Below are 44,707 nucleotides of genomic sequence, written 5' to 3'. Positions count from 1 at the left end.
GGTAAATCCGTTCGTTCTCTTTTGGCGTGAGATTAAAGGGTCTACAGCCTGGGCCTGGTAGAACGGTTTGATAAACGTATTTGAGGTCCTGCTTGATCTGATGAAAGCCGGGATTCAGCACCACCGGCTTGGCTTTGAAATAGCCCAGCAGTACCACCAGCATGTAACGCTGGCCCCGATGACGGAGGCTTTTAGCGATCGCCAGTTCCTTATCGTTCAGCGAGAAAAAGAAGCGTTGGTCGGCGGAGGTGAAAGCGGGGGGTCCATATAACTCATCTTGTTCTGCCTCGGACAAGATTTGGACACGTTCTTCGAATGCCATGGATTTAGCCCAAAAAGACTAAATCTTACTCAAACAGAGCCCAAATAGGGATCTCGAAAAAAGTAATACCCCTCTGGAGGCCACAGACGGCGGGGCCTCCAGAGCACTTTGTCGTTTTTGGACGGAAAATCCCTAGAACCCCTCGAGGATCTGGCGTTCAGCTTCAAGCTGCTGTACCTCAACGACCTGCTGCCCGGTGCGCACAGCCGCCTGCGCAGCACCAGCGTGGTCGCTCAGTACCACGCGGCCCTGGAGGGCCGCGCGCTGGCGATACTGCCGTGTTTTCTCGCCGGCCCCGATCCGCGCCTGCAGGCGGTACTGCCGGACGAAGTCGAGGTGATGCGGCAGTTCTGGATGTACTACAGCGAGGATCTGCGCAAGCTCAAGCGAGTCACCCTGGTGGCCGAGTACCTGCGTGCCTGCGCCGAACTCAATCGCGACCTGCTGCTGGGCGAGTCGACGCAGATGGTCTACCTGCCGAGTCTCTAGGCCGACGGGCGCCAGCGCGAATCGGCAGGCGCGCCGGTGGCCAGGCAGAAGCAGCCGGCGGCGGGCGAGCCCAGCGCCAGCAGGGCCCGATCCAGGGCCTCCGAATCGAGCGCGGCCACCGCCTCGCGCAGCCGCTGCAGTTGTCCAGCGTCGTCCCCAAGTTGCCAGAGCAGGGTCGCGGCCTCGCCCGGGGCTAGTTTTGCGGGGGCGAGACGGGCCAGCAGCAGTTCGCGCTGGCGCGCCAGGTCGAGACCTGCCAGTGGTACGCGCTGGGCGTCGATAAAGGCCTGCACATGACCGAGCAGCGTGTGGGCGTCGGCGTATGGCGATTGCACGGCGAACAACAGGCCATCCAGCCCGGCCAGGCGCCGATGACCGGCGAACACGCCGTAGCCCAGCCCCAGTCGCTGACGCCAGTGGTGATGGAAGGGCGCCTGCAGCCACTGGCCGAGCAGGCGCGCGGCCGCCTGTTCGGCGGCACTACCCTGGCCGCTCGGAACGAACAGCAGCAGCGCCTGTTCGCCGGCCATCGGCTCGACCTCCAGCCACAGCCGCTGCTCCAGTCGCGGGCGCTGCGACGGCCAGCGCCCGGCTTGCCCCGGCGCCGCGTTCCACAGCGCACAGACCGCGTGCCACTGCGCGTCGTCCAGGCCCAGGGCCAGGCCGTCGCGGCGGCAATCGCTCAACCTCACCGGGTCGCCAGGCGGATGCAGCTGGCGCGTCAGCTCGCTTTCCAGGCGTTGCCACAGGCGGCGCAGGAACATCGCCGCGGATGGCGAGGGCGTCGGCGCCGGCTGGGGAAGCGGGGCATTGTCCAGGGCGTCCAGGCTGGCGCGCAGCAGGTCCGGCAGCAGCGGCGCGGGTCCGCTCAGGCGCAACTCACACAGCTCGCCGCCGGAACTCAGACCCAGCTCCAAGCCGGCGCGCCGGGTCGTCGTGGCGAGCGCTTGCACGGCGCCCTGCAGCAGGCCGCCGGGCGGCGAGCAGCCCGGCGCTGCCTGCCAGCGGAGCAACAGCGCGCCATGGCCATGGCCGCCGGGCAGGTGCTCGCGGCGCAGGCCGGCGGCCTCGGGCGAGGCCGTCGCGCGGTTCGGGCCGCGCTGCTGCAGCCAGGGATTGGCCGGCGGCAGCTGCCAGTGCGGCGGGGCGGACGCGGACGGCGCCAGCGCACCGCACCGGCCAACCAGACGCAGCAGGTTGCCGGGATGCAGCTGGGGCAGGATCTCGCGCAGCACGGCCTCATCCAGTGATGGCGTCTCGCCGGCCTGCAGCCAGTGGCGCAGCAGGCCCAGCGGTTCCACCGCACAGGCCTGGCGCGCCAGCCAGCGCCGATGTTCGGTACTCAGCGCGCCCCAGTCCTGGCGGGCGAAGAACGCCAGCCAGTCGAACAGCAGCTCGAGCACCGCGGTTTCGCCGTCCGCGGCGATGCTGCCCAGGTCGAGTTGCAGCAGTGCCTGATCCTGGTGGTGGTAGGCCAGGCTCGCCTGTACCGGACCGCCCAGGCCGCGTTCGGCCAGGCTGGCGGCCCAGCCGCCGGGGGCGTCGTGCTGCAGTTGCTGGCAGAGCCACTGCAGCGCCGGCGCGGCGCCGTCCGGCAGTTGCTGCAGGGTAAACAGCAGGCACAGACCGGGGCGCGCCATCGCCACGCGGCTGTGGCGCGGCGGCAGCAGGGCCGGCGGCGGCGGGCGCGGCGTGGGCGTAGCGGCACGCAGGCGATTGCCCTCGCGTTCGGCGAGCTCGCGCAATTGCTCCGGCGGCTGCGGGCCGAGCAGCACCAGGCGGGCCTGGCCGGCGTGGTAGAAATCCCGGTGGAAGCGGCGCAGGGCCTGCTGAAACCCCTCTTGCTGCAGCGCCAGGCTGGCGCGCTCGCCGGCGTGGCAGCGTGCCAGCGGGTGCTGCGCCGGCACGGCCTCGGCCAGGGCCCTGCTGGCGGCGCTCAGGTCGTCGCGCGACCAGGCCAAGTATTCGGCGTGCAGCACCTCGCGCTCGGCGTGCTGCTGGCGCAGGTCCAGGGCCGGCGCGGCGAGCATGTCGCACAACCGCTCCAGGCCGGCATCGACAGCGGTCGTCGGTAGCTCGAAGAAGTAGTCGGTGTGGCGTTCGCGGGTGCTGGCGTTGGCTTGGCCGCCGTGCTCCATCGTCAGGGGCAGCAGGCTGTCCTGCGCAGTGAAGTGGCGGCTGCCAAGAAACACCAGGTGTTCGAGGAAATGCGCCAGTCCCGGGTACTCCGGAGGCTCGTCGTGGCTGCCGGCGTCGATGCGCAGGGCGGCGCCGCAGCGGTTCAGCCAAGGCGCGTGCAGCAGGGTCACGTGCAGGCCATTGCTCAGGCGCAGGTGCTGCACGTTTGGGCTGGGCATTCAGCGAACCCGGGCGATCAATCGTGAGGTGGCGGCGTTGCGAAAGGTCAGCTCGGCGATGGCTTGCTCGGCCTGCTCGGCCTCATCGCGGGCGGTGAGGATCACGCCGTGATGGGCCGACTTGCTGCACACCGGGTCGGCGTTGCTGGCGTCGCCGGTGAGCAGGAAGGCCTGGCAGCGACAGCCGCCGAAGTCCTTGTGCTTCTCGTCGCAGCTGCGGCAGGGCTCGGGCATCCAGGCGTCGCCGCGGAAATGGTTGAAGCCCGGCGAGTCGTGCCAGATCTGTCGCAGCGGCATCTGCCGCACGTTGGGGAACTCGATCGGTAGCTGCCGCGCGCTGTGGCACGGCAGCGCGGTGCCGTCCGGGGTGATGTCGAGGAACAGGCTGCCCCAGCCGTTCATGCAGGCCTTGGGGCGCTCCTCGTAATAATCCGGGGTGACGAAGATCAGCTTGCACGGGTGGTTCTCGACCGCGAGCCTGTCACGCCATTGATTGGTAATGCGTTCGGCGCGTTCCAGCTGCGCACGGGTCGGCAGCAGCCCAGCGCGGTTGAGCTCCGCCCAGCCATAGAACTGACAGGTGGCGAGCTCGACGAAGTCTGCCTCCAGCTCAAGGCACAGCCTGATGATGCGCTCGATATTGTCGATATTGTGCCGGTGGGTGACGAAGTTGAGCACCATCGGATAGCCGTGGGCCTTGACCGCACGGGCCATCGCCAGCTTCTGGGCGAAGGCCTTCTGCGAGCCGGCCAAGAGGTTGTTCACCTCCTCGTCGGCGGCCTGGAAACTGATCTGGATATGATCCAAGCCCGCCGCGGCGAACTCGGCGATGCGAGCCTCGGTCAGGCCGATGCCGGAGGTTATCAGGTTGGTGTAGTAGCCCAGGCCACGTGCCGCCGCGATCAGCTCGGCCAGATCCTGACGCACTAGCGGCTCACCGCCGGAAAAACCCAGTTGCACCGCGCCCAGCTCACGGGCCTGGCGAAACACCTCGATCCACTCGGTGGTCGACAGCTCGGTGCCCTGCTGGGCGAAATCCAGCGGGTTGGAGCAGTACGGGCACTGCAGCGGGCAGCGATAGGTCAGTTCGGCCAGCAGCCAGAGCGGCGGGCCGAGCGGGGTGTCAGGCGAGTTGCAGCCAGAACTTGTCACGGGCCACCTCCATAAACTGTTCAACGTCGTCGCCCAACTCCGCGACCTCGGGATAGCGCGCCTTCAGTTCGGCGACGATGGCGGCAACGCTGCGTCGACCGTCGATCAGGCTGGCGATGGCGCCGGCGCTGTCGTTGAGCTTGACCATGCCCTCCGGGTAGAGCAGTACATGGGCCTGCTGCGCCGGTTCCCATTGCAGGCGGTAGCCGGGGCGCAGGCGCGGGACCAGGCGACGGTCGAAGCCGCTCACAGGGCGATCCCCCGATGCCAGACGCGTTCGGCGGTCACCGTGTGGTATGGCGGGCGCTGCAGTTCGTAGGCCATGCTCAGGGCGTCGAGCATGCTCCACAGTACGTCCAACTTGAACTGCAGGATCTGCAGCATGCGCTGCTGGGCATCAAAGGTGCGGTAGTGTTCGAGGGTGATGCGCAGACCGTGCTCGACATCGCGGCGCGCCTCCTTCAGGCGCTTGCGGAAATAATCGTAGCCGCTGGCGTCGATCCACGGGTAGTGCTGCGGCCAGGCATCCAGGCGCGACTGATGGATCTGCGGGGCGAATAGCTCGGTCAGCGAACTGCTGGCTGCCTCCTGCCAGCTAGCTCTGCGGGCGAAGTTGACGTAGGCATCGACGGCGAAGCGCACTCCGGGCAGCACCAGCTCCTGCGACAGCATCTGCTGGCGGTCGAGGCCGACGGACTCGGCCAGGCGCAGCCAGGCCTCGATACCGCCGTCCTCGCCGGGCGCACCATCGTGATCGAGGATGCGCTGAATCCACTCGCGACGGGTCTCGCGATCTGGGCAGTTGGCGAGAATCGCTGCATCCTTCAGCGGGATATTGACCTGATAGTAGAAACGATTGGCCACCCAGCCCTGGATCTGCTCGCGGTTGGCGCGGCCTTCATACATGGCGCGATGGAACGGGTGATGAATGTGGTACAGCGCGCCCTTGGCGCGCAGCGCCTGCTCAAATTCGGCAGGTGTCATGGCAGGTTGGCTCATCGACGCTCCGGATTTTTGTTGTTGGCCCGTTACAGGTGGATGCTCATGCCATCGAACGCGACCTCAATGCCGCGGGCGTCCAGTTCGGCGCGCTCGGGTGAGTCCAGGTCGAGAATCGGGTTGGTGTTGTTGATATGGATCAGGATCTTGCGCGCCGCCGGCAGGCCATCGAGCACCTCGAGCATGCCGCCTGGGCCGCTCTGCGGCAGATGGCCCATCTCGCTGCCGAGCTTGTCGCCCACCTCGCACCGGCGCATCTCGTCGTCGCGCCACAGCGTGCCGTCCACCAGCAGGCAATCGGCGCGGCGCATCCAGCCCAGCAGCGGCTCGTCCACCTGACCCAGGCCGGGGGCGTAGAACAAGGTTCCCCCCGTGCGCAGGTCCTCGATAAACAGGCCGATGTTGTCGCCCGGATGCGGATTGCCGCGGTGCGGCGAATACGGCGGCGCGCTGCTGCGCAGGGCGATGGCGGTGAGGCGCAGCCCAGGACAGGCGGGGATGGTGAACGGCTTGGCATCCAGCTCGATCAGCTGGTGCTGCAGGCCGCCGTTCCAGTGGCTGAGCATGTTGAACAGCGGAAAGCCGGTGGTCAGGTCCTGATGGACCATCTCGGTACACCAGACTTGGTGCGGGCAGCCTTCGCGCAGGGTCAGCAGGCCGGTGCAGTGGTCGATCTGGCTGTCGAGCAGGACGATGCCGGCAATCGCCGTGTCGCGCAGTTTGCGCGCCGGCTGCAGCGCCGGGAAGGCTTCGAGCTGGGCGCGAATGTCCGGCGAGGCGTTGCACAGGATCCACTCGCCGCCGTCATCGGAGATGGCGATGGACGACTGCGTACGCGGCTGCGCCCGCAAGGTGCCGGCGCGCACGCCGCGGCAGTTGCGGCAGTTGCAGTTCCACTGGGGAAAACCGCCACCGGCGGCGGAACCGAGAATCTGGATATGCATCTGGGCCTCGCGCGGCAAAAATCAGGCCCCGGCAGGCCGGGGCGGGAAACGCGGCGCGCCAGGCACGCCGCGGCAGGCTCAACGGTTGGCGAAGTACAGGGTCACTTCGAAGCCGATGCGCAGGTCGGTGTAGCTAGGTTTGGTCCACATGCTGCTGTTCCTCCGGTGCTTGGGGTGGTGTCCACGGGCGGGCCGAGCCCGCTCATGGGGGTCAGGGTTTGGCGGCTTGCTGCGCCTTGAGGTAGTCGTCATATTCTCGGCGCATCACATAGGCTTTGATCTGTTCCACCTCGGCCGCGCTCAGCGAGTTCTTGAATGACGGCATGCCCAGCGGGCGGAGGATGCCGTCCCGGACGATCTGCTGGAAGTTGTCGCGGCGCCATTGATCCGTATGGCGCAGGTCGGGGATCAGGCCGCCGCTGACGGCGCCGACGCCGTGACACATCGAGCAGTAGCTGCCGTACAACAGCTTACCGGCGTCCACATCCGCGGCGCTCGCCTCGACCGGTTGCGGCGTGCGCTGCACGGCGACCGTTGTCGCCTGTGGCAGGGGCGGCAGGCCGGCCTGGCCGCCGAGCTTAAACACCAGCAGGCGGCTGAGGTTGCGCACTCCAGGCGCCAGCGCCGCGTCGCCGCCGATCAGCGGCGCCGCGCCGCCCCAGCCGGCCATGACCGCCACGTACTGCTCGCCGTCCAGGCTGAAGCTGATGGGGGCGGCGACTATGCCGGTCTGCGCGGCGAAGCTCCACAGGCGCTGTCCCTTGTCCGCCGAGTAGGCGTGCAACTGGCCGTCGGCGGTGCCCTGGAACACCAGGTTGCCGGCGGTGCTCAGGGTGCCGCCGTTCCAGTAGAAGCTATGCGGCACGCGCCAGGCCTCGCGCTGGCGTACCGGGTCCCAGGCCAGCAGGGCGCCGCTCACCGCCTCGCGGGGAATCTCGTGGGTGTCGCTGAAGCCGGTGCCGGTGTTTAAACCGTCGATTTTCTTGAACGCGGCGCCCTCGTTGCGATAAACCCCAGGGACCTCCTGATAGGGGATGTACATCAGCCCGGTCTGCGGATTGAACGACATGGAGTGCCAGTTGTGCGCGCCGAACGAACTTGGCCACATCACCACCTGTTCCTTCTCATAGCGCACACCAGGCGCTTCTACTGGGCGGCCGGTGGTCAGGTCGATCTTCTCGGCCCAGGTCACCTTGCCGAACTTTTCGGCCGAGAGCAGTTCGCCGGTGGCTCGATCGAGCACATAGAAGAAGCCGTTCTTCGGTGCCTGCATCAACACTTTGCGCGGCTTGCCGTCCAGCTCCAGGGTGGCCAGAGTGATCTGCTGGGTGGCGGTGAAGTCCCAAGTCTCGCCCGGCGTGGTCTGGTAATGCCAGAGCAGTTTGCCATTGTCCGGACGCAGGGCCAGGATCGACGACAGGTACAGGTTGTCGCCGCCGCCCGGGCTGCGGATCTCGCGGTTCCACGGCGAGCCGTTACCGGTGCCGATGTACAGCAGGTCCAGCTCCGGGTCGTAGGCCATGCTGTCCCATACGGTACCGCCGCCGCCGAGTTTCCAGTACTGGTCGCCCTTCCAGGTCTTGGCCGCTGCGGCCAGTTCGGGGTGCTCGTAGGGCTGGGCCGGGTCGCCCGGCACGGTGTAGAAGCGCCAGGCCATCTTGCCGGTCTCGGCATCGTAGGCGGAGAAGAAGCCGCGCACGCCGTACTCGGCGCCGCCGTTGCCGATGATCACCTTGCCCTTCACCACACGCGGCGCGCCGGTGATGCTGTAGGGCTTGGCCGGGTCGGTGGTCTGCTCGCTCCAGACCTCGCGGCCGGTCTTGGCGTCCAGGGCGATCAGGCGACCGTCCAGTGCGCCGACGTAGACCTTGCCGTTCCACAGGGCGACGCCGCGGTTGACCGCGTCGCAGCAGGTGTAGCGGGAGTGGCCGCGATCCACCTGGGGATCGAACTGCCACAGGCGCTTGCCGCTGCGCAGGTCCACGGCCATCACCCGGCTCCAGGACAGCGAGGCGTAGAGCACGCCGTCGGACACCAGCGGGGTGGCCTCCAGGCCACGGTTGTTTTCCAGATCCAAGTACCAGGCCAGGCCCAGCTTGCCGACGTTGCCGGCGTCGATCTGCTTGAGCGGGCTGAAGCGCTGCTCGGCGTAGGTGCGGCCATGGCTGAGCCATTCGCTGCCGTCTTGCTCGCTGGCACGGATGGCGGCCTCGTCGACCTTGGCGGCCTGGGCGCCGGCGGCGACCAGCAGCGCGGTCAGTAGGCAGACGAAACGGCGTGATTGGGTGAGGTTAGGCATCACGCGAAACTCCTGTTGTTGTTGGAATGGGAAGGCAGGCGGCGGTGCTTAGAAGATGTGCAGCAGGCGCAGGTTGACCCGTCCCTGCTCCTTGAAGCCGTTGTCCACCGAGATGTCGCGGCCGAAGTTGACCATCAGCTGGTCGCTCGGGGTGACGAACCAGCTGGCCCCGACGCTGAACTTGCTGGTGTTCGGTTTGTCGTCCATGTCCAGGCCGTCCACCTCGGTCTCGCCGCCCCACAGGCGCGAGACGCCGGCACGCAGGTCGAAGCGCTCGTTGACGTGGTAGCGCAGGAACGCCTGGGCCTGGAACAGCGGCTTCTGCTTGAGAGTCTGGCTGGCGGGGCCGAAGTCGTCGTTCTTGCCGAAGAAGGTCACGTCGCCCACCAGGTCGAGGCTGAACTTGTCGCCCAGGCCCTCGATGTAGCCGGCCTGCAGCGCACCCTTCCAGCGGTTCTCGCCGAGGTTGATGGCGCGGTCGTTGTCGTAGCTGCCGGTGGGCAGCCAGAGGTGGGGGCTGATGCCGAAGTAGCGGCGTTGCTCCGGCTGGTTCACCAGCCATACGGTGGCGGCCAGCATCAGGTCGCCGGTGCCACTGTCGCTGCCCAGGGCCGACAGGTCGTCCTTGGCGCGCATGTTGCCGAAGGGCAGGAGGAACTGCGGGTCGACGATGTAGCCGCCCAGCTCCATGAAGTGCACGCCGCGCAGGATGCCGATATCCGAATCCAGGCCGGCGTCCAGCGGCAGCTTGTCGCCGTTGGCGTAGAGGCGGTTGCGTTCGGCGTGCTGGTAGTAGAGCAAGCCCACGTTGGTGCCGGCAGGCATTGCGGTGTAATCGCCGGCGTCTACGTCGAGCGCCGAGGCACCGGCGCAAAAGCTGCTCAGCAGGCCGAACAGCGAAGCATGCAGCCACTGCCGGGCCGGTTTGGGCCGAGCCGCATCTATGCTCATTTTCATGACATCACCTTTATTGTTTTGGTTTAAGATCTTGGCGCTGCCGGTTTTTTCTCCGGAGGCTGTGAAGTCATTGAGCAGATTCTGTGCCAGCTTTTTTGGCTGGAAGAAAATCAAGCTGAATCAATGATTTGTATAACAACAAGAGTCCTCGAACAGGGCGCGGGCGCCGTCTCGCCGTGAGGCTGTCTCGAACTGAGACAGTGGCCCTGGGGCGGGCTGGCCCAGTTCGAGACACCTGGCGTGAGACATATGACATGCACAGATCCAGCGACCCTTCCGCAACGCCCACCTCGGGCAAGCATCTGGTCGATTCCCAGGTAGTCGCCCGCTCCTGGCAGCGCTCGCAGCACTACGGCCTGTGCCAGCGCGACAAGCTGCTGTTCGAGGCGCCATTGGTGGCCAGTGGCAAGCAGATCGCCGAGCGCTACCGTCTGCTGCTGGACTGCGCGATGCCCGAGATGCAGCAGTTGCACGCGGCGCTGGCGCCGCAGGATTGGGTATTGGCCTGCATCGATCTGGAAGGCGTGGTGCTCAGCAGTCTGAGCGGGCGCGGCGCCGGCACCCGTGAGCTGAGCCAGGTGTGTCGCATCGGCGCGCAGCTTTCCGAGCAGAACGTCGGCACCACGGCACCGGGCTGCGCCCTGGCCGAGCGCGAGTCGGTGTTCTTCGTCGGCGAGGAGCACTATCTGGAGGAGGCCCGCCAGTTCTCCTGCCTGGCCACGCCGATCTTCGGCCTCGACGGCGGCATAGTCGGGGTGCTGGACGCCAGCAGCCGGCAGGGCGCGCCCTCGGTCTATACCCTGGAGTCGCTGGTGTTCGCTGCCCGCGCCATCGAGAACCGCCTGTTCGCCCAGCTTGGCGAGGTGCTGCTGGTACATTTGCACCATCGCCTGGACATTCTCGGCACGCCGCTGGAGGGTCTGTTGGCCTTCGACCCGGCGGGCAAGCTGCGTTGCGCCAACCGCATCGCCGGCCAGTTGCTGCATCTGGGCGAGGTGCGCGCCGGCCTGGACTTCGCCGAGCTGTTCGACATGCCCTTCGCCCACGCCGCCTGTTTTCGCCGTCACGACCTCAGTGCGCCGCTGCGCCTGCGCAGCCACCACGGCGGCGAACTGCACGCCTGCATCACTCAGGGCCCGCCGCAGCGAACGGCGCCGATGCTGGCCGAGGCGCCGCGCCCGCGGCGCAGCGCCGAGCCGCTGCCGACGCCGCACAGCGGCCCCTGCCTGCAGGACCCGGCGCTGCAGGATGCCCTGGCACGGGCGCGCAAGGCCTTCGCCCGCGACATCCCGGTGTTGATCAACGGCGAGACGGGCACCGGCAAGGAGGTCTTCGCCCGCTTGCTGCACGAGAGCAGTGCGCGGGCCGGCGAAACCTTCGTGGCGATCAACTGCTCGTCGATTCCGGCCAGCCTGATCGAGTCGGAGCTGTTCGGCCATGTCGAAGGCGCCTTCACCGGCAGCCGCAAGGGCGGCGCCATCGGCAAGATCGAGCAGGCGCACAAGGGCACGCTGTTTCTCGACGAGATCGGCGACATGCCGCTGGAGCTGCAGGGCCGCCTCTTGCGCGTGCTGCAGGAGCGCAACCTGAGCCGCCTGGGCAGCAACCAGGTTATCAAGGTGGACTGCGCGCTGATCTGCGCCACCCACCGTGACCTGCAGCAGCTCAGCGCCGAGCAGGGCTTTCGCGAGGACCTCTACTACCGCATCAACGGCCTGCGCGTGAGCCTGCCGGCACTGCGCGAGCGGCGCGACCTGGCGGCGCTGATCCAGCACCTGCTGCGCGCCGAGACCGACGCACAGCAGCCTCTCCAGCTGAGCCCAGCGGCGCTGCAGGCGCTGCTGGACTATCACTGGCCGGGCAATATCCGCCAGCTCTACCAGTGCCTGCGCCTGGCTGCGGCGCTGGCCGAGGACGACGGCGAGATCGGCGTGCAGCACCTGCCGGACGAGGTGCGCGCCGGCCGCGGCGAACAGGCCGCGGCGGTGGCGAACGAAGGGCTGACGGCGGAGGCGGGGAGTACGCTGCAGCGTGCCGAGGCGCGGGCCATTCGCGCCGCGGTGGAGGCCGCCGGCGGCAACCTCTCGGCCGCCGCGCGCAGCCTGGGCATCGCCCGCGCGACGCTGTATCGCAAGCTCAAGGGTATGGAACAGGGGTAGCAGGCCGCTCGCCTGCGTGGTGTCTGGCACGCCACCGGCGCGCCCGGAATAAAAAAGGGCAGAGGGCCGCTCGGGACAGCCCCCACCCGTAAAACTCACAGCTTGATCATCACCGTCTTCAGTTCGGTGTAGTGCTCGATGGCGGCGGCGCCCATCTCGCGGCCGATGCCGGAGAGCTTGTGGCCGCCGAACGGCAGGGCCGGGTCGAGGGCGCTGTGGCAGTTGACCCACACCGAGCCGGAGCGGATGCGTGGAATCATCCGGTGCACCGCGCCGAGGTCATTGGACCAGATGCTGGCGCCCAGGCCGTAGGGGTTGTCGTTGGCCAGGCGCACCACCTCGTCGATATCGTCGAAGGGCATGGCCACCAGCACCGGGCCGAAAATCTCCTCCTGCACCAGGCGGTGGCGCTGGTCGACGTCCACCAACACCGTCGGCTGGACGAAGTAGCCGGGGCCGAAGCCCTCGCCGCCGCAGGCGACGGTGGCGCCCAGCTCGCGGCCCAGGTTGATGTAGCCGGTGACCCGATCCTGCTGCTTGGCGGAGATCAGCGGGCCCATCTGCACGCTGGGGTCGAGGCCGTTGCCCAGCTTCATGCCGTTGGCGATGCCGGCGATGTCGGCCACCACGTTGTCGAAGTGCTTGCGCTGCACGTACAGGCGCGAGCCGGCGCAGCACACCTGGCCCTGGTTGAAGAAGATGGCGTTGGCGGCGCCGGCGGCAGCCTGCTGCAGGTCGGCATCAGCCAGCACGATGGTCGGCGATTTGCCACCCAGCTCCAGGGTCACGCGGGTCATGTTGTCCATGGCCGCCTTGCCGATCTGCTTGCCCACCTCGGTGGAGCCGGTGAAGGTCAGTTTGTCCACGCCCGGGTGGCTGGACAGCGCGGCGCCGGCGTTCAGGCCGGTGCCGGTGACCACGTTGAACACCCCGGCCGGGTACCCAGCCTCCAGAACAAGCTCGGCCAGTTTCAGCGCGCTCAGCGGGGTTTCGTCGGCCGGTTTGAGCACCAGGGTGCAGCCGCTGGCCAGCGCCGGACCGAGCTTCCAGCAGGCCAGCAGCAGCGGAAAGTTCCAGGCCACGATGGCGCCTACCACCCCCACCGCCTCGCGGCGGATATAGGCGTGGAAATCCTCGTTCGGCATCAGGGGCAGGGACGGCTCCACCGTGCTGCCCTCGATCTTGGTGGCCCAGCCGGCCATGTAGCGCAGAGAGTCGATGCACAGCTGTACGTCCATGGCGCGGGCCACCTGGGCGCTCTTGCCGTTGTTCAGGCATTCCAGCTCGGCCAGCACGTCGGCGTCCCGCTCGATCAGCTCGGCCAGGCGCCACAGCAGGTTCTGCCGTTCGCGCGGGCGGATGCGGTTCCAGGCGGAGTCGTAGAAGGCGCTGCGGGCGGCCTGAACGGCGCGGTCGACGTCTTCGGCGCTGGCCGAGGGGACGCTGGCCAGCGGCTCGCCGGTGGCCGGGTTGCGCACCTGCATGCGGCTGCCGCTGGAGGCGTCCAGCCATTGGTCGCCGATCAGCATGCGTTGCGGTCGGGCAAGGAAATCGAGGGTTTTGCGGTGTAGCGGTAGGGTTTCCATGGACGAAGCCTCTTGTTGTGGTTTTGTGTCGGGGCTTAAGCAACGCCTGTGCCAGTGCCGGCAAGGCCGTGCCAGATTGCGTCTGCGGGCTTCCGCTGGCGGTCGCGGGGCTGGCCAGGCTGTATCGAAGACATACAGCTGTCGCAAAACGAGACAGCTGCACCGCTCCGATTGAAACCGCGCAGCGGTAGCAGGCGCTGGGAACAGACGGCTTGCGTCTCCTTGGCATGCTTCCTGTTGGGAGTGCCGGCGATCTCCGCGCTCGCGGATTCCCCATAACAAGCACAACAAATGGGTACCGACATGACTCAGCTCAGCTACACCCGCGGCCCGCAGGACAACCCCCTGCTGGCCATGACCATCGGCGAAGCCTTCGATACCACGGTGCGTCTGCACGCTCGCCGCGAGGCGCTGGTGGTGCGCCATCAGAACCTGCGTTACAGCTGGGGCGAACTGGCCGAGGTGGTCGAGGACTGCGCCCGCGGCCTGCTCGCCCTCGGCCTGCTGCCGGGCGACCGGGTCGGCATCTGGGCACCGAACTGCGCCGAGTGGTGCATCGCCCAGTTCGCCACGGCGAAGGTCGGCGCGATCCTGGTCAACATCAATCCGGCCTATCGGCTGAACGAGCTGGAGTACGCGCTGAAACAGTCCGGCTGCCGCTGGCTGATCTGCGCCGAGCAGTTCAAGAGCTCCGACTACCATGCCATGCTCGCCGAGCTGATCCCGCAGCTGGCCGATAGCCCGCCCGGCGGGCTGCATGCCCCGCAGCTTGCCGAGCTGCGCGGGGTGATCAGCCTGGCGCGCACGCCGCCCGCCGGCATGCTCGGCTGGGCCAAGCTGCTCGGCCTGGCCGGGCAGATCTCCCACGACGTGCTGCGTCGCCGCCAGGCCCAGTTGCAGTTCGACGACCCGATCAACATCCAGTACACCTCGGGTACCACCGGCTTTCCCAAGGGCGCGACGCTGAGCCACTACAACATCCTCAACAACGGCTACATGGTCGGCGAGAGTCTGGGGCTGAGCGAACAGGACCGCATGGTGATCCCGGTGCCGCTGTACCACTGTTTCGGCATGGTGATGGGCAATCTCGGTTGCATGACCCACGGCAGCACCATGATCTATCCCGGCCCGGCCTTCGAGCCGCTGAGCACCCTGCAGGCGGTGGCCGAGGAGCGCGCCACGGTGCTGTATGGCGTGCCCACCATGTTCATCGCCGAGCTGGATCACCCGCGCCGCGCCGAATTCGATCTGTCCAGCCTGCGCACAGGAATCATGGCCGGTGCCACCTGCCCGATCGAGGTGATGAAGCGGGTGATCGAGCAGATGCATATGGCCGAGGTGCAGATCGCCTATGGCATGACCGAGACCAGCCCGGTGTCGACCCAGAGCGCCGCCGACGATCCGCTGGAGCTGCGCGTGGCCAGTGTCGGTCGCACCCAACCGCACCTGGAGACCAAGCTGGTCGACGAACAGGGCAACGTGGTGCCGCGCGGGCAGATCGGTGAACTCTGCACCCGCGGCTACAGCGTGATGCTGGGCTACTGGAACAACCAGGAGGCGACCCAGGAGAGCATCGACGAGGCCAAGTGGATGCACAGCGGCGATCTGGCGGTGATGGACGAGGCGGGCTACCTGAAGATTGTCGGGCGCAGCAAGGACATGATCATCCGCGGCGGCGAGAACATCTATCCGCGCGAGATCGAGGAGTTCCTCTTCACCCACCCGGCGGTGGCCGACGTGCAGGTGATCGGCATTCCCGACAGCAAGTACGGCGAGGAAGTGGCCGCCTGGGTCAAGCTGCACCCGGATCAGGCACTCACCGCCGAGGCGCTCGCCGAGTACTGCAAGGGGCGCATCGCGCACTTCAAGGTGCCGCGCCACTTCCGCTTCGTCGAGGAGTTCCCCATGACAGTAACCGGCAAGGTGCAGAAGTTTCGCATGCGCGAACTGATGCAGGCTGAGCTGGCACCGCCGCTGCGCCTGGTCGGCCGCTGAGCGGCTGGCCTCGCGTCGGCGGCGCAGGCAAACTGGGCCGCGTTGCAGGACGGGGCTGACGCGGGGCGGCATGGCAGTGGAGAAGGGCACCATCTCGGTACAACTGGTCGGCGAGGCGTTGCTCGAGGCGCGCCGCCGCGGGCTCGACGTGGCGGCGCTGCTGGAGCGCGTCGGCCTGCCTGCACAGGCGCTGGAGCGCCCCTACGGGCGTGTGCCTTCGGCGCTCTACGGCCAGCTCTGGCGCGCTCTGGCGGCGAGCATGGACGACGAGTTCTTCGGCATGAACGCCCGGCGCATGAAGGCCGGCAGCTTCTCCTTCATGGCTGCCATCGCCCTGCGCGAGCCCACCCTGGGCGCGGCGCTGGAACGGGTGCTGGCCTTCTGCGGCCTGGTCTTCGACGGCCTCAGCCCGCGCCTGGTGCAGCAGGGCAGCCTGGCCGAAATCGCCCTGGACGAGCCGGACGGTCAGCACAGTCGGGCCTTCGCCTACTTCACCCTGTGGCTGATGGTGCATGGCCTGCTGTGCTGGCTGGCCGGCCGGCGCCTGCCGATCCTCGGCATCGACCTGCGCTGTCCCGCGCCGGGCTATCTCGAAGACTACCGGGTGATGTTCTGCGACAACCTGCGCTTCGAGCGCCCCTCCAGCCGCCTGCTGTTCAACGCCGACTGCTTGGCGCAGCCGGTGCGCCGCAGCGAGCGCGAACTGAAGCGCTTTCTGGCCGGCGCACCAGCCAATATCCTGGTGCGCTACCGCGACCCGCAAAGCCTGGGGGCGCGTATTCGTGCCTATCTGCGCTCGCTGAGCGCCGCACGCTGGCCCGACTTCGAGGCGCTCAGCAGCCACTTCTACATGGCGCCCTCGACCCTGCGCCGCAAGTTGGCCCAGGAGGGCCAGTCGTACCAGGGGCTCAAGGATCAGGTGCGGCGCGAACTGGCTATCACCCGCTTGGATGCCGGCGAGGGCGATTTCGTCGAGCTGGCCGGCGTGCTCGGTTTCGCCGACATCAGCGCCTTCTACAAGGCGTTCAAGAAGTGGACCGGCTCTACGCCGGGGCAGTACCGCGCGCTGATGCACCCGACGCCCGATTGTCCAAAGCGCTCAGAGCGATAGACGACTTTCGCCATTGTCGACGGCGGCGCTCGGCGCGAGCATGGTTCTGACTCGTTGCTGGAGCGTGCTATGCGTATCGAAGATTCCGTATTTCTGATCACCGGTGGCGGCTCCGGCCTGGGCCTGGCCGCTGCCCGTCAGCTGCTGGGCCAGGGCGGCAAGGTGCTGCTGCTGGATATCAATGCCGAAGCGGGGCAGCGCGCTGCCGCAGAGCTGGGCGAGGGCGCCCGCTTCGTGCAGGCCGACATCACCCGCGAGGAGGATGGCCGTGTGGCCGTGGCGCAGGCACTGGAGGCCTTTGGCGCCGTGCACGGGCTGGTCAACTGCGCCGGTATCGCACCGGCCGAGAAGATACTGGGGCGCAGTGGCGTGCATGGCCTGGACAGCTTCCGCCGCACCGTCGAGGTCAACCTGATCGGCAGTTTCAACCTGCTACGCCTGGCCGCCGAGGCCATGGCGCAGAACCCGCCGAATGCCGAGGGCGAGCGCGGGGTGATCGTCAATACCGCTTCGGTGGCGGCCTTCGACGGGCAGATCGGTCAGGCCGCCTATGCCGCCTCCAAGGGCGGGGTGGCCGCCATGACCCTGCCGGCGGCGCGCGAGCTGGCGCGCTCGGGCATCCGCGTGATGTGCATCGCCCCGGGCATCTTCGAGACGCCGATGATGGCCGGCATGCCGCAGGAGGTGCGCGACTCGCTGGCCGCCGGCGTGCCGTTCCCGCCGCGCCTGGGCCGCCCCGAGGAATACGCCGCGCTGGTGCGCCACATCGTCGAGAACCCCATGCTCAACGGCGAGGTGATCCGCCTCGATGGCGCGCTGCGTATGGCGGCGAAGTAACCGACACATGACCCGGATTGCGGCTTGACCGCAACCCATGGCACCCCAACGACTTTCAGGAGACAACCATGTCTGCAACCGATCCGGTCGTGATCGTCAGCGCCGCCCGTACCCCCATGGGCGGTTTTCTCGGTGACCTGGCCGGCCTGTCCGCCGCCGAACTGGGCGCCGCCGCCATTCGCGCCACCCTGGAGCGCGCCGGCCTCGCGGCCGAGGCGGTGGATACCGTGCTGATGGGCTGCGTGCTGCAGGCCGGCCAGGGGCAGGCCCCGGCGCGCCAGGCAGCGCTCGGCGCGGGCCTGAGCCAGGCGGCGCAGTGCACCACGTTAAACAAGATGTGCGGCTCGGGCATGCAGGCGCTGATGCTCGGCCACGACCAGCTGCTGGCCGGCAGCGCCGAGGTGTTGGTGGCCGGCGGCATGGAGAGCATGTCCAACGCGCCTTACCTGCTACCGCGCGCCCGCGCTGGCTATCGCATGGGCCACGGCCAGGTGCTCGACCATATGTTCCTCGACGGCCTGGAAGACGCCTACGAGCGCGGCCGGCTGATGGGTACCTTCGCCGAGGACTGCGCGCAGAGCTACGGTTTCACCCGCCAGGAGCAGGACGCCTACGCCTTGGAGTCGCTGCGCCGGGCGCAGCAGGCGATGGAGGCCGGCCATTTTGCCGACGAGATCGTCGCGGTCGAGGCTCCGGCCGGGCGCGAGCGGCGCCTGATCGCCGCCGACGAGCAGCCGCCCAAGGCCAGGCCGGAGAAAATCCCCACGCTCAAGCCGGCGTTCCGCGACGGCGGCACGGTGACCGCGGCCAACTCCAGCTCGATCTCCGACGGCGCCGCGGCCCTGCTGCTGATGCGCCAGTCCGAGGCTGAGCGGCGCGGCCTGAGCCCGCTGGCGCGCATCGTCGCCCATGCCGGCCACGCCCAGGCGCCGAACCTGTTCACCAGCGCGCCGGTCACCGCGATCCAGCGTGTGCTGGCGCGCAGCGGCTGGAGCCTGGACGAGGTGGACCTGTTCGAGATCAACGAGGCCTTTGCCGTGGTGCCCATGGTCGCCATGCGCGATCTGGACATCCCCCACGCCAGGCTCAACGTGCACGGCGGCGCTTGCGCCCTCGGCCACCCGATCGGCGCGTCCGGCGCGCGCATTCTGGTGACCCTGCTCGCGGCGCTGCAGCAGCGCGGCTACAAGCGCGGCGTGGCCGCGGTGTGCATCGGCGGCGGTGAGGCCACGGCGGTAGCCATCGAGCTGTATTGATGGCTGTAGGGTGTCACGGGGCCACCTAGGCCGTGCGCACCATGGTTCGTGTCATTGATTAACCCGCATTATCGGAGCCAGCCATGCTGCCCAACGAAGAACAACTACTGATCCGCGACATGGCACGCCAGTTCGCCCAGGAACGGCTCAAACCCTTCGCCGCCGACTGGGATCGTGAGCATCGCTTCCCCGCCGAGGCCATCGCCGAGATGGGCCAGCTGGGTTTCATGGGCATGCTGGTGCCGGAGCAGTGGGGCGGCGCCGAGACCGGCCACCTGGCCTACGCCATGGCCCTGGAAGAGGTGGCGGCGGGTGATGGCGCCTGCTCCACCATCATGAGCGTGCACAACTCGGTGGGCTGCATGCCGATCCTGAAATACGGCAGCGAGGCGCAGAAACAGCGCTTTCTCCGCCCGCTGGCCGAAGGCAGCATGCTCGGCGCCTTCGCCCTGACCGAGCCGCAGGCCGGCTCCGACGCCAGCGACCTGCGCACCCGCGCCCGGCGCGACGGCGGGCACTACGTGCTGAGCGGCGCCAAGCAGTTCATCACCTCCGGCAGTCATGCCGGCATGGTCATCGTCTTCGCCGTCACCGACCCGGGGGCCGGCAAGAAGGGCATCAGCGCCTTTATCGTACCCACCGACACGCCGGGTTTCTCCGTGGTGCGGGTGGAGGACAAGCTCGGCCAGCATGCCTCGGACACCTGCCAGATCCAGCTCGACGAGGTGCGCATCCCGGCCGAGCTGCGCCTGGGCGAGGAGGGCGAGGGCTACCGCATCGCACTGGCCAACCTGGAAGGTGGGCGCATCGGCATCGCCGCGCAAGCGGTGGGCATGGCCCGCGCCGCGTTCGAGGCGGCGCGCGACTACGCCCATGAGCGGGTCACCTTCGGCAAGCCGATCATCGAGCACCAGGCGGTGGCGTTCCGCCTGGCCGACATGGCCACCCAGATCGCCGTGGCGCGGCAGATGGTGCACCACGCCGCCTGCCTGCGCGAAGCCGGCCTGCCATGCCTGAGCGAGGCCTCGATGGCCAAGCTGTTCGCCTCGGAGATGGCCGAGCGGGTGTGCTCCGCGGCGATCCAGACCCTGGGCGGTTACGGCTACCTCAAGGACTTCCCGGTCGAGCGCATCTACCGCGACGTGCGCGTGTGCCAGATCTACGAAGGCACCAGCGACGTGCAGCGGATGGTCATCGCGCGCGGCTTGTGACGCAGCTAGGCCGAGCGCCGCGGCGAGTCCCCGTTCGCTCTGGGCAAGGGCGCCGGGGCGTGCGCGACCACCGGCTGGGCGCGTTCCGTCTCGCCGCCCAGCCAGGCGATAAATAGCGAGAACAGCTCGGCCTGGGAGCCGATCTGCAGCTTGGTGTAGAGATTCTTGCGGTGCATGCGCACCGTCTCCGAGGAAATCTCCAACAGGCGTGCGCTGGACTTGGCCGAGTGGCCGCGCAGCAACAGGTGGCACACCTCCAGCTCGCGGGCGGTGAGCAGGCCCTCGCCGAAGCTCATAAAGGCCTCGCGCAGCTGCTGCTCGAAGTCGGCGCCCTGGGCCTGCTCCGCGTTGCCGGTTTCGCGCCAGTGCTGCCGGCCCAGTTCCAGGATCACCGGCGCCAGGCTGCGCAGCAGCTGCAGCTGCTCGGCCTGGAAGGGCCGGGCGCTAAGGCCGTTATACAGGCTGATCGAGATGCGCTGCCCGGCATCGAGCTCCAGCATAAAGTAGCAGTCCTCCACCGAGCCGGCGCCCAGGTAATAGGTCTTGTAGTACTGGCTGTCGAAGAAGTCGTCCGGGGCGATCTCGCCCAGGCTGTAGAAACCCTCGGGCAGGCCCTGGTCCACCGCCAGGCAGAAGGGGTCGAGCAGGTAGCCGCGGGAGAAGTAGCGCTGCAGCAGCAGCTCGCGATTTTCCGCCGGAATGCCGCGCTCGTAGAGCAGGCGGGGGGCGCCGCCGATGCGCTCCAGGTTGATCATCACCGACTCCACGGGCACCAGGCTGGCCAGGGCATCGATCAGGGTCTCGGCGAACTGCGCGCCGTGGCAGGCCGCCATGGCCCGGGCCAGGGCCTGGTGCCAGCGCTGCAGGCTGTCCGGGGCAAGCATGGGCACACACCTTTCTATTACGGGGGTGGCCAGCATACCGCAGCGGCGCAGGCCCGGGCCGGCATACCCTCAAATGAGGTATGGCCGCCCGGGCCGCGGCTTCTTAGCCTGCAGGCAACAGTCCCGCAGGAGTCAGCCCATGTCTATCGTTACCCCCATGCCCACCGCCGTTCGCGACCAGGCCAGCTTGGCGGCCCTGGATCGTGCCCACTATATGCACGGCTACCACCTGTTCGACGAGCACCGCCAGCAGGACGCCCTGCAGATCGGCGGCGGCGATGGCGCCTATATCCAGGACCTGGCCGGCAACCGCTACCTGGACGCGGTGGGCGGCATGTGGTGCACCAATATCGGCCTGGGCCGCGAGGAAATGGTCGAGGCCATTGCCGCCCAGACCCGCCAGCTGGCCTACGCCAACCCCTTCTGCGACATGGCCAACCCGCGCGCGGTGGAGCTGTGCGCCAAGCTGGCCGAGCTGGCCCCGGGCGATATCGACCATGTGTTCCTCACCACCGGCGGCTCCACCGCGGTGGATACGGCGATCCGCCTGGTGCACTACTACCAGAACTGCCGCGGCCTGCCGCACAAGAAGCAGATCCTGACCCGGCGCCACGCCTACCACGGCTCCACCTACCTGGGCATGTCCCTGGGCGGCAAGCAGGTGGACCGCGAGGGCCAGTTCGACTTTATCCAGGACGGCATCCACCACCTCAGCGGCCCCTATCCCTACCGCGCCCCCGCCGGCCTGAGCCAGGCCGAGTACCTGGAGAGCCTGGTGGCCGAGTTCGAGGCCAAGGTGCTGGAGCTGGGCCCGGACCAGGTGGCGGCCTTTATCGGCGAGCCGGTGTTCGGCTCCGGCGGGGTGATGGTGCCGCCCGCCGGCTACCACCGGCGTATCTGGGAACTGTGCCGGCGCTACGACATCCTCTATATCGCCGACGAGGTGGTCACCTCCTTCGGCCGCCTCGGCCACTTCTTCGCCAGCGAGGCGGTGTTCGGCGTGCAGCCGGACATCATCACCACCGCCAAGGGCCTGACCAGCGGCTATCAGCCCCTGGGCGCCTGCCTGTTCTCCGAGCGCATCTGGCAGGTGATCGCCGAGCCGGGCCAGGGCCGCTGCTTCACCCACGGCTTCACCTACTCCGGGCACCCGGTGGCCTGCGCCGCGGCGCTGAAGAACATCGAGATCATCCAGCGTGAGGGCATCCTGGCGCATGTCGAGGAGGTCGGCCGCTATTTCGAGGAGCAGCTCAGGACGTTGCTCGACCTGCCCATAGTCGGCGACGTGCGTGGCCTGCGCTTTATGGCCTGCGTCGAGTTCGTCGCCGACCAGGCGAGCAAGGCGCTGTTCCCCGAGGCGCTGAATATCGGTGAGTGGGTGCACCTGCGGGCGCAGAAACGCGGCCTGCTGGTAAGGCCCATGGTGCACCTGAACGTGATGTCGCCGCCTTTGATCCTGACCCGCCAGCAGGTGGACTTTATCGTCCGGGTGCTGCGCGAAAGCATTCTGGAGACCCTGGAAGATCTTCAACAGGCCGGTCACTACTAGCGTTTTTGGCGCTCCCACTTTACTCACAGAAGGAAGGCCCCCAATGGACGACAACAAGAACAAGGTCCTGCGCTTTCGCGACGTCACCCTCTACACCGTCTCGGCCATGCTGTTTATGGATCAGATCGCCCTGGCCGCATCCCTCGGCGCCACCAGCCTGTTCTGGTGGGCCTATGTGCTGGTGCTGCTGTTCGTGCCCATGGCCCTGATGACCGCCGAGCTGGGCACCACCTACCCCGGCAGCGGTGGGGTCTACCACTGGGTGCGGCTGGCCTTCGGCGCCCGCTGGGGCGCGCGCCTGTCATGGATGTACTGGGTCAATAACGCGCTGTGGATGCCCTCGGTGTATATCCTCTTCGCCGCCATGCTCAGCGAGTTCTTCCTGCCGGATCTGAGCCTGTGGACGCAGATCGCCATCGGCATCAGCCTGGCCCTGCTCACCGCGCTGTTCAATGCGGTCAAGCTGGGCATCGGCAAGTGGCTGCCCAACATGGGGGCGCTGATGAAGCTGGTGGCGGTGCTGGCCTTGGGGGTAGGCGGTATTCGCTACGGGCTGCAGCACGGCTTCGCCAACCCCCTGACCCTGGATACCCTGATCCCCTCATCGGGGATGGCGATCGCTGCCCTGGGCATCATGGTCTACGGCATCATGGGTACCGAACTGGCCTGCTGCAGCGCCCCGGAGATGCGCAACCCGGTGCGCGACATTCCCCGGGCGATCCTCGCCGCCGGCCTGCTGATCGCCGCCTTCAACGTGTTCGGCACCCTCGGCGTGCTGGCCGCGGTGCCCAGCGACCAGACCGACGTGACCAAGATCTTCGCCGAGTCGCTGTACCAGATGTACGGCCACGACGGCCTGGGCGGCGCCTTCGCCAGCCTGATCGCCTGCTTCGTGCTGTTCACCCTGTTCACCAATATGGTCACCTGGAGCATGGGCACCAACCGTGCGGCGGTAGCGGCAGCCAAGGCCGGCGAGCTGCCCGCGCTGTTCGGCGTGGTCCATCCGCGCTACCACACCCCGGTGGGCCCGGCGTTGCTGGCCTCGACGGTGAGCATCGTGGTGATGCTGGTCTACGGCCTGGTGGCCAGCAGCGCCGAGGAGCTGTTCTGGACCCTGCTGTCGATCTTCGCGATGATCTTTATGCTGCCCTATGTGCTGATGAGCCTGGCCTTTATCAAGCTGCGCCTGCATGACCCGCGACCGCGGCCATTCCGCCTGCCCCTGGGCAACGTCGGCGCCTGCCTGTGGGCGGCAGTGGTGGGGCTGCATGTGCTGGCCGGCATCCTGCTGTTCGTGGTCACCCCCGGCGAGCCGATGGACTGGGACTACAGCGGCAAGATCCTGCTCGGGGTCGGTCTGGCGCTGGCCATCGGCGAGTGGCTGATTCGCGCCAGCAGCAGGCAGCAGGCGCAACAGGCCCTGGCTCTGCAGGGGCGCTGACGGATCGCGGATGATCCTGTACAGTCGTTCAGCGCTGCGTTCAGAGCCTGCTACGACTGTATAAGGATCGGCCATGACCCACCCGACTCGTTTCGCCCGCCTGGAGCCCGAGCTGCGCAAGTCGCATCTGGTCGAGGCCACCCTCAAGTGCCTCAAGCAGCACGGCTTCCAGGGCGCCTCGATCCGCAAGATCTGCGCCGAGGCGGGGGTCTCGGTGGGGCTGATCAACCACCATTACGGCGGCAAGGACGAGCTGGTGGCCGAGGCCTATCTGACCGTCACCGGACGGGTCATGGGGCTGCTGCAGGAGGCCGTCAGCCAGGCCGAACCGACCCCGCGCGCGCGCCTGTCGGCCTTCTTCCAGGCCTCCTTCTGCCGCGAGCTGCTCGACCCGCAGCTGCTGGAGGCCTGGCTGGCCTTCTGGGGCGCGGTGAAGACCGCCGAGGCGATCAACCAGGCTCACGAGCACTCCTATGGCGAGTACCGGCGCATGCTCGCCGCGGTGCTCGCCCAGCTGGCGGCCGAGCACCGGTGGCCGGGCTTCGATGCCGAGCTGGCAGCCATCGGCCTGTCGGCCCTGCTCGACGGCCTGTGGCTGGAGTCCGGGCTCAATCCCAACACCTTTACCCCGGCCCAGGGCGTGCTGCTGTGCGAGGCCTGGGTCGACGGTCTGGAGGCCGGCGGTTATCGCCGCTTCCTTTCGGGGGAGGATGTTGATCAAGTGTTCAGCAATGGCTAGAGTGGCCAGGCGAACCCCCGCGACCTTCCACCTATAACGACAAGAGTGGCCGCTTCCATCGGAGCGGCAGGAGCGAGCGCATGACGGCCATGGCCCGTGTATTGATCGTCGACGACGATCCGGTAATCCGTGAGTTGCTGGCCTCCTACCTGCAGCGCGACGGCTATGAGGTGCTCTGCGCCGAAACCGCCGAGCAGGCCGAGGCCTGCCTGCAGGAGCAGCCGGTGGAGCTGGTGATGCTGGATATCCGCCTGCCCGGCAAGGACGGCCTGACCCTGACCCGCGAGCTGCGCGTGCGCTCGGAGGTGGGCATCATCCTGATCACCGGCCGCGACGACGAGATCGACCGCATCGTCGGCCTGGAATGCGGCGCCGACGACTACCTGGCCAAGCCCTTCAACCCCCGCGAGCTGATGTCGCGGGCGAAGAACCTGATCCGCCGGGTGCGCCATGCCCAGGCCGCCGGGCCGGCGGAGGAGGGCCGCCAGCTGCGCCAGTTTGCCGACTGGACCCTGGACCTGGATCGCCGCCGCCTGCTGGCCTCCGATGGCCGCGAATGCCTGCTGACCCATGGCGAGTTCCAGCTGCTTAGCGTGTTTCTGCGCAACAGCGGGCATACCCTCAGCCGCGATCAGCTGATGGACCAGATCCGCAACCGCGAATGGCTGCCCAACGACCGCTCCATCGATGTGCTGGTGGGCCGCCTGCGGCGCAAGCTGCAGGACGATCCGGCCGACCCGCGGCTGATCATCACCATCCATGGCGCCGGCTATCTGTTTAGTGCCCCGGTCAGCTCGCGGGCATGAAGCCTTGGCTGTTGCTGGGCCTGCTGCTGGCGGCCGGCCTGGCCCGGGGCGAGGCGCCGACCCTGCGCTACTGCGACCACCCGGTGTATCCGCCGATTTCCTGGAGCGATGCCGCAGGTAGTGTGCAGGGCGTGGCGCCGCGGGCGGTGCGCGAGGTGGCCGAGCGCCTGGGCTTGGCCCTGGAGATCGTGGTGCTGGGCAACTGGCAGCGCTGCCTGAGTGATGCCGGCGAAGGCCGGGTCGACCTGGTGATCGCCTACCGTTCGGCCGAGCGTGAGGCCCAGCTGCTGTTTAGCCAGGAGCCGCTGCTGCAGGAGGAAGTGGCGCTGTTTTACAACCGTGAGCGGCCGCTTAAGGTGCATCGCCTGGAGGACCTGGCCGGTTATCGCGGCGGCCTGCTGTTCGGCGAGAGCTACGGCCAGGCCTTCGACCAGCTGGTGGCGGCCCATGGCAATGTCGAGCGGGTGGCCAGCAATCAACAGAACTTCGGCAAGCTGATCCGCGGGCGCATCGACTTTATCGCCCATGAGCGGCGCACCGGTCAGCTGTTCGTCGAGTACCTGCCGGGGGCCGAGCGTATCGCCATGGCGCCGCTGACCCTGGCGGTGGATCAGCTGCATTTCGCCATTTCCCGGCGCTCGCCCCTGGTGGCCTGGCAGGGGCGTATCGATGCCGAGCTTCGCCGCCTGCGCGAGGAAGGCGCGGTAGAGCGCTGGCTGGCGGAGAGCGAGGCGGCCTATCGAACCATGCAGGAGGCCACCCGGTGAGCCTGCGCCTGCCGGCGCTCAGCGGCCTGTCGCGGCGCCTGCTGCGCTTTATCCTGCTGTTCAGCCTGTGCTTTACCCTGCTCGCCGGGGCGCTGCAGCTGGTGCTGGAGTACCGCCGCGAGATGGCCGGGGTGGAGTCGCGCCTGGAGCTGATCCGCAGCGGCTACCTGGCCAGCATCGAGCGTAGCCTGTGGGATCTCAACCAGGAACAGTTGACGGTGCAGCTGCGCGGCCTGGTGGACTTCCCCGATATCGCCTGGGTGCGTCTGCAGAGCAGCGACTTCGATCTGCTCAAGGGCCGGCGCGAGGCCGCCGAGCCGCTGCGTCGCGAGCGCTTCGCGCTGGTCTACCGCGCACCGGATGGCCAGCCGCGCAGCCTCGGTAGCCTGGAGGTGGCGGTGGATATCGCCAGCATCCACCGCCGCCTGTGGGCCAGCGGCCTGGCCAACCTGCTGTGGATGGCCCTGTTTATCTGCGGCCTGGCCATCACCCTGGCCTGGCTGTTCCACCGCCTGGTCACCCGCCACCTGCTGGCCATGGCCGAGTTCTCCCGTCATCTGGGTGCCGGTAGCTGGCAGCAGCCGTTGCAGCTGGCCAAGGCGGCCCGTGCCGACGACGAGATCGATCAGGTGGCCCACGCCCTGGAGGACCTGCGCCAGGCCATGCTCGCCGACCTGCGCCGGCGCGAGGCCGATCGCCAGGCCCTGGTCGGTCGCCAGGACGAACTGCAGCGCATGGTCGAGCAGCGCACCGCCAGCCTGCACCAGGCCAAGGAACAGGCCGAGGCGGCCAACCGCGCCAAGTCGCGCTTTCTTGCCACCATGAGCCACGAGCTGCGCACGCCGCTCAATGGCATCCTCGGGATGGCCGAACTGCTTCGCGAGGCGTTGCCGGCCGAGCCTGATCGCTTGCGCCTGCGCGCCCTGCACAAGGCCGGTGAGGGCCTGCTGGCGCTGCTCAACGACCTGCTGGATTTCGCCAAGCTGGAGGAGGGCGAGGCCCGCGCCGAGCCGGTGGCCTTTGCCTTGGGCGAACTGCTGGATGAGGTGGTGACCCTGCTCGAACCCCGCGCCCAGGCCAACGGCACCCAGATGCAGGTGCGTCTGGACGCCGCGGTGGGGCCCTGGCTACTGGGCTGCGAACAGTTCCTGCGCCAGGTGCTGACCAACCTGCTGGCCAATGCCATCAAGTTCACCGCCGGCGGCCGGGTGTGTCTGAGCGTCGAGCTGCTGGGCGAGCACAGCCAAGGCCAGCAACTGCGCATTCAGGTGGAGGACGACGGTATCGGCATCGCCGAGGCGGTACAGGGGCGTATCTTCGAGCGCTTCGTCCAGGCCGACGAGCAGGTGGCGCGGCGTTATGGGGGGGCCGGCCTGGGGCTGGCCATCTGCAAGCGCCTGGTGCAGGCCATGGGCAGCGAGATCCAGCTGCACAGCCGTGAGGGGCAGGGCAGCCGCTTCTGGTTCGAGCTGTGGCTGCCCCGGGTGCAGGCACCGCAGGCGCCGCAGCCGGTGCCGGCCGTGCCCCTGGCGGCGCGCCGGGTGCTGGTGGTGGAGGACGTGCCGCTTAACCGTGAGGTGGCCCGTGGCCTGCTTGAGCGTGAAGGCCAGTGGGTGAGCCTGGTCGAGGATGCCGAGCCAGCCCTGGCGCTGTGCCGTCAGCAGCGCTTCGATCTGATCCTGCTGGACGTGCACCTGCCCGGCTGCAGCGGGGTCGAGCTATGCCAGCGGATTCGCGCCGATGCTCAGGGGCTAAATCGCGATACGCCCATCTACGCCTTTACCGCCAGCCTGCAGGCGAGCAAGGTGCAGGGCTACCTGCAGGCCGGCATGCAGGGGGTGATCGGCAAGCCCATCGACCTGGCCCTGCTGCGCCAGGCCCTGGCCCGCTGCACGCCGGCCGAAGTCTGGCTGGACGCGGCCCGGCTGCGCGAACATGCCGAGCAGTTGGGTGGAGAGCGCCTGGGGCAGTTGCTCGGCCTGCTGCTGCACAGCCTGCAGGAGCAGGGCGCACTGCTGCGCGCGGCCCTGCAACGGCGCCAGGCCGTGCCCTTGCAGGAGGCCGCTCACCGTCTGGCCAGCGCCTGCGACAGCCTTGGCGCCCTGGCCCTGGGCCAACTGCTGCGTCAGCTGGAGCAGGCCGCCGAAGCGGGCGCCGAGTTGCCCTGGGACGACTGGCAGGCCCGTCTGCAGGCGGCGTTGGCAGCCACCGAGGCGGCCGTAGTCGGGGGTTGGGGAGCAATGGAACTGAAAACCAACGTAAGCCGAATTAGAGTTCGTTTTACTCGTCAGCGACTGCGAATTAACGAACTTTGATTCGTGAGAAAGGTTTATTGCACTGATTTTCGGGTGTTGGTGACCTTTCCTCGCGATAGCGGAAACGGTTTCATAAAACGGTCGTTTTTCGAAACTATCCAGACGTTGCAAGGGTTTGCGGGGCAGCGACTGAGCTTAAGTGCACTTTCTGTTCCGTTGCTCCCCCAACCCCAACCCCGACTGCAACGCCAGCGTCTGCTGCTGATCGGCAGGTTGCAGCGTTTGCAGCGCCTGGGCCTGGCCGACGAGGCCCAGCCCGGCACGTGGACCGTCCACAACGATGCGGAAAAGACCCTGCGCGCCCTGGGCGAGCGCGGCGACATCATCCGCACCATGCAGCGGGCCATGCGCGGCGAGCCACGCGAACTGGCGGTGTTCGAGCCTGGGGACGATGGCCGAACCATCCTCGGCCGCGTGGCCGCGAAGGGGCTGGCCGACGAACTGCACGACCGGGGCTATCTGGTCATCGACGGCGTGGACGGCAAGGCCCACTACGTTGCGCTCAACGCCCGCGACGAGCTGGCGAACTATCCGACCGGCGCCGTGGTGGAGGCAAGGAGATCGGCTGACGTGCGCGCGGCCGACAAGAACATCGCCGCGTTGGCGAGCGATGGCCTGTACCGCACCGACCACCACCTTGCCATCGCGCAGGGTCAGGCCGTGCCCGGCCGCGATCCGCAGGAAGTGGTCGCGTCCCACGTCCGCCGGCTGGAAGCCTTGCGCCGTGCCGGTATCGTGGAACGGGTGGCCGAGGGGCTATGGAAGGTGCCGGACGACTTGCCCGAGCAGGGCCGTCGCTACGATGCGCAGCGCCTGGGCGGCGTGGCGGTGGAGCTGAAATCGCACCTGCCCATCGAGCGGCAGGCCCGCGTGATCGGAGCCACCTGGCTCGACCAGCAGTTGATCGGCGGCGGCTCGGGCCTGGGCAACCTGGGCTTTGGCAGCGAGGTCAACCAGGCGATGCAGCAGCGCGCCGAATTCCTGGCCGAACAGGGGCTGGCAGAGCGGCGCGGGCAGCGCGTAATCCTCGCGCGCAATCTATTGGCGACACTACGCGATCGGGATGTGATTCGGGCTGCCAAGGATATTGCCACCGAAACCGGGCTGGAACACCGTCTGGCGGCCGATGGCCAGCGCGTGACCGGCATCTACCGGCGCAGCCTCATGCTCGCCAGTGGCCGCTTTGCCATGCTCGATGATGGTATGGGGTTCAGCTTGGTGCCATGGACGCCGGTCATCGAACAACGACTCGGCATGCTGATTTCTGGGCAGGTACATGGTGGCACCCTATCCTGGCAAATCCGACGGCAGCAGGGTTTATCCGTTACCTGACGCCAGCAGCGATTGAGCACCTACCGACCGGATGCGTCTACAGCCGTTCAGCGTCCGGCAAACTGCGGGACTCGCTTTGCGACGAACGCGTGAACCGCTTCCAGCGAATCTGTGGTTTTCGAGGCTCGATTCATTTCGGCCGCCTCCAGCCTCAATGAGGTCGCCAGATCACTCTCGAAGGCAGCGAGTTGCAGGCGCTTGGCGCCCGCATAACCTTGCGTTGGTCCGACCGAAAATTGCACCGCCATACGCCGCGCTTCGCCCAGCAGGCTCTCGCCAGGAACCACTTTCTCGACCAATCCCCAGGCCAAGGCCTCGTCCGAACTGACTACGCGATTGGTCAAGATCATGTCTCGTGCGCGTCGTCCACCCACTGCGCGTGGAAGTAGCCAGCTGATGCCGAAATCCCCCGCGTATCCGAGGCCGGTATGGGCCGCCACAAACTTCGTCCCACTTGCGGCAATCAGGTAGTCAGAGGCCAAGGCAAGCCCGAGACCGCCTCCGGCCTCCGGCTACCGCGCCTTGTACGGCGCAGACTACCGGGAACGGCAGGCTGGCGAATTGAGGAATCATGCTTTCGGCCACTCTCAGTTCGTCATCGACCAAGGTAGACAACGCATCGCCTGCGGCCACCATTTCTTCGATGTCGCCTCCGCAACTGAACATCCGGCCCTCGCCGCGCAGCAGCAAAGCTCGAATCGAGCCATCGCGTTCGACATCTGCAATGACACCAGCGAGCACGTTTACGACCGACGTGCTCAACGCATTCATTTTTTTTGGCGAGTTGAGTGTTATGGTCGCGACGGCACCATTCTTTTCGAGAATTACCGGATTTCCAGGCATGCTGACGTTCCCTGATTGATCAAAATTTCAGCGTCAGCGCGGCGCCATGCGAATGGCACCATCCACACGAATGGACTCGGCATTCATGTAGCCGCAAGTAACGAGAAACTCGACGGCCTGCGCGAATTCATCGGGGTCGCCTAAACGCTTGGGAAAGGGCACGCTGGCCGCCAGCGCCTGTTTGACGTTGTCCGGCAGGCCCAGCAGCAACGGTGTACCGAAGATCCCCGGCATGATGGTGTTGATCCGGATCCCTTCGTCCATCATGTCGCGCGCGATTGGCAGGGTCATGCCCACGATGGCTGCCTTGCTGGCCGCATAGCTGGCCTGGCCGACCTGGCCGTCCTGCGCGGCGGCCGAAGCGGTGTTGACGATGGCGCCGCGGTCGCCATCGGCCAGCGGCGCGAGCGTCAACATGCCCGCAGCTGACTTGGCGATGCAGCGGAAGCTGCCCACCAGGTTGATCTGAATGATGCGATTGAAACGATCTGCCGCGCATGGGCGGATTTCGCCGGTTTTCTTGTCGCGGCTGACAGTCTTGACGGCGTCGGCCGTGCCGGCGCAGTTGACCAGAACGCGCTCCTGCCCGATCGCGGCGCGGGCCTTGGCGAAGGCTGCGTCCACCTGCTCCTCGGACGTCACGTCCACATTGCAATAAACGCCGCCAAGCTCGCTTGCCAACGCCTGGCCGACGGCTTCATTCATGTCGAAGATGGCGACTTTGACGCCGTGGCTGGCCAAGAGCCGGGCCGTGGCAGCTCCCAGACCGGAAGCCCCCCCGGTGATGACGGCAGAAATGTCGGAATTCAGTTTCATGGTTTTTCCTTGATAGATGACAGACAGGCGTTATTGGCCAGTGAAGTTGGGGGCACGCTTGTCCAGGAATGCCGCTTGCCCTTCCAGGTTGTCGGCCGAACGCAAAACGACGAAGAAATTGCGCTTCTCATGCTCCAGGCCCTGCGCGAGCGGAGTTTCAAAGCTGGCCAAGGCCGCATCTTTCGCGAGCGCCACGGCCAGCGGCGAATTGGCCGCAATCCGGCTGGCCATCGCCAACGCCGTCGGCAGGGCCTGGCCGTCAGCCGTCACTTCGGCGACGATGCCGACGTCGCAGGCCTTGCGGGCGTCGATGAAATCACCGGTCAGCAGCAGAGCCATCGCCTTGGACTTGCCGATGGCATGGATCAGGCGCTGGGTGCCGCCGGCACCGGGAATGGCGCCCAGCTTGACTTCCGGCACGCCAAACTTGGCTGACTCGCCGGCGATCACGATGTCGCAGGCCAGCGCCAGTTCCATGCCGCCGCCCAGCGCGACCTTTTCCACCGCCGCAATGACGGGCTTGGGGAAGCTCCCCAGTTCCGAAAAGAAGTCCCAGCCCGTCGCTGCGCGATCGCCCAGCAGCGGCGCGGCGCGCAGCACCTCGAACGCCGTGATGTCAGCTCCGGCGCAAAACACGCCCTCGGCGCCGGTGATGATGACGGCTCGCACGGCATCGTCGTCGCGCAGTTGCGCAAGCTGCGCGCGCAGGCCATCGAATACCGCGCGGTTCAAGCTGTTCTTTGCACGGGGGCGGTTGATGGTCAAGGTGACGATGGCGCCTTCGCGGCTGACGAGCACTTCGCTGGATTCGCTCATGTTGGCCCCGCTCATGCCAGCCGCTCGATGATGGTGGTGTTGGCCGTGCCCGAGGCCTCGCAAATGGTCTGCAGGCCATAGCGACCACCCCGGCGCTCCAGCTCGTACAGCAGGTCGGTGAGCATCCGCGCGCCGGTGGAGCCCAGCGGATGGCCGATGGCTATCGAGCCGCCGTTGACGTTGAGGCGGTCGTCCGGGACGCCGAATTCCTGCTGGAACATGAGCGGCACGCCGCCGAAGGCCTCGTTGACCTCGAACAGATCGATGTCGTTGATGCTCAGGCCCGCTTCCTTCAGTGCCTTGCGGGTGGAATCGAGCACGGCGGTGAACTGGATCACCGGATCGGCGGCGGCCACGGCGGTGCTGACGAAGCGCGCACGCGGCTTCAGGCCGTGCTGCTTGGCATAAGCGCGGCTGGCAATCAGCAGCGCGGCGGCACCATCGCTGACCTGCGACGAGTTGCCGGCGGTGGTGGTGCCGTTGGCGGCAAACACCGGCTTGAGCGTGGCCATCTTCTCGGGGTCGGGGTTGGCGCGCACGCCTTCGTCGGCAGCGACGATCGGGCTGTTCGGGTCGGCCGGATCCTCGGTCAGCTGCACCAGCTGATCTTTGATGCGGCCGGCCTGCGTCGCCTCGGTGGCGCGCCGATGGCTGCGCACGGCAGAGGCATCCAGGGTCTCACGCGTAAGACCGAAGCGCGTGTTCAGCAACTCCGACGAAACGCCTTGCGGTATCAGCGGGTTGTCCTGGTAGCGCGCCAGCTCGCGCGGACTGTATTGCGAGCCGAGCGGCGCGCCGGGCTTGAACGACGGCGGCAGCGGCGCCTGCGACATCGACTCCACCCCCCCGCCGATGGCCAACTGGTAGGCGCCCGCCTGGATACCATGCACGGCAAAGCTCACCGCCTGCTGGCCAGAGCCGCATTGCCGATCGACCGTCACTGCCGGGACGGATTCGGGCAGCCCCGCCGCCAACACGGCATGCCTCCCTAGGTTGCCGTGCTGCTGGTCCCACTGCAGCACGCAGCCGACGATCACGTCGTCCAGATCCGCCGGGTTGATGCCGGATTGCTCGACCAACTGGCGCAGCGTCTCGGCCATCAGGTCGACGGGATGCCATTTATGCAAGCGTCCGCCGCGCTTGCCCACGGGGGTGCGCAGTGCACCAACGATGACGGGTTCATGGTCATTCATGTTGTTCTCCTGTAGCAAAAGGTTGGCTCACTCGGTGTAGCGGCCCGCATGCTCGGCGCGTATGCGCTTCTTGTCGAGCTTGCCGACGCTGGTCTTGGGGATGGCTTCGACGAACAGGACCTGATCGGGCAACTGCCACTTGGTGAAGGCACTGGTCAGGTGTTGCTGCAGTTGTTCCTGGGTCGCCTGCTGGCCGGGCTCGAGCACCACCAGGGCGAGCGGCCGTTCCTGCCACTTCGCATGAGGAATGCCGACAACCGCGGCGTCGCGCACGGCGGGGTGGCCCATGAGCAGGTTTTCCATGTCGATGGAAGAAATCCATTCGCCGCCGCTCTTGATCACGTCCTTGATGCGGTCGGTGACCTTGAGGTAGCCGTTCTCGTCCACCGTGCCGACATCGCCCGAGCGCCACCAGCCGCCTTCCAGGAAGCGGTCTGCGGAGTCGGACATGTCGTGGTAGCTGGCCGTGATCCAGGGGCCGCGCACGCAGATCTCGCCTGCCGACTTTCCGTCATGCGGCAAGTCCTTGTCGTCGGCATCGACGATGCGGATGTCCACCCCGGTCAGCACCAGACCTTGCTTGCGCTTGAGGTTCCAGCGCTCTTCCTCGGTCAGGCGCTTCTTGAGCGTGGACTTGAGGCGGTTCATCGTCACCAGCGTCGTGGCTTCGGTGGCGCCGTAGCCATGCACCACCTCGGCACCGGTGAGTTTGTAGAAACCGATCATCATCGACAGCGGCGGCTCGGAGGCGCCGGACAGCATGCGCATGCGGCTGAAGTCCGGCTTGACCGGCATCGTCTCGATGTACTGCAGCATGGGCTGGAAGATGGCCGGTGCGCCGTTGGCGACCGTCACGCCCTCGGCGATCATGGCGTCAACCAGGGGCTTGGTGTCCTCGGCGACATAGCGGCCCGGCAGCACGATCTTGTCGCCCAGCAGCGTGGCGGCCTGCGGCAAGCCCCAGCATTGCCCGTGGAACATGGGGGTGATGAGCATCACGCAGTCGTCCAGCGTCATGCCCAGATTGGTGGCCATGGCCGTGGAGTGCAGATAGATGCCGCGGTGCGAGTAGTACACGCCCTTGGGCTTGCCTGTGGTGCCGGTGGTATAGCAGGCGCTGTAGGCCGAGGTTTCGTCGATCTCGGGCCAGTCGATCTGGGTGTCGGCGGCGGCCAGCAGGTTTTCGTAGTGCAGCAGCGGGGCCAGCGTGGTCTTGATCTGGTCCAGCGGCTTGTCGGTCATGACAATCCAGCCCTTGATCTGGGGCGAATTCGCTGCGACGGATTCGGCAATGGGTAGTAATGACTCGTCCACGCAAACGTAGGACACCTTGCTGTGGTCGACCACGTAGCCCAGGTCCTCTGGGCCCAGGCGCAGATTCATCTGCAACATGACAGCACCCAGGCCGGGAATAGACCAGTACAGCTCGAAGTGACGTCGGCTGTTCCAGTCCAGGATGCCGACCCGGTCGCCGGGCTCGACACCGAGCGCGCGCAGCGCATTGGCGCTGCGGCAGACGCGCGCGTAGCAGTCGGCATAGGTGTAGCGATCCCAGCCGCCATCGGGTGTGCGGTAGACGATCTCCTGGTCCCCATGGGTGCGCGCGGCGTGCCGGATCAGCGTCGTGGTGTTGAGCTGGCGGTCGTTGCCCGTGGTGGACGGGCAGCCGCGGACGATGTGGGTGGTAGCAGTCATTTCTTTGTCTCCTGGGTGGTGGTTGCGTTGAGTGCCTGGAACCGTGGGGCCGGGGCCGCTTCGATGGCGCCGAAAGAGGTGGTCTGGTAGATGCCCCGTGCCGCGTTGTGCGGATGCCGCACTGCCTCGGCCAGGCTGAGCACGGGTGCAAAGCAGGCGTCGCTGCCTTCAAGCAGCGCGCACCAGTGCGCCTGGGGCTGGGTGCGGATGAGGGCCGCGATGCGCTCCTTCAACGCTGGCCACGCCGCCGTGTCGTACTGGTCTGCAGGGTTCACGTCCGCCAGGCCCAACTTGGACAACAGCAATGCGTAGAACGGCGGCTCGATCGCGCCGAGGCTGATGAAGCCGCCGTCGGCGCAGACGTACACGTCATAGAACGGCGAATCGTGGAACGGGCTCGGCTGTGCGCCGTCGATCTGCCCGTTGGCGCGAATCCAGTGCACCAGCGTGCCCAGCATGGCCACGATGTCCACGATGGCTGCGTCCACAACCCGGCCACGGCCGGTAGCCCGTGCATCGACCAGCGCGCAGGCGATGCCAAAAGCCATGCCTAGCGCCCCGGCACCGTCCCCGAGTACCGAGGGCGGCACGATGGGCGCCTGCCCCCTGTGCGCCGACAGCGACAGCAGGCCCGTCAGCGCGACGTAGTTCAGGTCGTGGCCCGCGGCCTGGGCAAGCGGCCCGTCCTGGCCCCAGCCCGTCATCCGGCCATAGACCAGTCGGGGATTGCGCGCCGCGCAATCTGCGGGGCCAAAGCCCAGCCGCTCCATCACCCCTGGGCGAAAGCCTTCGATTAGGGCGTCGGCCTGGGCAATCAGCTCCAGTGCGCGCGCCTTGCCACCGGGCGACTTCAGGTCGATGACCTCCACCTTCTTACCGCGGTGCAGCGGGTTCTCCACCGTCCCGCCCAGCCGCTGCGCCCCAGCAGCCTGCTCGGCCCGTGCCAGCGCGATCACCTCGGCGCCCATGTCGACCAGCATCCTGGCGGCCAGAGGGCCTGGACCGATGCCCTCAAACTCCACCACACGGACGCCGTGCAGCGGCAACTGCAGCGTGTGCGACGTGTGCGGCATGTTCACAGCTTCCTCGAAACCAGGTCTTTCAGGACCTCGTTGGCACCGCCGTAGATCTTCTGCACTCGCGAAGCGGCATACATCCGCGCGATCGGGTACTCGGCCATGTAGCCGTAGCCGCCGAACAATTGGAGACACTCGTCCACCACGCGGCACTGCTGTTCGGTGCACCACCACTTGGCCATGTAGGCGGCCTCGTTGTCGAGTGTGCCGTCCAGCAGTCGCTGGGTACAGTCGTTGACGAAGCTGCGCACCACATGCGCGATGGTCGCCATCTCGGCCAGCTTTTGGCGCGTTGTCTGCATGTCGAACAGAGGCGCGCCGAATATCTTGCGCTGCTTCGTGTATTCGATGGTGAGCTCCAACGCCCGGTCGATGACGGCCGCCGCCGGCACTGCAATGACCATGCGTTCGTAGGGCAACGCGCCCATTAGTTGCCCAAAGCCTTGGCCTTCAACGCCCCCCAGCAGTTGGTCGGCTGGAACGCGCACGCTGTCGAAGAAAAGCTCCGCCGTGTCCGAGGCCTGCATGCCGATCTTTTCAAGCAGGCGGCCCACACGAAAGCCTGGCAGGTTCTCGGTCTCCAATACGAACAGCGACACCCCTTTGCTACCCGCGCCACTGGTGCGCGCCGCGACGATCAGCAGGTTTCCGGTGAAGCCGTTGGTGATGAAGGTCTTGGCGCCGTCGATCACGTAGTGGTCGCCGTCGCGCCGGGCCCGCGTGGAGATGGCCTTCAGATCCGAGCCGCAGCCCGGCTCGGTCATCGCGATTGCGGCCAGCATCTCGCCGTTCGTCACCTTGGGCAGCCAGCGCTGCTTTTGCGCTTCGGTGCCGAAGTCCAGGATGTAATGCGAAGCGATGGTGTGCACCGCGATATTGACCGGCATCTCGGCCTTGGCCAGTTCGTCCTGCACCACCAGCTGGTAGGCGAGGCTGGCGCCGGCACCACCATAGGTCTCGGGCATCTCGGGCAGCAGAAAGCTCATCTCGCCGAACGGACGCCAGACCTCGCGCGGGATGTAGCCCTGGCGGCGCCATTCGTCGAGCTGGGGAGTAAATTCGGCGGCAACGTAGCGGCGCACCTGCTCGCGAAAGGCGTCGATCTCGCCGTCCATCCAGGCGTGGCGATACAGCTGTGGCAGCATGAGCGTGTCTCCTTGTATTATGTTGGCTTATGACCCCGCGCCGGGCGTTCCGCACAGCGCCACTGCCGAAGTGCTTTGGGGGATGCGACAATCGTAATAATTGGCCCCTGCAAGGGCGATGGCGGATTGCCTCAATCAACTGACAAATAACTTCGTTCGGCCCGTGCGACCGGCGTTGACCCCTTCGATAACACGCCATGCTGCAACCCGTCTTCACCGCTCCTATCTTTGCCGTGCATGGCCTGCTGGACGGCGCGCGCGGCAAGGGGCTGGCCACGCAAGAATGGCTGGAGGGCGTGCTGGGGCGCGCAGGCATCAGCGAATCGCTACTGGATCTGGAGGATTCGCGCGTAACCGTGGAGCAGTTCAACGCGCTGTTTATCGCCGTCAAGGACAGCCTGAACGACGAGTGCCTGGGCTACCTGCATGGGCGGCCCATGCGCCCGGGCAGCTTCGCGCTAATGGTGCGCAGCGCGTTCACTGCCCATTCGTTGTCATACGCCCTGCGTCGCCTGAGCGAATCCTTCGCCCTGCTGCAGGACGACGTGGCGCTGGTGCCCGTGACCGAGGGCGCGCTGGGGGGCTTCGCGCTGGAGATGCGCGGCGGCGCGGGCGCACATGCCGAATTCCTTCACGCACATCTGCTGCGCGTGTTCTGGCGCTTGCTGCTGTGGCTGCACGGCGGCCGGCTGGTGCCGCAGCGATTCGACTTCAGTTTTGCGCAGCCGCTCCATGCGATGAGCTACGGGCGCATCTTTTCCGGTACGCTGTGCTTCGGGCAGCCGCGCACGGCCGCCTGGTTCGACGCCGACGCCTTCAAACAGCCGGTGCGGCGCGATCGGGACGCGCTGCAGTCCTTCCTGCGCGCCACGCCGGGCAACGTGGTGGGGCCGCACCTGAACGAGCGCAGCGCCAGCGCGCGGGTCCGCATGGTGCTGCAGCGGGCCAGCCCCGAATGGCCCGACCTGGCCGTCACCGCGCAGCGCCTGCACATGTCGGTGAGCGCGTTGCAGCGGCACCTGGCCACCGAGGGCACTTCCTTCCAGGCACTGAAGGACCAACTGCGGCGCGACATGGCGATCGTGCGCCTGACCAGCAGCGAAGCCTCGCTCATCGCCATCGCCGCCGACCTGGGCTTCACCGACAGCACCGCCTTCCAGCGCGCCTTCAAGGTCTGGACCGGCAGCGCGCCGGGAGCCTACCGCGCCCGCTCGCGCAGCGGGCAGCACCCTACATAGAGGCATTCGACCAATTCCGGCACGGCCACGAGGCTGTAGCCGACCACTGAGAAGATCGGCGCCTTCATAGCTGCCGGGCCTTGGCCCACATCGAGCGAGGCTCTCGTGCGCTCAAGAGACTGTTTGCAGCCCTGGCAGTTGCACCGACGGCATCGCAGCGACAGGCTGCGGCAGGAAGCAGACGCTTTCCGTCAGCCTATCGAGGTCATTCGTCATTGCCACCCGTCGAGGCTGACTTCTAAGCTTCCTAAGCTAAAACTGAACTCGCACTGGATAGGAGTGATGGCTGTGCGCCATTTGGAGCGGCACTGCCAGAATGTAAATCAAGCATCATGACCAACGCAGCCTCGGCACTTTCGTATCCGTTCTCGGACCTCCCACTCCCTGGCCAAGCCACGGAAATCAAGCCAGGTGTGCTGTGGCTGCGCATGCCGCTGCCGTTTTCCCTGGATCACATCAACCTCTGGGCATTGAGCGACGGTCCTGGTTGGGCGGTCGTGGACACGGGCATTCGCAGCGTGGACGTCAGGAACGCGTGGCTCGCCTTGCTCGCTCCGCAGGGGCCGCTAGCCGGCCGTCCCATCTCCCGTGTGATAGCGACGCACATGCACCCGGATCATGTGGGCATGGCGGGATGGTTGACACGTCGCTTCGAATGCGCGCTTTGGATGACACGAGACGAGTATTTGAGCTGTCGGGTGATGCTTGCCGATACGGGGCGGGAAGCGCCAGTCGATGGCGTTCGCTTCTATCGGAGGGCCGGATGGAGCGACACCGAGGTGGATGAGTACCGCACCCGGTTCGGTGACTTCGGTAAAATGATCCATCCATTGCCTGACAGCTTTGTGCGGCTCACGGATGGCCAGATGTTGCGGATCGGGGACCAGGAATGGGAAGTCATCGTCGGCACAGGACATTCCCCCGAGCACGCGTGCTTCTACTCGCGCGAACTGGATTTGCTGATATCGGGGGATCAGGTTCTTCCCAGGATCAGTTCCAATACCTCCGTGTACGCCACCGAGCCGCATGCGAATCCTCTGCAGGGTTGGCTCGATTCCATCGACCGGTTGATGCAACGCGTACCTGGGAGCGCCCTGATTCTGCCTGCCCACAACGAACCTTTCCATGGCCTGCACCTACGGTTGGAGCAACTGCGTGCGAGCACCGTCAGAGGCACCGACCGCGTCAGGCAACAACTTGCGCAGCCTCTGAGGGTCATCGACCTGGTTCGCGCCCTGTACCGCTCGTCCATTGTTGCGGAGCAAATGCACCTCAACCTCGCGACCGGAGAGACGCTCGCCCACCTGAACTATCTCGACCAGCGTGGGGAAATCGTGTCTGCAGAAGACGAAGACGGTGTAATGCGCTATCGGCTCGCCTGATGCACTAAATTGCCCTCAAGGATATAGAAGTAACCCAATCAAGCCTGTCATTGACTGGGTTCTTTGCTGATGTGTTTCGAGAGCAATGAGTCCTTGCGCCAGCGCGTCGTGTACGGCCTCCAGTTCTTTGAACACCGTGTTCGCAAACCAGTCCTGGCACGGCACCTTCGACAGATGCTCGACCGGGTTCAGCTCAAGGCTGTAGGGTGGCGGAAATTCTAGGCGCATATTCTGTGGCACATCCAAGTGACCCGCGATGTGCCAACCCGTCTGATCCATGACCATCATGATGAACTCGACGGCATGGCGTCGCGCCATCTCGGCCAGAAACACCGGCATCGTCTCAGCGTTGGCCCAGGGCAGCACCAGAGAGTCCATCACGCCATCGTGCGTGCTGACGGCGGCGAAGGCGAACAGGTCCTGGCGTTGCAGGCGTGCGCCGACGATGGGGCGTGAGCCCCTGGGCGCCCAACACTGCCGGGGTGTTCCCAGCAGGCAGAAGCGCCCTTCGTGCTGGAACATCAGCCGCACGCGGCGACCATATTCAGCTTGACGCTTGACCTCTTGGCGCACTTGAACAGCGCTCTCAGAAAGGGGCCGTTTGTCATTCGATTGGGGCGCTTCGTCATCGCGGCTCGCAGCACCGGCACCTACGATTCCTTGTGTGCGCTGGACGACATGTAGCGGAGCGGCGATGACCGCCGCCCCGCGATCCAGAACCTAACTCAAAGGAGACAAACACGTGTGCTAAATCGACATGCCGAAGCTCGCCGACGACGCTCGCTTCAACCGCTTTCATGCCAAGGTGCTTCTGTGGTGCCTGTTGATTCTCATCATCGACGGCTATGACATCGCCGTGATGGGCATCGCCCTGCCGTCCATCATGCAGCAGATGGGCGTAAACGCATCGACTGCCGGTTTCATGGCCAGTTCGGCCCTGTTCGGCATGATGTTCGGCGCCATGGTTCTGGGCACGCTGTCCGACCGGATTGGTCGGCGCTGGGCCCTCTCCATTGGCGTTATGCTGTTCAGCGTGTTCACCGCGGCCGCCGGATTCACCAAGGATCCCATCAGCTTCAGCGTGGTGCGCTTCATCGCGGGCCTGGGGATTGGCGGTGTGCTGCCGGTCATCGTGGCACAGATGGTCGAGTACTCGCCCAAGAAGATCCGCAGCCTGATGACGGCGCTGATGACTTCGGGCTACGCACTGGGCGGCATCCTGGCCGCGGTGCTCGGCAAGCAGCTGATCGGCGAGTACGGCTGGCAGGTCGTTTTCATCGCAGCGGGTGTGCCGGTCCTGCTGATTCCGTTCATCTTGAAGCTGGTGCCGGAATCAATGACCTACCTGATCTCGCGCAGCCGCAACGGCGAACTGGCCGAAGTGGCCCGTAATCTCCAGCCGGGAGTCAAGCACCCGGCGGACGCCCAGTTCGTCGTGCCCACCGCCGACCGCGTGGCGGGTGCGCCGGTCTCCCGGCTGTTCCAGGACGGGCGAGGCCCGAGCACGGTGCTGTTCTGGATCGCCTTCTTCTCGGGCCTGTTCATGGTCTATGCGCTCAGCAGCTGGCTGACCAAGCTGATGGCTATGGCTGGCTACAGCCTGGGGTCTGCCCTCAGCTTCGTGATCGCGCTGAACGTTGGCGCCATCATCGGTGCCGTGGGAGGCGGGTGGCTCGCCGACAAGTTCAACATCAAGTGGGTGCTGGTGGGGATGTATGCGCTGGGCGGCGTGCTGCTGTACCTGATGACGTTCCAGACCTCGACCGAGCTGCGTTATCTGATCATCGGCGCGGTCGGCGCCTGCACCACCGGCGCGCAATTGGTGGCCTATGCCTACTGCGGGCAGTTTTACCCGATGTCCATCCGCTCGACCGGCATCGGCATGGCCTCCGGCGTGGGGCGCCTGGGCGCGATCGCGGCGCCGCTGCTAATCGGCCAGATCGTTGCGCTTGAGCTGCCGCTGGAGCAGAACTTCCTGGTGATCGGGGCTTTCGGAATCATCGGCTCGATCGCCCTGGCGTTCATCAGGCATGGCGGCCCGGCGTCGGTGGGCCCGCAAGAGGCTGCACGCGAGTTGCGCCCGTCGCAACAGACGCCGCAAAACGCCTGATCGTAGCCATCAAGGAAATTCGCTGTGTCTGTCTACATAGCCCCCCTGCGCGAAATGCTGTTCGCCATGAAAGAGGTCGGCGGCCTGGACGCGATCTGCGCCCAGCCCGACCATGAAGAAACCACGCCCGACCTGGTCGAGGCCATCCTGCAGGAGGCGGCTAATTACGCCGCTGGCGTGCTGGATCCGCTCAACCGCCCCGGCGACGTGCAGGGCGCGCGCTGGCACGATGGTCGGGTCACGCCCGCCGACGGCTTTCGCGAAGCCTGGGCCAGCTTCTGCGAGAACGGCTGGAACGGCATGCCCGCTGCCACCGAATGGGGCGGCCAGGGCCTGCCCACGCTGGTCTCCACCGCCGTGCTGGAGATGTGGAAGTCGTCCAACCTCGCGTTCAGCCTGTGCCAGATGCTCACGCTGGGCGCGGTGGAGGCCATTGCGCACCATGGCAGCGACGCACTCCAGCGCCGCTTCCTGGCACCCATGGTCGAGGGCCGCTGGACGGGCACCATGAACCTCACCGAGCCCCAGGCCGGCTCTGACCTGGCCGCGCTGCGCAGCCGTGCCGTACACGAGGGCGACCACTACCACGTCAGCGGCAACAAGATCTTCATCACCTGGGGCGAGCACGACATGGCCGAGAACATCGTGCACCTGGTGCTGGCGCGCCTACCCGATGCGCCACCGGGGGTGAAAGGCATCTCGCTGTTCCTGTGCCCGAAGTACCTGGTCAACGACGATGGCACCCTGGGCGAACGCAACGACTTGGCCTGCACGTCGATTGAGCACAAGATGGGCATCCACGGCAGCCCCACGGCGTCGATGAGTTTTGGCGACAGCGGCGGCGCTATCGGCTACCTGGTCGGCGAGCCGCACCAGGGGCTGGCCTGCATGTTCACCATGATGAACCACGCGCGGCTGAACGTTGGCCTGGAAGGCGTGGGCATTTCCGAGCGCGCCTACCAGCGCGCACGCGCCTATGCGCTGGAGCGGGTGCAGGGCAAGCCGCTGATCAGCGGCAGCACCGCCATCGCAGGCCACCCGGACGTGCGGCGCATGCTGATGGACATGAAGGCCCGCACCGAGGCCATGCGCGCGCTGGCCTACTTCTGCGCCGGTCAGATGGACCGCGCCGCGGGCCACGCCGATGCGCAGGAGCGCGCGCAGGCGCAGGCCCTGGTCGGCCTGCTGATACCGGTGGTCAAAGGCTGGTGTACCGACAGCGCGCAGGGCATCACGTCCGACGGCGTGCAGGTGCATGGCGGCATGGGCTACGTCGAGGAAACCGGCGCCTCCCAGCACATGCGCGACGCGCGCATCACGACCATCTACGAAGGCACCACGGGCATCCAGGCCAACGACCTGATCGGCCGCAAGCTGGCACGCGAGGGCGGGCGCACGCTGAAGGCGCTGCTGGGCCGCATCGACGGCGATGCGCGCCGGTTGGTCGAATCGCCCGATGCAGTGCTGGCGCAGATCGGCCGCGCGTTGGCAGCCGCTGCCCAGGCGCTGGACGAAGCGGTCGACTGGCTGCTGGCCCACGACGGTCAACCCGCGCAGTGCGCGGCGGGCGCCGTGCCCTTCCTGCGGCTGGCGGGCACCGTGATCGGCGGCTGGCTGTCGGCGCGCATGGCCGAAGCCGCTACCGCGCAACTCGCGGCGGGCGCGGGCGATGCGGGCTTTCTCGGTACCAAGCGCGCCACAGCCAGCCATTACGCGGCGCATGTCCTGGTGCAGGCGCCGATGCTGCGCGACATCGTCACGGGCGGCGCCGCCAGCACGCTGGCCCTGGCGGACGATCAACTCTGAATGATCCTGAAAGGAAACCCTCCCATGAAAATCCTGGTTCCCGTCAAGCGGGTGGTTGACTACAACGTCAAGGTCCGCGTCAAGAGCGATGGCAGCGGCGTGGACATCGCCAATGTCAAGATGAGCATGAACCCCTTCGACGAGATTGGGGTTCTAGGGATTTTCCGTCCAAAAACGACAAAGTGCTCTGGAGGCCGCGCCGTCCGTGGCCTCCAGAGGGGTATTACTTTTCGCTGACGGGTAAATATCCCTCGATTGAGCGCATAAGCTCCTCCAGATCTGGCAATTTTTCGCTCAATTCGAAGTGGTAAGTCCCCTTGAGGTTAATGTTGTGCCAGGCCACAGGGGATGCCTGTTTGACGATATCTATTCTCTTGGTATCTCCTTGGTATTCGAAGCTGGTCAACAGCTGGCTGAGTATCCTGGAGTTGAAGTAAACGATGGCATTGGTGACCAGGCGAGCGCACTCATTCCATAGCTGGATTTCTTCGTCTGAACTGCCCCGGAACTGATCCCCATTGACGCTGCTCACGGCCCGACGCAGTTGGTGATAGGCCTCTCCCCGGTTCAGCGCGCGCTGAACATAGTTTCTTAAACTGGCATCATCGATGTAGCACAGTAGATAATTCGCTTTCACCAGGCGATTGTATTCCGTCAGGGCTTCCAGCAGCGGGTGATTGCGCTTGTACTCCGAGAGCTTTCTCACCAAGGTGGCTTGCGTTGTTTTCCGCTGCTTAAGTGATACTGCAATCCGTTGGATGGTATCCCAGTGCTGCGCAATACGATGGGTATTGATTGGCTTTTTTAAGCACAGCTGAATTCGGTGTTCTTTGTCTTCCTTGACATCAAACATGTCATTGATCACTTTGCCAACCTGGGCATAGCGTGGGGCAAACTGGTATCCGAACAGTGAATCGCCCCTGGTTTCGTAGACACCTTCTGGCCTCATAATACGGCCCACTAGGAGGTGCCATGAGCAATCCGCGTTATCCCGAAGAATTCAAAATCGAAGCAGTCAGGCAGGTGACCGAACGAGGTCTGCCGGTGGCTGAGGTAGCGTCTCGTTTGGGCATGTCGACC

37 protein-coding genes and 4 pseudogenes are annotated in these 44,707 nt (G+C 66.5%); 20 read left to right on the top strand and 21 right to left on the bottom strand.

Annotated elements, in window-relative coordinates:
• The coding region (locus AC13EY_RS16245; protein ID WP_482890427.1) for a DUF4158 domain-containing protein at positions 1-322 on the bottom strand (322 nt) is incomplete at its 3' end.
• A 141-nt stretch (positions 323-463) separates the two neighbouring features.
• Here AC13EY_RS16245 and AC13EY_RS16240 point away from each other — a divergent pair.
• A pseudogene (locus AC13EY_RS16240) lies at positions 464-811 on the top strand (type 2 periplasmic-binding domain-containing protein); the annotation flags it as partial.
• On the opposite strand, the gene pqqF reads toward AC13EY_RS16240, so the two are convergent.
• From pqqF to AC13EY_RS16200, 8 genes are all read right to left on the bottom strand, one after another.
• Positions 808-3,168: a pyrroloquinoline quinone biosynthesis protein PqqF gene (gene pqqF / locus AC13EY_RS16235; protein WP_023123336.1), complete on the bottom strand. Its 2,361-nt coding sequence runs from the start codon at positions 3,166-3,168 to the stop codon at positions 808-810. The pseudogene AC13EY_RS16240 and the gene pqqF sit on opposite strands and share 4 nt — an antisense overlap.
• Positions 3,169-4,320, bottom strand: coding sequence for a pyrroloquinoline quinone biosynthesis protein PqqE (gene pqqE / locus AC13EY_RS16230; protein ID WP_023123335.1), 1,152 nt, complete (start codon positions 4,318-4,320; stop codon positions 3,169-3,171).
• Positions 4,292-4,570, bottom strand: a complete 279-nt coding sequence (gene pqqD, locus AC13EY_RS16225) for a pyrroloquinoline quinone biosynthesis peptide chaperone PqqD (RefSeq protein ID WP_023123334.1) — start codon at positions 4,568-4,570, stop codon at positions 4,292-4,294. Before pqqD ends, pqqE begins: the two co-directional genes overlap by 29 nt.
• The gene (pqqC, locus tag AC13EY_RS16220) at positions 4,567-5,319 is read right to left on the bottom strand and encodes a pyrroloquinoline-quinone synthase PqqC (RefSeq protein WP_104727637.1); all 753 of its coding nucleotides are present in this window, start codon (positions 5,317-5,319) and stop codon (positions 4,567-4,569) included. Before pqqC ends, pqqD begins: the two co-directional genes overlap by 4 nt.
• A gap of 29 nt (positions 5,320-5,348) precedes the next feature.
• The gene (gene pqqB / locus AC13EY_RS16215; RefSeq protein ID WP_482876279.1) at positions 5,349-6,263 is read right to left on the bottom strand and encodes a pyrroloquinoline quinone biosynthesis protein PqqB; all 915 of its coding nucleotides are present in this window, start codon (positions 6,261-6,263) and stop codon (positions 5,349-5,351) included.
• A 78-nt stretch (positions 6,264-6,341) separates the two neighbouring features.
• The gene (gene pqqA / locus AC13EY_RS16210) at positions 6,342-6,413 is read right to left on the bottom strand and encodes a pyrroloquinoline quinone precursor peptide PqqA (RefSeq protein WP_003239771.1); all 72 of its coding nucleotides are present in this window, start codon (positions 6,411-6,413) and stop codon (positions 6,342-6,344) included.
• A 61-nt stretch (positions 6,414-6,474) separates the two neighbouring features.
• A complete protein-coding gene (locus AC13EY_RS16205; protein WP_228247025.1) occupies positions 6,475-8,562 on the bottom strand; it encodes a PQQ-dependent dehydrogenase, methanol/ethanol family in 2,088 nt (695 codons plus the stop codon).
• A 48-nt stretch (positions 8,563-8,610) separates the two neighbouring features.
• Positions 8,611-9,519, bottom strand: a complete 909-nt coding sequence (locus AC13EY_RS16200; RefSeq protein WP_124084237.1) for a transporter — start codon at positions 9,517-9,519, stop codon at positions 8,611-8,613.
• 254 nt (positions 9,520-9,773) lie between these two features.
• Between AC13EY_RS16200 and AC13EY_RS16195 the strand changes: the two genes are divergently transcribed.
• Positions 9,774-11,678 carry a sigma-54-dependent Fis family transcriptional regulator gene (locus tag AC13EY_RS16195; protein WP_482876281.1) on the top strand — a complete coding sequence of 635 codons (1,905 nt, stop codon included), beginning with the start codon at positions 9,774-9,776 and terminating at the stop codon, positions 11,676-11,678.
• Positions 11,679-11,773: 95 nt separating this feature from the next.
• Here the strand turns inward: AC13EY_RS16195 and AC13EY_RS16190 are convergent, their stop codons facing one another.
• Entirely contained in the window at positions 11,774-13,264 is a 1,491-nt protein-coding gene (locus AC13EY_RS16190; RefSeq protein ID WP_482876283.1) for an aldehyde dehydrogenase family protein, read from the bottom strand.
• A 303-nt stretch (positions 13,265-13,567) separates the two neighbouring features.
• Here AC13EY_RS16190 and AC13EY_RS16185 point away from each other — a divergent pair, with 303 nt between their 5' ends.
• The 5 genes from AC13EY_RS16185 to AC13EY_RS16165 all read left to right on the top strand — a co-directional run bounded on the left by AC13EY_RS16185 (position 13,568) and on the right by AC13EY_RS16165 (position 19,674).
• A complete protein-coding gene (locus AC13EY_RS16185) occupies positions 13,568-15,259 on the top strand; it encodes an AMP-binding protein (RefSeq protein WP_482876285.1) in 1,692 nt (563 codons plus the stop codon).
• A 70-nt stretch (positions 15,260-15,329) separates the two neighbouring features.
• Positions 15,330-16,370: an AraC family transcriptional regulator gene (locus AC13EY_RS16180; RefSeq protein ID WP_256159561.1), complete on the top strand. Its 1,041-nt coding sequence runs from the start codon at positions 15,330-15,332 to the stop codon at positions 16,368-16,370.
• 69 nt (positions 16,371-16,439) lie between these two features.
• The gene (locus AC13EY_RS16175) at positions 16,440-17,207 is read left to right on the top strand and encodes a 3-hydroxyacyl-CoA dehydrogenase (RefSeq protein WP_126624696.1); all 768 of its coding nucleotides are present in this window, start codon (positions 16,440-16,442) and stop codon (positions 17,205-17,207) included.
• Between the two features lie 68 nt (positions 17,208-17,275).
• Positions 17,276-18,463, top strand: coding sequence for an acetyl-CoA C-acyltransferase (locus AC13EY_RS16170; protein ID WP_023123324.1), 1,188 nt, complete (start codon positions 17,276-17,278; stop codon positions 18,461-18,463).
• A gap of 83 nt (positions 18,464-18,546) precedes the next feature.
• The gene (locus tag AC13EY_RS16165) at positions 18,547-19,674 is read left to right on the top strand and encodes an acyl-CoA dehydrogenase family protein (RefSeq protein WP_023123323.1); all 1,128 of its coding nucleotides are present in this window, start codon (positions 18,547-18,549) and stop codon (positions 19,672-19,674) included.
• Positions 19,675-19,679: 5 nt separating this feature from the next.
• On the opposite strand, the gene AC13EY_RS16160 is transcribed toward AC13EY_RS16165, so the two are convergent.
• Positions 19,680-20,564 carry a helix-turn-helix transcriptional regulator gene (locus AC13EY_RS16160; RefSeq protein ID WP_181101445.1) on the bottom strand — a complete coding sequence of 295 codons (885 nt, stop codon included), beginning with the start codon at positions 20,562-20,564 and terminating at the stop codon, positions 19,680-19,682.
• A gap of 151 nt (positions 20,565-20,715) precedes the next feature.
• Here AC13EY_RS16160 and AC13EY_RS16155 point away from each other — a divergent pair, with 151 nt between their 5' ends.
• The 7 genes and pseudogenes from AC13EY_RS16155 to AC13EY_RS16125 all read left to right on the top strand — a co-directional run.
• The gene (locus AC13EY_RS16155) at positions 20,716-22,107 is read left to right on the top strand and encodes an aminotransferase (RefSeq protein WP_181101447.1); all 1,392 of its coding nucleotides are present in this window, start codon (positions 20,716-20,718) and stop codon (positions 22,105-22,107) included.
• A gap of 43 nt (positions 22,108-22,150) precedes the next feature.
• Positions 22,151-23,548 (top strand): APC family permease, encoded by a 1,398-nt coding sequence (locus AC13EY_RS16150; protein ID WP_181100253.1) that lies wholly within the window; start codon positions 22,151-22,153, stop codon positions 23,546-23,548.
• Positions 23,549-23,621: 73 nt separating this feature from the next.
• A complete protein-coding gene (locus tag AC13EY_RS16145; RefSeq protein ID WP_181100255.1) occupies positions 23,622-24,287 on the top strand; it encodes a TetR family transcriptional regulator C-terminal domain-containing protein in 666 nt (221 codons plus the stop codon).
• Positions 24,288-24,367: 80 nt separating this feature from the next.
• On the top strand, positions 24,368-25,093 hold the full coding sequence (locus tag AC13EY_RS16140; protein ID WP_181100257.1) for a response regulator: 726 nt from the start codon (positions 24,368-24,370) through the stop codon (positions 25,091-25,093).
• Complete coding sequence (locus AC13EY_RS16135; protein WP_181100259.1) at positions 25,090-25,860, top strand: substrate-binding periplasmic protein; 771 nt, start codon at positions 25,090-25,092, stop codon at positions 25,858-25,860. Before AC13EY_RS16140 ends, AC13EY_RS16135 begins: the two co-directional genes overlap by 4 nt.
• A 2-nt stretch (positions 25,861-25,862) precedes the next feature.
• Positions 25,863-28,175 (top strand): ATP-binding protein, encoded by a 2,313-nt coding sequence (locus tag AC13EY_RS16130; protein ID WP_258189870.1) that lies wholly within the window; start codon positions 25,863-25,865, stop codon positions 28,173-28,175.
• Positions 28,176-28,346: 171 nt separating this feature from the next.
• Positions 28,347-29,507 (top strand): annotated as a pseudogene (locus tag AC13EY_RS16125) (DUF3363 domain-containing protein); the annotation flags it as partial.
• Positions 29,508-29,554: 47 nt separating this feature from the next.
• Here the strand turns inward: AC13EY_RS16125 and AC13EY_RS16120 are convergent.
• Genes AC13EY_RS16120 through AC13EY_RS16085 form a run of 8 tightly spaced genes read right to left on the bottom strand, consistent with a single transcriptional unit; the run spans position 29,555 to position 37,091 of the window.
• Positions 29,555-29,989 carry an enoyl-CoA hydratase/isomerase family protein gene (locus tag AC13EY_RS16120; RefSeq protein WP_230965135.1) on the bottom strand — a complete coding sequence of 145 codons (435 nt, stop codon included), beginning with the start codon at positions 29,987-29,989 and terminating at the stop codon, positions 29,555-29,557.
• Positions 29,979-30,350: an enoyl-CoA hydratase/isomerase family protein gene (locus AC13EY_RS16115; RefSeq protein WP_230965136.1), complete on the bottom strand. Its 372-nt coding sequence runs from the start codon at positions 30,348-30,350 to the stop codon at positions 29,979-29,981. Before AC13EY_RS16115 ends, AC13EY_RS16120 begins: the two co-directional genes overlap by 11 nt.
• Before the next feature lie 33 nt (positions 30,351-30,383).
• Positions 30,384-31,166, bottom strand: coding sequence for an SDR family oxidoreductase (locus AC13EY_RS16110; RefSeq protein WP_023123320.1), 783 nt, complete (start codon positions 31,164-31,166; stop codon positions 30,384-30,386).
• A gap of 30 nt (positions 31,167-31,196) precedes the next feature.
• Entirely contained in the window at positions 31,197-31,982 is a 786-nt protein-coding gene (locus AC13EY_RS16105) for an enoyl-CoA hydratase/isomerase family protein (RefSeq protein WP_226033810.1), read from the bottom strand.
• An 11-nt stretch (positions 31,983-31,993) separates the two neighbouring features.
• The gene (locus AC13EY_RS16100; RefSeq protein ID WP_023123318.1) at positions 31,994-33,175 is read right to left on the bottom strand and encodes a thiolase family protein; all 1,182 of its coding nucleotides are present in this window, start codon (positions 33,173-33,175) and stop codon (positions 31,994-31,996) included.
• Between the two features lie 27 nt (positions 33,176-33,202).
• Positions 33,203-34,870, bottom strand: a complete 1,668-nt coding sequence (locus AC13EY_RS16095) for a long-chain-fatty-acid--CoA ligase (protein ID WP_482876291.1) — start codon at positions 34,868-34,870, stop codon at positions 33,203-33,205.
• Positions 34,867-35,943: a CaiB/BaiF CoA transferase family protein gene (locus AC13EY_RS16090; RefSeq protein WP_023123316.1), complete on the bottom strand. Its 1,077-nt coding sequence runs from the start codon at positions 35,941-35,943 to the stop codon at positions 34,867-34,869. The genes AC13EY_RS16095 and AC13EY_RS16090 overlap by 4 nt, the downstream gene beginning before the upstream one ends.
• 2 nt (positions 35,944-35,945) lie before the next feature.
• Positions 35,946-37,091 (bottom strand): acyl-CoA dehydrogenase family protein, encoded by a 1,146-nt coding sequence (locus tag AC13EY_RS16085; protein ID WP_023123315.1) that lies wholly within the window; start codon positions 37,089-37,091, stop codon positions 35,946-35,948.
• A gap of 197 nt (positions 37,092-37,288) precedes the next feature.
• On the opposite strand from AC13EY_RS16085, the gene AC13EY_RS16080 reads away from it, so the two are divergent.
• Both AC13EY_RS16080 and AC13EY_RS16075 read left to right on the top strand, forming a co-directional pair.
• Positions 37,289-38,329, top strand: coding sequence for an AraC family transcriptional regulator (locus tag AC13EY_RS16080; protein WP_023123314.1), 1,041 nt, complete (start codon positions 37,289-37,291; stop codon positions 38,327-38,329).
• 332 nt (positions 38,330-38,661) lie between these two features.
• Positions 38,662-39,711, top strand: a complete 1,050-nt coding sequence (locus AC13EY_RS16075) for an MBL fold metallo-hydrolase (RefSeq protein WP_023123312.1) — start codon at positions 38,662-38,664, stop codon at positions 39,709-39,711.
• Between the two features lie 15 nt (positions 39,712-39,726).
• Here AC13EY_RS16075 and AC13EY_RS16070 read toward each other — a convergent pair whose 3' ends face one another.
• Positions 39,727-40,284, bottom strand: a complete 558-nt coding sequence (locus tag AC13EY_RS16070) for a transposase (protein ID WP_023123311.1) — start codon at positions 40,282-40,284, stop codon at positions 39,727-39,729.
• A 184-nt stretch (positions 40,285-40,468) separates the two neighbouring features.
• Between AC13EY_RS16070 and AC13EY_RS16065 the strand changes: the two genes are divergently transcribed.
• The 3 genes and pseudogenes from AC13EY_RS16065 to AC13EY_RS16055 all read left to right on the top strand — a co-directional run.
• On the top strand, positions 40,469-41,821 hold the full coding sequence (locus tag AC13EY_RS16065; RefSeq protein ID WP_023123310.1) for an MFS transporter: 1,353 nt from the start codon (positions 40,469-40,471) through the stop codon (positions 41,819-41,821).
• A 24-nt stretch (positions 41,822-41,845) separates the two neighbouring features.
• Entirely contained in the window at positions 41,846-43,627 is a 1,782-nt protein-coding gene (locus AC13EY_RS16060) for an acyl-CoA dehydrogenase (RefSeq protein ID WP_012436226.1), read from the top strand.
• 24 nt (positions 43,628-43,651) lie between these two features.
• A pseudogene (locus AC13EY_RS16055) lies at positions 43,652-43,780 on the top strand (electron transfer flavoprotein subunit beta/FixA family protein); the annotation flags it as partial.
• Between the two features lie 70 nt (positions 43,781-43,850).
• Here the strand turns inward: AC13EY_RS16055 and AC13EY_RS16050 are convergent.
• Positions 43,851-44,537: pseudogene (locus AC13EY_RS16050) on the bottom strand (Tn3 family transposase); the annotation flags it as partial.
• 62 nt (positions 44,538-44,599) lie between these two features.
• On the opposite strand from AC13EY_RS16050, the gene AC13EY_RS16045 reads away from it, so the two are divergent.
• Positions 44,600-44,707: transposase (locus AC13EY_RS16045; protein ID WP_482876296.1), on the top strand; the 108-nt coding region annotated here is incomplete at its 3' end.

The organism is Halopseudomonas sp. L-58, from assembly GCF_056859475.1.
This window is presented reverse-complemented; position numbering and strand designations above follow the sequence as displayed.

What these genes read in the sequence shown, in the direction of transcription:
- AC13EY_RS16075 (WP_023123312.1), top strand. Translation starts at nt 38,662, where the DNA reads ATGACCAACGCAGCCTCGGCACTTTCGTATCCGTTCTCGGACCTCCCA.
- AC13EY_RS16180 (WP_256159561.1), top strand. Translation starts at nt 15,330, where the DNA reads ATGGCAGTGGAGAAGGGCACCATCTCGGTACAACTGGTCGGCGAGGCG.
- AC13EY_RS16145 (WP_181100255.1), top strand. Translation starts at nt 23,622, where the DNA reads ATGACCCACCCGACTCGTTTCGCCCGCCTGGAGCCCGAGCTGCGCAAG.
- AC13EY_RS16100 (WP_023123318.1), bottom strand. Translation starts at nt 33,175, where the DNA reads ATGAATGACCATGAACCCGTCATCGTTGGTGCACTGCGCACCCCCGTG.
- AC13EY_RS16175 (WP_126624696.1), top strand. Translation starts at nt 16,440, where the DNA reads ATGCGTATCGAAGATTCCGTATTTCTGATCACCGGTGGCGGCTCCGGC.
- AC13EY_RS16170 (WP_023123324.1), top strand. Translation starts at nt 17,276, where the DNA reads ATGTCTGCAACCGATCCGGTCGTGATCGTCAGCGCCGCCCGTACCCCC.
- AC13EY_RS16165 (WP_023123323.1), top strand. Translation starts at nt 18,547, where the DNA reads ATGCTGCCCAACGAAGAACAACTACTGATCCGCGACATGGCACGCCAG.
- pqqF (WP_023123336.1), bottom strand. Translation starts at nt 3,168, where the DNA reads ATGCCCAGCCCAAACGTGCAGCACCTGCGCCTGAGCAATGGCCTGCAC.
- AC13EY_RS16140 (WP_181100257.1), top strand. Translation starts at nt 24,368, where the DNA reads ATGACGGCCATGGCCCGTGTATTGATCGTCGACGACGATCCGGTAATC.
- AC13EY_RS16150 (WP_181100253.1), top strand. Translation starts at nt 22,151, where the DNA reads ATGGACGACAACAAGAACAAGGTCCTGCGCTTTCGCGACGTCACCCTC.
- AC13EY_RS16185 (WP_482876285.1), top strand. Translation starts at nt 13,568, where the DNA reads ATGACTCAGCTCAGCTACACCCGCGGCCCGCAGGACAACCCCCTGCTG.
- AC13EY_RS16110 (WP_023123320.1), bottom strand. Translation starts at nt 31,166, where the DNA reads ATGAAACTGAATTCCGACATTTCTGCCGTCATCACCGGGGGGGCTTCC.
- AC13EY_RS16190 (WP_482876283.1), bottom strand. Translation starts at nt 13,264, where the DNA reads ATGGAAACCCTACCGCTACACCGCAAAACCCTCGATTTCCTTGCCCGA.
- AC13EY_RS16105 (WP_226033810.1), bottom strand. Translation starts at nt 31,982, where the DNA reads ATGAGCGAATCCAGCGAAGTGCTCGTCAGCCGCGAAGGCGCCATCGTC.
- AC13EY_RS16080 (WP_023123314.1), top strand. Translation starts at nt 37,289, where the DNA reads ATGCTGCAACCCGTCTTCACCGCTCCTATCTTTGCCGTGCATGGCCTG.
- AC13EY_RS16195 (WP_482876281.1), top strand. Translation starts at nt 9,774, where the DNA reads ATGCACAGATCCAGCGACCCTTCCGCAACGCCCACCTCGGGCAAGCAT.
- AC13EY_RS16115 (WP_230965136.1), bottom strand. Translation starts at nt 30,350, where the DNA reads ATGCCTGGAAATCCGGTAATTCTCGAAAAGAATGGTGCCGTCGCGACC.
- AC13EY_RS16200 (WP_124084237.1), bottom strand. Translation starts at nt 9,519, where the DNA reads ATGAAAATGAGCATAGATGCGGCTCGGCCCAAACCGGCCCGGCAGTGG.
- AC13EY_RS16090 (WP_023123316.1), bottom strand. Translation starts at nt 35,943, where the DNA reads ATGCCGCACACGTCGCACACGCTGCAGTTGCCGCTGCACGGCGTCCGT.
- pqqB (WP_482876279.1), bottom strand. Translation starts at nt 6,263, where the DNA reads ATGCATATCCAGATTCTCGGTTCCGCCGCCGGTGGCGGTTTTCCCCAG.
- AC13EY_RS16085 (WP_023123315.1), bottom strand. Translation starts at nt 37,091, where the DNA reads ATGCTGCCACAGCTGTATCGCCACGCCTGGATGGACGGCGAGATCGAC.
- AC13EY_RS16095 (WP_482876291.1), bottom strand. Translation starts at nt 34,870, where the DNA reads ATGACTGCTACCACCCACATCGTCCGCGGCTGCCCGTCCACCACGGGC.
- pqqC (WP_104727637.1), bottom strand. Translation starts at nt 5,319, where the DNA reads ATGAGCCAACCTGCCATGACACCTGCCGAATTTGAGCAGGCGCTGCGC.
- AC13EY_RS16155 (WP_181101447.1), top strand. Translation starts at nt 20,716, where the DNA reads ATGCCCACCGCCGTTCGCGACCAGGCCAGCTTGGCGGCCCTGGATCGT.
- AC13EY_RS16065 (WP_023123310.1), top strand. Translation starts at nt 40,469, where the DNA reads ATGCCGAAGCTCGCCGACGACGCTCGCTTCAACCGCTTTCATGCCAAG.
- AC13EY_RS16135 (WP_181100259.1), top strand. Translation starts at nt 25,090, where the DNA reads ATGAAGCCTTGGCTGTTGCTGGGCCTGCTGCTGGCGGCCGGCCTGGCC.
- AC13EY_RS16205 (WP_228247025.1), bottom strand. Translation starts at nt 8,562, where the DNA reads ATGCCTAACCTCACCCAATCACGCCGTTTCGTCTGCCTACTGACCGCG.